The following is a 57671-nucleotide window of genomic DNA, read 5'->3' as shown; positions in this document are numbered from 1 at the left end:
TTCATGCTGGTTTTGAATGCAATGCATATCTAATTGCACAAAAATCTGTGATGAATGCAATTTTGAATGTATAAAAATCTGTCAAAAACCTTGCATAAATCTAGCATGAAACTTACGTAGCTATACAGATCAAAATAATGAAGCTTGAGTAAATTCTCCACAAAACGATACGCGATGTATAGGACTTAACCCTAATTCTCTTATAGCCTGCCGATGCGTTGCCGTTCCGTAGCCTTTATTTTCGGCGAAGCCATACCCCGGGAACTTTTTGTCTAATTCATTCATTAATGAATCGCGCTCAACTTTAGCAATAACAGAAGCTGCCGCAATGGCCGCTATCTTAGAATCGCCTTTTACAATATTTACTTCACGCGCATCTAAGTGAAGAGGATTTCCATCTAATAAAACAATATCAGGTATTACACCTTGTTCTTCAATAGATACAATAGCGCGGTGGAAAGCTGTTTTCAGAGCGGTGGATATCCCGCATTTATCTATCTGCGACGCATCGATAAATTGCACACTCCAAGCTATGGCAGTATCTTTTATTTCTTTTGCAATACGTTCACGTGCGCTCTCGCTAAGCTGCTTAGAATCATTCAAACCCTCAATGCGATTATCGCTAGATAAAACAACAGCGCCAACAGCTAGCGGACCAGCCATAGGTCCACGCCCTACCTCATCTAGCCCAACAGCAACACTAGCCCTTTTGCTAGCCATAATTTCTTTTTGTGTCTCATAAAGAGAACGAAGACGATTGCTCTCGGCAGCAATAGCATCCAGTCGAGCTCGCGCCGAATCAAGTGCACTACGAACACCTTTGCGCGTATCCGCCGCAAGAGATCTTTCAAGAACGCTGAATTCCTGTTCGTTAGCAACGCGCAACTGCGCCCGTATTTGTTCAACAGTTAGCTGTTCCATAAGAAAAAGGCTCCGTATGGAGCCTTAAAATTACCGGAAAGATTTTTCCTTAATTTTAGCAGCCTTACCAACTTTATCACGCAGGTAGTAAAGCTTCGATCTGCGTACCTTGCCCTTGCGAACAACCTCAATCTTTTCAATCTTCGGTGAATGAACCGGGAATGTACGCTCAACACCTACAGAGAAGCTAATCTTGCGAACCGTAAAAGTCTCTCGGCTGCTTTCACCGTGGCGACGAATAACATCACCCTGAAAGACCTGAATTCTCTCACGATTGCCCTCTGTAATGCGATAGTGAACCTTTACATTATCGCCAGTCTTAAAATCTGGAATATCTTGCTTTATCTGCTGCTGCTCAATTGCGCGAATTACATCCATTTTAAAATCCTAGTTCATATTTCGGGTTACGTTTTAGTATGTGCCGCTACAGACACGATTAGTTAGTATACTGCTGCGAATCTTGGCATGCAAGCATATTTTCGCTCATATGAGTAGCAAAATAGCATAAACGGCAACTCCGGTAACAGCGCTCCACAATAGCGACCGCGTCTTCAATGCCACAACAACCACAAAACATGCCACCAAAAGAGGAATAGCGGCTGGCCATATACCACCATCAAACATCCCGGGCGCAAATAAATCGTTTGCAACAAGTGCAGCAAATGCGGCGGCGGGAATAAGTCCAAGCGAACGTATAGCCCATTCGGGCAGTTCCCTACCTTTTAACAAAAACAGCGGCAAAGTGCGACATATGAGAATAGTTATGGAACAGCCAATTAGTATTATCCAAAATTCTTCCCAACTCATACGGCGCTCCTTTTTGCAGCTTTATCGCGCAACGCGCAAAAAATCATAGCCACAACTACACCCGCAACCGCACCTATCAAAATAGCAGGACCACTCAGACCAACAAGTTTACAGACATAAACACCAACCATAGCTACAACAGCTGCAACAATATTTGCGGAAGTTAATTTCTGCGTAACAAGCAAGCATATAAATATAGATGTCATAGCGAATGCTGCAATATTAAGAGGAATACCTATTGCACTTCCCAGAAGTACGCCGATAAAGTTTGAAAGAGCCCATGAAGATTGCGAGAATATGTTGACCATAAGCGCACGATCTATAGACCATTCACCCTCTTGAAATTTTGCAGCAGATACACCATAGCTTTCATCAGTAACAGTAGCTGCAAAGAAAAAAGCTAGACGTTTTGACACATTTGCCGCAAACGGAGCAAAGTAAGCAGAATATAGCATCTGTCTAGTGTTCACAAACGACACGCTAGCTATGATAGAAGCCATAGGCGCACCAGCTAAATACATATTTGGAATCATAAATTGACCCGCGCCTGAATAAAAAACTATCGACATCAAAAGTGCCTGAAAAGCATTAAGCCCTATCGAATCACAAAGAATCCCACATGGAATCCCAATAGCAATATAGCCAAGCATTACCGGCATAGCCGCCTGCAAAGATTGACGGATATGTTCCCTATTCATCATATTTACTTAGTTGTTATAAGATTTCCTATATCAGACGGAGCGAATACACCATTCTCCGTTATTATGGCGCTAATTAAACTAGCCGGTGTTACATCGAAAGCTGGATTCAACACATCAACTCCCGCAATGGGTTTATTTATAACTTCCCGCGAATCCCGCTGTTCTATTTCAATACTTGTGCCGCTTATTGCCTTTGGATCAAATGAAGAAAGTGGAGCAGCAACATAAAATGGAATACCAAAATGCTTAGCTAAAATTGCTACACCTAAAGTACCTATCTTATTTGCTACATCACCGTTACACGCAATACGATCGGCACCAACTATAACAGCGTCTATGAAGCCTTGCGCCATTACATAAGCAGCCATATTGTCGCATATAAGAGTAACCGGAATGCCAGCCCTAGATAGCTCCCACGATGTAAGGCGCGCGCCCTGACCTACAGGACGTGTCTCATCGGCAAAAACTCGGCGCACCTTACCTTGCTCATGCGCTGTATATACAACCCCAAGCGCCGTACCATAAAAAGCAGTTGCCAAACTTCCCGCATTGCAATGTGTCAATATATTGCTGCTAGGTTTTATAAGTTTCGCACCAGCTTTCCCAATAGCTCGACATGTTGCCTCGTCGCTAGCTATAAGCTGACACACATGCTTACATAATGCATTAAGTATATCGGCGGGTTTATAATCATCCGCCAAACATTCATTCATAATTGAAAGCGCACCATCAACTTCATGCCTCAAATTTACAGCTGTAGGTCGCGCTTCTGCAATCATGTTTCCCGTAAATTCCATACTTAGCTTATATAGCTGCGGGTCAAACGATTGCTCGTCTATTACAAATACCCTGTCGAAATCAGATGCGTCCTGCCTAAATGTATCTTCACTTGCATAACAAAATTCAGAGGCACGCAAAGCTACAGCCGCAGCACCAGCAATACCTATAGCAGGTGCCCCGCGCACTACAAGCTGTTTTATGGCATTAATAACTTGACGCCAATCGGACGTACAAAAATACGACTCCTCATAAGGCAGTTTCGTCTGATCTAACATAACCACAATGGGAACCCCGTAGGGAACATGGTTATCAGACACGAATGCGGCAACTGCCGAAGCAGCCGCCGCATCTACATTTTCAAGATCGTCCTGCCCCACACGCACAAGGCGAATGGTTTTTGGAAGGTCTAAAGCGGTCAATTAGTCTTCCTTAATTGATGCCTGTGCCGCTGCCAGACGTGCTACCGGCACGCGATATGGCGAGCAGCTTACATAATCAACTCCTATGCGGTTGAATGTATGTATAGAGTCAGGATCGCCACCGTGCTCGCCACAAACGCCGCAAACTATATCGGGATTGCCCTCGTGTCCAAGTTCAACACCCATACCAACTAGCTTCGCAACTCCACCTTCATCAACAGTAGCAAACGGATTTACCGGCAACAGATGCTCAGACAGGTATGTAGGTATGAACTCACCTTCCACATCGTCGCGGCTGAAGCCGAACGTGGTCTGCGTAAGATCGTTGGTACCAAACGAGAAGAAGTCTGCCTTGGTAGCTATTTCGTCAGCAGTAAGTGCTGCACGCGGCAACTCTATCATGGTTCCAATAGGAATCTCTAATTCAATGCCGGCTTCCTGTGCTACTTCAGCTATAACGCCTTCAGCCTTACCGCGCATTAAAGATAGCTCATTTACAGTAGATACCAGCGGAATCATAATCTCTGGCTTAGGATCTAAGCCTTCCTTTTTCAGCTTAGCCATAGCCGACGCTATAGCGCGTATCTGTAGTTCAGGCAGTTGCGGATACATTATGCCTAAGCGAACACCACGCATACCAAGCATCGGGTTCTGCTCAACAAAACCATCGATCTTCTCTAGCAATTCGCGCTTTTCAGCCAAATCGGAAGCGGATGCCCCGCCCGCCTCTAAGCGAGCTATCTCAACCTCTAGCTCACGTGGATTATCCAAGAATTCATGCAGTGGCGGGTCAAGCAGACGAACAATCATAGGCAGACCATCCATCGCCTTTAGCATTTCATAGAAGTCGCCAACTTGCGCCTCATATAATTGCTCTGCAGCGCGCTCACGGTTAAGTTCATCATCGTTCAGAATATAAGTCTGAATTATTTGCTTGCGATCGCCCAAGAACATATGCTCGGTACGGCAAAGACCAATTCCTTGCGCACCAAACTCGCGCGAAAGTTTTGCATCTTCTGGATTATCAGCATTAGCGCGCACACCCAGACGACGGAATTCGTCAGCCCACTCAAGAATAGTATCAAGATCGCCCGTCAGTTCAGGCTTGACCAGATCTACTGCACCTAACACCACAATGCCAGTTGTACCATCGAGCGAAATCAGATCGCCTTCGCGTATTACCAAATCGCTACCAGCAATTTGTGCTTCTTTCTTCTCGGCATCAATCTTGAGTGCTTCAACACCGCATACGCAAGGAACACCCATGCCACGCGCAATAACTGCAGCGTGCGAAGTCTTACCACCATGCGAAGTTAGAATGCCCTCAGCAGCTATCATGCCGGCAAGGTCGTCCGGGTTGGTTTCCCAACGCACAAGCACGCATTTACGCCCAGCTTCTTTGGCAGCAACAACATCAGCTGCACTAAACATTGCCTCACCAACAGCGGCACCGGGGCTAGCATTTAAGCCGCGCGCCACAACATCATATTTCGCATTCTTGTCAAACTGCGGATGCAGAAGTTGATCGAGCTGTTCGGGTTCAACACGCATAACAGCCTCGCGCTTATCAATCAAGCCCTCTTCAACCATTTGGATAGCAATATGAAGCGCAGCAGCAGCAGTACGCTTACCTGCGCGTGTTTGAAGCATCCAAAGTTTACCTTGCTCAATAGTGAATTCGATATCGCACATATCGCGGAAATGGTTTTCAAGAATAACAAAGATATCTTCAAGCTGCTTACCAGCCTCTTCAAGACCATCCACATTCTTCAGCTCGGCAATAGGACTTGTGTTGCGAATACCAGCAACAACGTCTTCGCCCTGAGCATTTACCAAGTAGTCGCCGTAAAATTCTTTTTCACCGTTTGCGGGATTGCGTGTAAATGCCACGCCTGTAGCAGACGTATTTCCTTTATTACCGAAAACCATTGACTGTACATTAACAGCGGTGCCCAAATCGTCCGCAATCTTGTTCTTCTTACGATAAAGAACCGCACGCGGGTTATTCCAGCTGCCGAACACAGCTTCAATTGCCAGTTGCAGTTGAATCATCGGATCTTGCGGGAACTGCACAGTGCCATCTACCACAAGCGTCGGGTAATCTTCAGCAGAAACATTCTGGCTAAATATGCCTTTGAATACATCTACAAGTTCTTGTAAGTCTTCAGCGACAAGATCGGTATCACTAGATACGCCTCTATCGTTTTTCATGGCAATAATGGCATTTTCAAAAAGATCGCCATCTAGCCCCATAACAACATTGCTGAACATCTGAATAAAACGCCTATAAGAGTCCCACGCAAAACGGGGATTTTCAGTCTGCGCAATCAGACCATTTATAGATTCATCATTCAGACCCAGATTCAACACAGTATCCATCATGCCGGGCATGCTCATAGGAGCGCCAGAGCGAACTGACACCAACAGCGGATCTTTTGCATCCCCAATCTTTTTGCCCATGCGCTCTTCCAGATCGGCTCTGTACTCGGCTATGGTATCAAGCGCACCTTCAGGCCATACATTACCTGCATTGGCATATTCCATACAGGTCTGGCAGGTTATGGTGAAGCCCGGCGGAACCGGCAGCCCAATGTTAGCCATCTCAGCCAAATTAGCACCTTTGCCACCAAGGATTGCCTTCATATCGGTATTACCCTCGGTAACATTTTTACCATTCGCGTCGTTTCCAAATGCGTAGACGCGCTTCACAGAATCAGACACCTTGCTCTCCTTACTTGATAGCCTTTGCCATCTGTGCCACGGGGCTTTTGCCGCCGCGCTTAACTCATGATATCAGCGGGCGCAGGATGATTGCGCAGGTAGTGGCTTAGAATCTCTTGAGCGGCTTCCTCAACGGCGCGTTTGTCAGTGCGCACCACTATACAACCTAAACGCCGCATTAACTCGCGAGCCTTTTCTAAGTCGTTATAGATGTATTCCATATCCGCATATTCGCTTGCAACACTTTTAGCATTTCCTAGACGGCGAATGCGAATATCGGCAAGCACTTCAGGACTTGTCATTAGTCCAAAAAGGCGCGTTTTATCCACATCGAAAATTTCTTTTGGAGGCTCGGTGTTTGGGTCTAGCGGTACGTTCGCTATGCGATATCCATGCTGCGCCAAATAGATTGAAAGCGGCGTTTTGGACGCACGCGACACACCTAAAAGTACCATGTCGGCTTTTGTTAAATCTTGCGGATTTCGCCCATCATCATGTTCTATAGTGAACTCAAGTGCGTCCACTCGCTTAAAGTAATTAATATCTGCCACACGCAGAGCGCCGGGGCTACATTTAGGATCAAGACCGCTAACTTGCGATATAGCCTCTATAGGGGCAGTAAGCAAATCTACGCCGTATATATTATCTCTACCCTGTATCCATTCTGAAACTTCATCGCGCATTTCGCGGTGAACAAGCGTGTAAAACACCAGCAATTTATTGTCGCCTAGCTGTTCAACGTGATAGCGCACATGTTCTTCAAGATGGTCGCGAATTTGCTCAAAAGAAGTAACCTTGCCTAAAACCTCCACCTTGGGGTTAGTTACTCCAAATTGAGCAGCGGCAGCTTGCGCCATTGTACGCGCTGTTTCGCCTACAGAATCGGATACGACATGGATTGTGGGAAAGCCCTTAACAACCGAAGAGCCTTCCCCTAAAAAGCCATTCATAACTTATTTCGATTTCGCCATGACCGAAAAATCAGCCACACCAGCAAAAACGCCAGTAAATTTATTGAGCAATTTTATACGGTTTTCGCGCAGCTCAATATTTTCATCCATAACCATGGTTTTATCAAAGAAATTGTCTATAGGGCCACGCAGGTGCGCTAGCTGAGTAAGTGCCGTATGGTAATCGCCAATTTCAAGCGACTTATCGACTGCAGCTTGAGTATCTGCAATAGATTGCGCCAGTGCACTTTCCGATTCACTGAACAACGCGGAGTTGTAATCAACCCCAAGCGCAGAGTCGCGCAAGTTATTCGCTCTGGCATAAGCGGTTGCTAAATCGTCGAATGTATCAGGCGCTTCGTCGCGCGCCGCTTCTAAAGCACGCACGCGCTCTATTAGCAGCACCGGCTCTACTATGCCAACAGCCCCAACCGCTTCAACCGCATCCGCTGAACTACCAGAATCGCGCAGTAAAACGCGAGTACGAGTTAGGAAGAAGTCTTCTACGGCGCTTTTAACATCGGCAACGTTGAAGCTAAGACCATATTCTTCATATATACGAAGTGAATCCTGTATAGCTTTGGAAAGAGAGATGTCTACACCTGACTGCATTATTGCAATAATACCCAGTGCCGCTCTGCGCAGCGCAAACGGATCAGATGAGCCGGTAGGTGCCTGATCAACCGCAAAAAGACCGCAAATTGTATCTAGCTTGTCAGCCATCGCAACAATGCGCCCCACAGTATCGCTAGGAACATCATCACCTGAGAAGCGAGGCATATAGTGTTCAGCTATGGCACGCGCCACTCGCTCTGTTTCGCCCGACGCTTGGGCATAATATGAACCCATTATGCCTTGGACACTAGTAAATTCCACAACCGCATTAGTAACCAAGTCTGCTTTTGCCAACATTGCCGCACGCTCAACATCTACACACTCCGCATCGTCTAGCGAAGCGTCGGCTGCTAAGCATTTCGCAAGCTGTACCACTCGCTCTGTCTTCTGGCGCATAGTTCCCAGCTGCTCTTGGAATACAACTTCATCTAAGCGGTCAACATAACTAGAAAGAGGCTGCTTCAAATCTTCCTCATAGAAGAATTTTGCGTCGTATAGCCTTGCCGCGACCACACGCTCATTGCCATCAATAATAGTGGCTTCGCATTCTGGATTACCATTGCTAACAACAATAAAGCTATTTGATAGTTTGCCTTTAGCATCATAGAGCGGGAAATAACGCTGATGCATAAGCATTGCATCTACAATGATCTCTTCGGGCACCTGTAAAAATTCTTCGTCAAAAGTGCCAACCATGACCGTGGGGTACTCCGAAAGATTTATGACCTCAGTTAAGGTTTTTTGCGGAAGTTCAGCGTTGCATCCAGTTTGCGCTTCTGCCTTCTTGACACCTTCACGAATTACTTGTTCGCGCTCATCTTGACTGGGAACCACATTCGCCTTACGCACAACCTCTAGCAATTCTTCTGCAGAAGATACCTCATGTGGTCCCGGGCTTAAAAACCTATGTCCATAAGTAAATCGCCCAGAAGAAACATTAGCAAAATTTACCGGCACAACATCGCTACCAAGAAGCGCACACAACCAACGCACAGGGCGGCTAAAAAGCGCCCGCATATTTCCCCAGCGCATAGACTTAGGCCAGTATATTGACTGAATTACCCCACCTAAAACGTCGGGTAGCAAATCTACAACATTCATTGCAGGAGTTTCTACAGTGGCAAATACGTATTCCACGCCGCCCTCTTCTTTGCGCACAAGCGCTGATGGCTCTAGCCCCTTGCCGCGCGCAAACCCGATTGCGGCTTTTGTAGGCTGACCGCCTTCGTCAAAGGCAATTTCTGTCTTAGGTCCGCGAAATTCTTCCACTGTGCGCTGTGTCTGCAAAGCAACATCATCCACAATTGCAATAAGCCTGCGCGGGCTAGAGAAAATTTTTACCTCGCCATGCGGAATCCTCTTAGCGTCAAGCGCGTCTGGCATAATTTTTGCTAACTGAACCGTAGCTGCTTTTAAGTCAAACGCAGGAATTTCCTCAGTGCCTATCTCGAAAGCAAGTGTGCGTGTGTCCGCCATGTTTATTCACCTTCCTTCGAGGAAGCCTTGTCCTTAACCCCTACAACGTTTTCCATATACGATTCGCAGCATGCCTTCGCTAAGGTACGCACGCGCAAAATGTATGCCATGCGCTCAGTTGCTGAAATTACCCCGCGTGCATCCAATAGATTAAAGGTGTGGCAGCATTTCAATACTGAATCGTAAGCCGGAAGCGGCAATTTTGCCTCTAGAGTGCGCATGCACTCCGCCTCGCGATCGGCAAATTCCTTAAAAAGAAATTCCGTATCGGCTACTTCGAAATTGTATTTTGAATATTCGCGTTCATTTTCAAGATACACATCGCCATATGTAAAAGTAATGCCATCGCTGCCACGCGACCAAACTATATCGTAGACAGAATCGACACCCTGAACAAACATTGTCAGCCTCTCAAGACCATAAGCAATTTCAGCTGGCACAGGATCGCATTCAAAACCGCCTACTTGCTGGAAATATGTGAACTGAGTAACTTCCATGCCATCAATCCACACTTCCCATCCAAGACCCCACGCACCAAGAGTTGGAGACTCCCAGTCGTCTTCCACAAAACGCACATCATGTGCTGAAACATCTATCCCAATAGCCTCAAGCGAACCGAGATAGAGGTCTTGAATATTGTCAGGAGATGGCTTGATAAGTACTTGGAACTGATAGTAAAACTGAAGGCGATTCGGATTTTCGCCATATCTACCATCAGTTGGACGGCGACAACCCTGAACATATGCGGTACGCCAAGTTTGCGGACCTAACGCACGCAATGTAGTAGCCGGCGCATTCGTGCCAGCACCTACCTCGTTATCGTAAGGTTGCAGCACTACACAACCCTGATCTGCCCAATAGCGCTGTAAATTCATTATTACATCTTGAAAGGTTGGTGCATTCGGATTTGCCGCACCTCTTGCCTCAGACTTCATATCCACATCCCCAATAGTTTTATCACATCATGCGCCGTGATCGCGCGTACTATTCAAGCAGCCCAAAACTGCTTATAGGCCAGTATTTTAGAACAGCTTTCCCAGTTATCGTATCAACAGGGATAGAGCCAAAATATCTGGAATCCTGCGAATTGGTTCTATTATCCCCCATAACCCACACTTCACCTGCCGGAACGGTGTAAGGATATGTTATTGAAACGCCATAAGCCGTAGTAAGCGGATAAGATGGCAACCCATTTGTATAGGGTTCGTCTAGTTTTACACCATCTACATATACGCTTCCATCTTTAAGACTTACCTTCTGCCCCTCGGTAGCAACAATACGTTTTATAAGTGTTCGCGACGGAATTTCAGGATCGGCAAATGTAACTATATCGCCACGTTTTGGTTCGCTTACGTAATAGCTTATCTTTTCTGAGAATACCATGTCGCCCGTCATAATGGTTTCTTCCATCGAACCAGAAGGTATCTCGTATGCTTGGAAGACGAATGTACGCAAACCCCAAGAAAGTGCAACAATAAGCACTACCATTCCTAAAATGGAAAGAAGGGTGTACCCTATATTCTTTTTTTTCGGCTCTGCATGTTCGCCTGTATACATCCTAAAATACTCTTCCTTTTCGCCTGCGTACACCCAAAACACTCTTTCTGATATACGAATAGCCCTGACCCGATAAGCTCAATTCACACAAGCGTTCATAATAACGCTAAAAAGCTAACTTACGGCTCTGCGCTTAAAGATTTCAAATATAAGATATCGTTAGAAGATAAATCGCCGCAATCATAGGCTTGCCGGATAAGATCGGGGCGCAACTCTGCTGTACGCTTAAGGCTCATTTGCCGCCGCCATGTCTCTATATTGGCATGATGTCCTGAAAGCAAAACTGCCGGTACTTCCATTCCGCGAAAATCTGCCGGGCGCGTGTACTGTGGATACTCAAGTAAGCCATGAGCAAACGATTCGTCATCGGCACCATTTTCTGCACCAAGTACTCCCGGCAATTTACGAACAACAGCATCTATAATAACCATCGAAGCCAACTCGCCACTTGTTAGCACATAGTCGCCAAGTGACACCATATCAGTTGCAAGGGTATAAACACGCTCGTCCATCCCCTCGTAGTGACCGCATACAAACAAAAGCCTGCTGCTTTGCGCCAATTCGCATGCATATGAATCATCGAAAGTACGACCCGACGGTGTCAGAAAAATTACCCTAGCGGAATTACCGTCTAATCTTTGCTGACCGCCCTCAGAAGCGCCACCAAACCCCAGAATATCCTCAACAGCTTCAAATACAGGTTCGCATTTCATAACTAAACCAGCACCACCACCATATGGATAATCGTCGGTTGTGCGGTGCCTATCATATGTCCAATCGCGAAGATCGAATGCTTCAAACGCAATAATGCCGTTTTCTTGAGCACGTTTCATCATAGATTCGCCCATGACAGAATCGTACATATGCGGAAAAGTTGAAAGTGTCTGAATAATCACAGTTACACCTCCAATATTCCAGCTGGAAGATTCATCTTGATTCGCTTATTAGCATCATCTATGGATATAAGAAGTTCATCTACAAGTGGAATGAGTTTTTCTTCCCCACTTGATAGCTTTAATGTAAGTGTAAGCTGGGTTGGATGCTCAACACAATCGCAAATAGTTCCAACCACATTGCCCAATTCGTCTTCTAACGACCAGCCATCAAAACCATCATACATAAGGGCCATGCCAAGTTCTTCATTTAGGCTTTCTGCCGCATTCTTGGCAACTTGCAAAGACACAAGACAATGGCATCCAACAAGAGCGTCCAAGCAAGAATCGTTTGGTAAATCAAAATGAACAGTTGCGCAATCAGTATCTAAACCAGAAACCTCACGAACTTTTGCATTTCTGGGAGCATCAATTTGCGGCGGCACAAAATGCACCTGCATATCCGGCTGCAAAAGAAAAGGCAGACCCGTTGCCGCTTTAACAACGAACCCGCCTTTTGATTTCTTCAGTTTTACTATGGTGGCAATATCGAGCCACTCGCTCACTAGTCGATCAACTCCACATCTACCATATAGTCACTACGAGATGCAGCTGCCCGAGTGAGCGTGCGGATAGCCTTTATGATGCGACCCTGACGCCCTATAACTTTTCCAGCATCATCGGGATTAACGCGTATCTCGATAAGAATCGACTGATCTTCAACTGTTGAGGTAATCTCTAGTTCTTCAGGATTCTCAACAATAGGCGCTACAACAGTCTCAACCAGACCGACCAGATTCTGCTCTATCTCTGGCATGTTAAGCTTCCTCGCGAACCTGCTTCAAAAGACGCTCAACAGTATCAGTTGGGCATGCACCCTGAGAAATCCATTTATCGACTTTCTCCATGTCGAATTCAATCTTCTTAGGGTTGCTGCAAGGATTGTATCTACCAACCTCATCGACAAACTTACCGTCGCGCGGACAACGCGAATCAGCTACAACAATTCGATAGTATGGCCTTTTCTTTGCGCCATGACGCGCAAGGCGAATCTTTACCATGAAGCGAAAACCTTTCTTCTGTCTTAATAAGCAAAAAATCAGCAATTGCTAATGTTATGTCTTACGGGCGTTTTCTGCAAGGTACATCCGTGGAAAATTCTACAAATACGTTATTTAATCCAAGTAAACATACCGCGAATCTTCTCGCCAGTCTTTTCTATCTCGTGATCGTTAATAGCCTCTCGCTGCTCGATAAGCCATTTATGACCGTTCTTGCAATCATTAACAAACTCCTCGGCAAAGCTGCCATCTTGAATTCTGCCTAGAATCTCTTTCATGGCGGCACGGCTTTGCTCGTTTATAACCTTTGGACCGGCATAGTATTCGCCATATTCAGCAGTATTCGAAATGGAGTAATTCATAAAGTGAATGCCGCTCTCATACATTAAGTCAACTATCATCTTCATTTCGTGATAGCACTCAAAATATGCAAGTTCAGGCGGATATCCAGCCTCTACCAGCGTCTCGAAACCAGCCTTAACAAGCTCTACTACGCCACCGCAAAGAACAGCCTGTTCGCCGAACAAATCTTCTTCAGTTTCCTGCTTAAACGTTGCCTTAATAACGCCAGAGCGCGCGCCGCCTACACCCCATGCGTAAGACAGAGCAATATCCCAAGCGTTGCCCGTGGCATCTTGCTGTACACAAATCAGATCGGGCACACCAGACCCTTCGGTATATTGACGGCGAACAATGTGTCCCGGACCTTTCGGAGCACACATTATCACGTTTACATCCTCGGGCGGCGTTATGTAGCCATAGTGAATATTGAAACCATGCGCAAACGCAAGAGTATCTCCCGCCTTCAGATGCGGAGCAATATGCTCTTCATAAACCTGCGGCTGCAGTTCGTCGGGAACCAGCATCATGATAAGATCTGCTTCCTCGGCAGCGGTGTCCATATCAACCACTTTCAAACCCGCTTCTTCAGCAGCCTGAATGCTCTTAGAGCCTTCGCGCAAACCCACCCGAACATCGCAGCCAGAATCCTTTAGGTTCAGAGCATGAGCATGCCCCTGACTGCCATAGCCTATAACAGCTATCTTCTTCCCTTGGATGATTGACGGATCGCAATCCTGCTCGTAATAAATTGTGACAGCCATTGCTTCTTACTCCTTGTCTACTAGGCTGATTATTCCTTTGTGTTGCGCGACATTGCAATTTTGCCGGTTCTAACTATTTCTTTCAGACCGTATGCACGAAGCAAATCTTCAAGACCTTTTAGCTTCTCGGCATCGCCTGTCGCTTCTATAGTAAGAGAATTCTTACCAACATCAACTATCTTTGCTCGGAATACATTGGCAATTTCTATTATCTCTCCGCGGCGCTCTGGCGCAGCATTCACTTTTATAAGCACCAATTCTCGCTCTATTGCGCCTTCGTCGGTTAGGTCTGTAATCTTATGAACACTAATAAGTTTGTGAAGCTGCTTTGTAATTTGCTCATAAGCTACATCATCGGCGTTTACTATAGCTGTTACGCGCGACATTGTGGGGTCTTCCGTAGGTCCAACGGAAAGAGATTCAATATTGAATCCACGACGAGATATAAGACCTGTTACACGCGATAGCACACCCGGCAGATTCTCCACTAAAACAGAAAGGACATGCTTCATTATTCCACACCCCTTTCTCTTTCAAATTCCTCTACTTGCATTCGTTCCTTTTTATCTTCAGGATCGCTTTCCCAGCGCCCACCGAACTGCGCATCTATTACAGCGCAGGGCGATTTCGGTGCCACACTTTCGGGCATGTCGGTTCGCACGGCACCCACCGCAACATCTATAGCACCCATAACATCATCTAGTGCCGCACCGGGAGCCACCATCGGATACACATTCTGTTCAGGCGATATTTTCACATCTAACAAATAAGGTCCCTCAGATGCAAGCATTCGCGCCAATGCTTCGCTTACCTGCGCTGGCGATTCTATACGCTCACCTTTCCAATTGTACGCATCGGCTAACTTCACAAAATCAGGATTGGGTTCAAGAAGCGTCTGCGAATAGCGCTCGCCATAGAAAAGCTTTTGCCACTGATGAACCATACCCAATGCGCGGTTGTCCATAATAAGCACCTTCACAGGTACATTATTTATTGCGGCAGTAGCCATTTCTTGCGAATTCATCTGAAAAGAACCGTCTCCCGCAATGCAAACAACTTGCTTGTTAGGACAAGCTATGGCAGCCCCAATAGATGCCGGGAAACCAAAACCCATAGTTCCTAAACCTCCACTAGACAAAAATGTGCGGGGTAGTTCTCTGTCAACAAACTGGTGCGCCCACATCTGGTGCTGCCCCACTTCTGTTACCACAATAGAAGATGCGGGGTCTAGCTGGTCGGACAATTCTTTCATCACAAGTTCGGGAATAATTTCGCCTTTATCGTCACCCACATTCGGATGATAGAACGGATAGCGCTCGCGCCACTCGCTTATAAGAGCAAGCCAATCTGATGTATCGGGTTTCGCATCGTCTTTCTTTAGCTGTTCGACCATGCCAGCCAAAACGCCCTTCAAATCGCCCACAATAGGAACATCAGCTTCGCGCACCTTTCCTATTTCGGCAGGGTCTATATCGATATGAACGACTTTAGCGTGTGGCGCAAATTCCGATAATCTACCCGTTACCCTGTCTGAAAAACGCGCACCTGCAGCTATTATCAAATCGCTTTCAGTCATAGCTAAGTTTGAATATTTTGCACCGTGCATACCAACCGCGCCCAGACTTAGTTTATGCGATGCCGGAAATGCCCCCTTGCCCATAAGCGTACATACAACCGGTATCTGCATCATATCCGCAAGTTCTATAAGCTCGTCTGTAGCATCGGATGTAACAACACCACCACCAACATATAGAATGGGCTGCTTAGACTGCTCTATTAACTTACATGCGGCGCGTATTTGTTTTGCATTTCCTCTGTATGTGGGCTTATACGATGCTATGTTTACCTCGTCTGGATATTCAAACACCATAGTGCTGCCAGCTAAATCGCTAGGTATATCTATCAGAACAGGACCGGGACGCCCGGTAGATGCAATATGAAATGCCTCGCGGAAAGTCTTTGTTAGCTCGTCGGTAGATTGCAAAAGAAATGAATGTTTAACCACCGGCATAGTTATACCAACAATGTCAGATTCCTGAAATGAATCTGTGCCTATAACTGGTCGCGGAACCTGACCAGTTATAACAACCATAGGAATAGAATCCATATACGCAGTAGCTATACCTGTTACCGTATTTGTAGCACCGGGACCACTGGTAACTATAACAACTCCGGGCTTTCCGGTAGCTCTAGCATAACCATCAGCCATATGGACGGCACCTTGCTCATGGCGCGCAAGTACATGGTTTATCTGCTTAGAGTCGTAAAGCGCATCGTATATCTTTATAGCTTGCCCACCGGGATAACCAAATACGGTGTCTACTCCCTCCGCCTCAAGCGACGCTATTATCGCCTCGGCACCAAGCATCTTCTTCCCCTGTTTGGCGGTTTTAGACCCCATGCCTTTAGGCGCACCAACACTAGCAGCACTTCGCCGCTGTGCTTTCAAAACGGAATTCTCTTTCGTAGTTTTATCACTCATTGCACATACGCTCCTTCGTCTGCAGAAGAAACTAAACGCGCATATTTAGACAGCACACCGTGGTCGTGCTTTGGCGCAGGTGCCACCCATGCCGCCCGCCTACGCTCCATCTCGTCGTCCGTAATATTCAAGTTAAGCTTTCCGCCATCTATATCTACTGTAATAGAATCGCCTTCTTCTATAAGAGCTATAGGACCACCAGCTGCCGCCTCTGGACTAACATGCCCTACTGCCGGACCTTTTGTCGCGCCGGAAAAACGCCCATCGGTTAAAAGTGCAACGCTTTTTGACAAGCCCATTCCCACAATAGAAGACGTTGGAGTTAACATTTCGCGCATTCCGGGTCCGCCTTTTGGTCCCTCATAGCGAATAACTACAACATCGCCCGGGTTAATTCCGCCTGCGTTTATTACCTCACACGCTTCTTCTTCGCTTTCAAATACACGGGCAGGACCGGTGTGACACATCATGGAAGCATCTACTGCCGACTTTTTCACAATTGAGCCGTTTGGCGCAAGATTGCCATGCAAAACTCGCAAAGCACCCTGCGGGCTAAATGGGTTGTCGTGTTTGCGGCAAACGTCTCCATCGGCTGGTTTAGTGCAGTTTTCTATATATTCATCCATAGAGCCCATGCATGTTATAGCGTTCATGTCCAAAAGACCAAGTTGTGCTAGTTCGTGCATAACTACAGGCACACCGCCCACTTCATACAAATCAGATAGCGGTCTAGGTCCACTCGGCTGCAGCTTAACCAAATGCGGAGTACGCGCACTAGCTGCATCCCAATCATCCATAGTAATCGGATGACCCGCAGCCCGCGCTATGGCTGTAAGATGCAGTACGGTATTAGTGGAACCACCAAACGCCATATCGCATTCCATTGCGTTATGAATGGCTGCTTCGCTAACAATGTCACCTATCTTCACATTATGCTCTACCAGCTCCATAATTTTCATTCCTGCGTCTTTGGCTAATCGTATACGCTCGGAATATACAGCTGGAATAGTACCGTTACCGGGAAGCGCAACACCTAACGCTTCGCAAAGACAATTCATCGAATTTGCCGTAAACAACCCTGAACAGCTTCCGCAAGTAGGGCAGGCAGTGTTCTCGTAATAAGCCAGTTCTTCCTCGGTCATATTGCCGCTCATAACCGATGCTGCGCCATCGAAAAGCGTATTCAAATCGGTTGTAGGACCGCATCCTCCGGGCTGACATCCAGCCAGCATGGGACCGCCAGACACAAACACGGTAGGAATATTTACCCGCAGCGCACCGATTAGCATACCCGGCACTATCTTGTCGCAATTAGGAATGCATACTATGCCATCAAATGCATGACCCTGTACTGCGCATTCCAACGAATCGGCTATAACCTCGCGTGACACTAAAGAATAGTGCATGCCGTCATGGTTCATAGCTATACCATCGCACACACCTATTGTTGATATTTCAAACGGCACGCCACCTGCCATGCGAATGCCAGCGCACACAGCCTCTGCTATTTTATCCAGATTGGTATGCCCGGGTATTATGTCGTTTCTAGAATTAAGTACCGCAATGAAAGGGCGCTCCATTTCCGCATCGGTTATCCCATCAGCCTTTAACAAACTGCGATGCGGTGCCCTAGCTATTCCTTGTTTAATTTGATCGCTTCTTAGTGCCATGCCGCTCCTTTCTAAAACAAAAAACTCGACCAAAGCCGAGCCGAGACGTAATATCGAAAGGCGCGCCGCAAACAGGCGATCCACTCGACGGTAACGGTGTCACCGGTTCGGCTTTACTTGTCAACCATACCTAGACGGTAAGTCTTACAGATACAATTGCGTTCATGCTGAACTGCTCCGAGGGGGCATTCAGAGCGCGCATCCACCTGCTCTCAGCAACCGCAGGCTCTCTGTGGGATGCGTTGACCCTTACTATCCTCTTCAACGCATTTATCTATGAACTTGATTGCAGTATACGCTTTAGTTTGGCTTATGCAAGAAAATTAATGACCATTGGCAGCATAACCTTCTTCTATTATCCCCTGCTCTACTAAGTCATAACTAATTTTGAGATATTCATCCACAGAACCTTGGATGTAATCTAAATGCCGTTGCTCAACATGACCAACCACGCGCCCGGGAGTTCCCATAACAAGCGACCCATCAGGTATATCTGATGTACCAGTGACCACAGCACCAGCAGCTATCAAACAATCGCGCCCAATATGTGCGCCATCTAGCACGATGGCTCCCATACCAATTAAAGTGTGGTCTTCTATTACACAGCCGTGCACAATAGCTCCATGTCCTATTGCTACATCGTCTCCTATTATGGTTTCGCCACCCACCGGAAGATGCACACAAACAAGATCTTGCAAATTCGTCCTTTTACCTATGCGAATACGTCCGCCGCAATCGCCACGAACAACAGCGCCAAACAGCACACAGGCATCTTCATCTATTTCCACATTGCCTAAAACCGTTGCATTGCGAGCAATCTTTGCACTAGGGTGAATTTTCATACAGTCGTAATTCATATGCCCTCCATCTTATATGCGCTGCAGTAGTGTTTGTATAAATAAACAGAAATCAGCTTCGCGATGCTTTGCAATTTCCAGCACTTCTTCATCTGTAGGGTTTGCACCCTCTATCCCACATGCCATATTAGTACACATAGACATACCAAACACTCGCATCCCTATATGACGGGCTGCAATTACCTCTTCGCATACCGACATAGCCACCGTATCGGCACCCCATGTGCGAAACGCACGTATTTCGGCAGCTGTTTCAAAACTGGGACCTAACAACCCCAGATAAACACCTTCATGCACCGGTATTCCCAATTCGGACGCTACACTAAGACCAAGCTTTCGAAGTTTTAGGTCGTATGCCGCATACATACTAAAGAATCTACTTGCTATGTTATTCGGGCTGACTCCTGCTACAGGATTTCTACCGGTGAAGTTGATGTGGTCTTTCATAATGCAAAAATCGCCGACTTCATAGCTTTCATTTATAGCGCCGGCTGCATTTGTTGTTATTAGCGTTTGGGCACCAATAGCCCCCATTAACCATATGGGATACGCAACTTCTTGCGCAGTATTACCCTCGTATCCGTGCAGCCTGCCCTGCATACACATCACACGTTTGCCACCCAATATACCGGCTACAAATCTGCCGACATGACTTGTGGCGGTAGATGTTTTCATATGGGGCACATCTGCAAAAGGAATAAAAATTGCATCTTCTATACGCTGTGCCAATGGACCTAGACCCGATCCAAGAACAACGGCTATTTCAGGAGAATAATCTCCTAACTTATCGCGCAACACACTTTCAGATTCCCGCAATTTTTCTACAAGATTCTTACCATCTGGCACTTTTATTCCCTTTCTTCAAGACGCGCAACAAGCACTCGGGGTTTACCTGCAAGATCGTTTACAATTCGCACGCCGTTAAATCCGCTATTGCGGGCAAAATCCGCCGCAGAATCTAGGCATGTTTCGTGCAGCTCTACAGCCAGCACACCGCCTATTTTCAAAGCAGATCTTGCCCAACAAACAATGCGCCTATAAATACTTAACCCGTCTTCTCCCCCATCTAATGCCAACGCTGGTTCAAAAGCACTAACTTCAGAAGGCAAATGCTGCATAACAGCACTGGGCACATATGGCGGATTTGAAACTACAGCATCAAACGTGCCCAACAATTCACTATCTATGCCGCTGCCTAAATCGCATTGCAAAACCTGAACCCTGTCAGAAAGACCCAAGCGTTGTACATTTTCTTCAGCCAAATCTGTTGCATGCTGCGATATGTCTGTAGCAACAACCCTTATGGCAGAATGCTCATAGGCAAGCGAACATGCCACACATCCAGAACCCGTACATAAATCGGCTACATATATAGAACTAGATGCCTTTATCGATTGCTCAGATGCATCCTCATCCAAAGCCACCTCTGGCATGTTTTCACCGGGCAAACTGTCTATATAATCCTTCGCTCTTGGTCGCGAAGGTGGTGGCAGTTCAGATAAAACCTCGCTTACCAAAACTTCAGTCTCGGGTCTGGGAATTAACACGCCTTTGCGCACTTTTATATCTATATGACGAAATCCAACTTCGCCTATTATGTATTGCAAAGGTTCGCCCGCCGCGCGCCTCTGCACAGCCTCGCGCAACACGTTGCGCTCTTCCATAGACAGAGGTTTGTCGTAATTTGTATATACCTCTATGCGAGATAAGCCAGTAGCAAACGACATAAGTTTTTCAGACGACAACCGCGCATTCGCATCCTGCTTGCGCTCTAAATAGCCAATTGTCCAATCCAGAGCGCTTTTGATTGTCCATACATCGCCGAAAGCCACTAAACAGCAGCTTCCAACTTTTGCGCCCTATCAGCAGCTTGAAGCGCAGTTATAACATCTATTAAATTGTCGCCCATTAGCACGCCATTGTAGCTAGAATTAAATCCTATTCTGTGGTCGGTCACGCGATCTTGCGGTCCATTGTAAGTGCGAATCTTCTCAGCTCTATCGCCTGTACCAATCTGCGCTAGCCTTTTAGCACCTTCCGCAGCCTGCTGCTCAGCCAACATTTTCTCGTATAGGCGCGCACGCAAAACGCTCATGGCTGCTATTTTGTTTTGAAGCTGCGACTTCTGGTCTTGCGACTGCACAACAAGACCTGTTGGCAAGTGAGTAATACGAACTGCCGAATCGGTTGTGTTTACGCATTGACCACCCGGACCACCCGCACGGAATACATCTATGCGCAGATCGCCCTCGTTGATTTCAACCTCTACCTCATCTGCTTCAGGCAAAACTGCCACAGTAGCAGTAGATGTATGAATGCGACCTTGACTTTCTGTTTTTGGAACACGCTGAACTCTATGCACGCCGCTTTCAAATTTCATAAGCGAATAGACATGATCGCCTTTCACTTTGAACTGAATTTCTTTATACCCGCCTGCCTCGGAAGGAGATATGTCTAACGTTTCAGTCTTCCAACCCCTAGAACTGGTGAAACGCTCGTACATTTTATAAAGATCGCCCGCAAATATCGCAGCTTCATCACCGCCAGCAGCAGCGCGTATCTCTACAATGATGTCTTTTTCGTCAGCCGGATCTGCCGGTATTAACATGAACTTTATATCTTCTTCAAGTTGCGGCAATTTTGCTTCTATGCCGGCTATTTCCTCCTGAGCAAATTCTTTCATATCCGGATCTGCCAGCATTTCTTTTGCCGCTTCCAGATCGTCTATTGCGCCCACATACTCTGCTGCCGCCTTTGCAAGCGGACCCTGATTTGCATATTCCTTAGCTAGCCTGTTGTATTCTTTCTGGTCAGCCAAAACTGCAGGATCGCCCATCTTAGCCTGCAATTCAGAATAGGCTTCCATGAATTTCTCTAATTTTTCGCGCATATTAACATCTTGCATCTTAGATTCCTTTTGACCGTGAAAAATGCGCACCTCAAGTGCGCATTTATGTTTCACGTTATTCTACCAATTATGTCAACTTTGTTGTTGTAATAGATACCGCGCACACGAATCGGCACAATTAGCGCCGTCGGCGACAGCGGTAGAAACTTGTCTAAGCTCTTTCGTGCGCACGTCTCCAGCCGCAAAAACACCAGCAATACTAGTATTGCCCATCTCGTTTGCCACGATATAGCCGCTTTGATCTAATTCCACCTCGCCTTCTAAAAATTCTGTGTTAGGAACTGTTCCGATAGCAATAAAAACAGCGGATAGAGCCATCTCGCACACCTCGCCCCTCATGCGGTCGCGAATACGCACGCCAGATATTGCTCCATCGCTTTCTATGAACCCTTCTACAATTGTGTTCCAGACAATTTCAACATTTGCAAGCTCAGCTAGCTTTGTCTTATATATAGCGGCTGCACGCATTTCGCTGCGCCGCACAAATATATAAACTCGCTTGCATATACGCGAAAGATAGATTGCATCAGCAGCGGCAGTATCGCCCCCACCCACAACACAAACATCTTTGCCTTTGAAGAAATTGCCATCGCAAGTTGCACAATACGACACGCCGCTTCCCAAAAGCTTATCCTCGCCCGCTACGCCTAATTTCGCAGGTCGTGCACCGCTGGCTATTATTATTCCTTTTGCGAAAATCTTACCCGACACAAGATCGAGACGCTTCATAGAGCCAGATAAATATGCGCTAGTTACTTCATCGTATATTGTTTCAACACCAAAATGTTGCGCCTGTCCATGCATTATTTGAGATAACTCATAGCCACTTGTAGACTGATTGAATCCGGGATAGTTTTCAAGATGCTCAGTCAAAGCCATTTGTCCACCCGGAGATATATTTTCTATTAGCGCCGTACTTAAACCAGCACGCGCGGCATACATAGCGGCTGTCAAGCCGGCGGGTCCAGCGCCTATAACGGCAACATCGTAAACCTTTGTAGCGCCATTAGATTCGTCAGCCATAGCATCTCCGTCCTATACACAGGTAGCCCCGCACAAGCAGGGCTACCGACATAACATGCAAACTTACAACATTTGCAATAGCTGCTGCTTGGGTACTGCGCCAACCGTTTTTGCCTTAATTTCGCCACCCTCAAAAACTATTATGGTAGGCACGCTGTTTACTTTGTAGCGTGCAGCCACATCGGGGCTTTGGTCGATATCTAACTTATATACATCAACTTTCCCCTCAAGTTCATCGGAAAGTTCATCTATAACAGGAGCAAGCCTTTTGCACGGCCCACACCAAGTAGCAAAAAAGTCAACCAACACGGGTCGCTCCGCTTTTAAAACCAATGAATCGAAATCAGCAGAACCGATAATATGGCTCATAATTAACACCCTTCTTTCGCAAACTACCTATTTTACTAACTACTATTATTGCGTTATGAACATCAATACTAACCGAGAAACAAAGATGTGTAACCATATCGCAAAAATTCGTCAGCATATTGCACATTCTTTAAAGCGCAAGCCATATTATTGCGCTATTCTTTTCCGGTACCAAATTGCACGAAGCTCAATGCGAAGATTGTAAGAGCGGTAGAAAATGGAACAAACGGAACTTGTTACCTTATTGGCTATATCAATATGCGCTTTCATATGCCCTATTGCATCTGCAGCTATACCTAAAAAACTAATCCCCGAAACGGTGTTTCTACTTATCGCCGGCATGATTGTAGGACCACACGTCTTAGGAATTGCACAGATTGGCGATGCTATTACGTTACTTTCCGACTTAGGTCTTGGTTTTTTGTTCCTTTTAGCAGGCTACGAAATAAATCCAAAAGAAATAACAGGCAAGGGTGGACGGAACGCCTTTTTCACATGGCTTGTAACGTTTGGCATAGCTGTAGCCATAATTATTTTTATTCCCAGTTTTCATAGCAACGAATTTGGATGGCTAGCCGTTGTAATAGCGCTAACTACAACCGCATTCGGAACGCTAGTTCCCATATTAAAAGAGCGCAACCTAATGCAGACAAATATTGGGAAACTTATTCTGGAGTACGGAACATGGGGAGAAATATGCCCCATTCTTGCTATAGCATTTATCTTATCTACACGATCTACTTGGGTTACTGTTTTAGTTCTAGTCGTTTTTGCAGCTATTGCCATTGCAATGGCTGTTATACCGGCTAACATACGTCAAAAAAGCGAAGCGTTTGTGAAACTTATGTCCGACCATGCCGAAACAAATGCGCAGCTTACAGTTCGCGCAGTTATGATATTGCTTATTGGCTTAGTTGCACTTTCAGCCATATTCGATTTAGATATTGTACTGGGCGCTTTTGCCGCAGGGTTTGCACTACGATTTATACTGCCTGCGGGCAACAACAGCCTAGAGCATAAATTAAATGGGATAGGCTATGGCTTTTTCATTCCGCTGTTCTTCATAGTCAGCGGTGCAAAAATTGACCCAAGTGCCGTAGGAGAACATCCTCTTATTCTGATTCTATTTATAGTTATGTTGCTGCTTATACGCGGTATGCCTATCTTTGTTTCTTTATCAATACGACAAGACACAAAAAACCTAGATACACGCAGCCGGGCAACAGTAGCAATTTATTGCACTACCGCATTGCCTCTTATAGTAGCTGTAACCAATGTGGCTGTGGGTGCAGGTGCTATGACAACAGACACCGCATCTCTTCTGGTGGCAGCAGGTGGCATTACCGTTTTGATAATGCCACTACTAGCATCTCTTACACTGTACGCTATAGATAAGAACAGCAGCTCTACGAGCAAAAAGCAAAATTAGAGCGCTGCATCGCGTATAACATCTAGGAATTTCGTGCGCGCCCATGCGCCTTGGTCGCCCTCAGACCTATCGCGAACAGACACTGTGTGCTCTTCAATTTCCTTGTCGCCCATTATGACCATGTAGGGAATCTTTTGCTGCTGAGCCTTTGCAATTTTTACTTTCATAGGCTCGTTTTGATCGTATAGCTCTACACGACCACCAAGAGCAGTTATCTCACCTGCAAATTCTGCTGCCGCTTCTTTATGCCTATCAGCAATAGGAATAACAGCCGCCTGAACAGGTGCAAGCCAAAGCGGTAAAGCTCCTGCATAGTGCTCTATCAATATGCCCAAGAAGCGCTCAATTGATCCGAAAATTGCACGATGCAGCATCCATGGACGTTGCTCGGTATTATCGGCTGCTCTATAAGTTAAATCAAAGCGCTCGGGAAGATTAAAATCTATCTGAACCGTAGAACACTGCCATGTACGACCAATAGCATCTTTCACCTTGATATCAATCTTAGGTCCATAGAAAGCGCCATCGCCTTCGTTTATGTCGTAGGTTAAGTTCTTTATCTCGCATGCTTTTCGCAAAGATTCGGTCGCATGATCCCACATATCATCAGAGCCGATCGACTTCTCTGGGCGAGTAGATATTTCTGCCTCATATTCAAAGCCAAAGGTCGTCATTATATGATCTACCAAATCGAGAATAGAGCACACTTCATCAACAACCTGATCGCGCGTGCAGAAAATATGCGCATCGTCTTGCGTGAAGCCGCGGGCACGCAACAGACCGTGCACAACGCCGCTCATTTCATGGCGATACACAGTACCGAATTCAAAATAGCGAAGGGGCAAATCGCGATATGAGTGCAATTCGCTCTTGTACAGCATTACATGCCCCGGACAATTCATCGGCTTTACGCCATATTCACTTAGGCGAGGTTCTTCATCGGTACCTTCGTTAATGTTGAAGAAATACATGTTCTCGCCGTAAAAATCGTAGTGACCGCTCATCTTCCATACATCGGCATTGTAGATATGTGGAGTAATAACTTCTTCATACCCTCGCGCATACAAATCGCGACGCAACCACTCCTGCATAGTGCGTATAACACGCGCACCTTTAGGAAGATATAGCGGAAGACCAACACCAGCTAGCGGATCCATTGTGTATATTCCCAGTTCACGCCCTAGCTTACGGTGATCGCGCTTCTCCGCCTCCTCTAGGCGAACTAAATATTCGTCCAAATCTTTCTTCTTGAAAAAAGCTGTGCCATAGATGCGTGTTAGCATCTCGCGATTCGAATCACCTTTCCAATACGCACCAGCCGTCTTCATTAATTTAAACGCGCCAATCTTTCCAGCAGAAGGCATATGCGGACCACTGCACAAATCAACAAAATTTCCGTGGCGGTAAACAATTATTTCCTCGTCAGCCGGCAGATCGGCAATATGCTCTAGCTTCAATCGCTGATCGGCAAAAATGGCTTCGGCTTCGCTGCGGCTAACCACTTCACGAACAAATGGCTCATCACGTTTTATTATCTCTGCCATTTTTTCTTCTATGGCTGCAAAGTCGTCAGTAGATATCGGATGCGACAGTTCAAAATCGTAGAAAAAACCATCTTCAGTTTGTGGACCAAACCCAATCTGTGCGCCCGGAAATAGAATTTGCACAGCCTCAGCCATCACATGTGCAGCCGAGTGACGCATTATTCCCAATGCCTCTGGAGACTTCTCAGTAATTATCTCAACGGTTGAACCCGGCACAACCGCAGAATTAAGATCGGCGAAAACCCCATCTATCTTGCCGGCAAGAGCTGCACGAGCAAGCCCTGCACCAATTGACGATGCAACGTCTAAAACCGTGGACTCTTCTTCTAGCTCTTTTGTAGAGCCATCAGGTAAATTGACTATCATATGCTACCTCTATTATCTGAAACTTATTTATCACTAGACGATGAACGATTGCGCGAAGATGGCGATGTAGCATTTCTTCTGCGCCGTGGTGTTCGCGTAGAACTAGAACTTGACTGCGACGATCTAGCGCCTCCAACTGGAGTGGCGCAGTATGGGCATATTGTCCAAGCTGGATCGAGTGCATGATTGCAATGCGAACACAAGTTTTTCAACTGCGTATGACAATTCGGACAGATAACGTATTCCGCCTCGACCGGATACCCACACGTAGCACACTCGCCATATTTGAGAAGCTGGCGCTGTTTCAAAGCCACTTCTAGCTCTTGTTCATCTCGATCGATCTGAAGCATAGGAGGCCGCATTAAGCAATATGCTATTAGACCAACGATGGGCACAAGAGCTACTATTCCCCAAACATACCAAGTAACTCCACGCATGTAAGCATCGCGCACTACCCACACAATGGATAGAACATAAAGCACAATCAACAACACAATTACAACAGTAAATGCCGTTTGCATTTGCGGTGACCATAGCTGCGCGAATAATTCGCTCATTCTACTCCCCCCATTAATTTTGCGGCACGAAGCCGCACTACGCTAACTACTTGTAGCGCGTTAGAGATTATAGCAAACATATGTATTTCGCCTAGCTGCCTCAAGCAATGTCCTTTAACTGTGCATTTAACTTATCGATAACATCTTCCAACTCATTAAGATGATTACGATCTTTCTCTATTATTTCTGGAGCAGCCTTCTTCAAAAAGCCTTCATTTGAAAGCTTGCGACGCAACTTCTCTGCATCGGCTTCGGCTTTATCCAATTCTTTTTTAACGCGTTTGCATTCGGCATCGAAATCTACATGCCCAGTAAGTACTGTATAAATCTCCAAATCGGAAGATAGAGTAGCTGAAGATTCACTAGGCTTGACAACGTCAGAACCCACTACAAGTTCTTCGCAGTGTCCAAGCGACTCTATCGACATACGCTGACCTTCTATAAGCGCACAATCTTCATCGGCAGCTTTCACATACACCTTAAGCTCTGTTTTAGGTGACAAGCCGTAACGAGCACGCGCAGATCGGACGGCACCAACAATATTACAAACCAATTGCACAGCCCGCTCGGCATCCGCATCTGCATACTTTGCTAACAAAGAAGCATCGGACCATTCCGACACAATAAGCATAGGTGCAGCAGAAGCGTGCGGAATTTCCTTGTATATTTCTTCAGTAATAAACGGCATAACCGGATGAAGCAGCCTTATAGCCTGTTCTAGCACAAACACCAAATTCCGCTGACACGCCAACTTATCCGCCGGATCGGATTGGTCTGTCAATCGGCTCTTTGAAAACTCTATATACCAATCGCAAAATTCATTCCAGAAAAAGCCATATAGCTCACGTGTCATCTCGCCAAATTCGAAAGCGTCATAGGCATCATCAACCGCTTTTGCCAAATGCGCCAACCTAGAAAGTATCCACTTATCAGCAGCTTTTACTGGTTCCGGTTCGCCGGGCACAAAACCATCCATATGCATCAAGACAAACCTAGCAGCATTGCGAACCTTATTAGCAAAGTTTCTAGCGCCTTCAATTTTTTGGCGATCGAAGCGCATAGCCTGCGCACCCGTTACTTGTGTAAGCAGACCAAATCGCATGCCATCGGCACCATAGTCTGCCATTAACTCTACAGGATCTACGCCGTTTCCACGCGATTTACTCATAGGTTTGCCATCGGCACCCATAACTGTAGGATGAATAATTACATGCTGGAACGGAATCTTACCTGTACAGTATTCCGAAGCCATTACCATACGAGCCACCCACAGACCCATTATGTCTCTAGCAGTAGAAAGAACCTGCGTTGGGTAATACTTTTGAAGCTCTGGAGAATCGTTGCCCATATCTCCCCAGCCCTGCGTGGCAAATGGCCATAGCTGCGACGAAAACCACGTATCAAGCACATCTTCATCTTGGCGAACAGGCGCACCACATTCGGGACACACCTCTATATCATCGACACTTGCAGCTTTCCAACCGCACTTGTCGCAATAAAACATCGGAATGCGATGCCCCCACCACAATTGCCTAGAAATGCACCAATCCTTCAAATTTTCGAGCCAATCAAGATAAACCTGCGACCAGCGTGCGGGGTGGAATTGAATTTGACCACTTTCAACCGCTTTCGCAGCCGGAGCTTTCAGTTTATCCACCGCCACAAACCATTGTTCGGAAAGCCAAGGCTCCAACTTATTGTGACATCTATAACAATGCATAACAGAGTGGTCATGTTCTTCTATATGGTCGAGTAAACCCAACTGCTCAAACTCATCCACAACAGCGGCACGCGCTTCGTCGCGATCCATACCGCTAAACTTTCCAAAGCCTTCAACAACATGCGCTGTTTCGTCAAAAATATTAATGCGCTCAAGCCCTGCACGCTCACCCATCGCAAAGTCATTCGGATCATGCGCAGGGGTGGTCTTCACAGCACCAGTACCAAAACTGCTATCTACATAAAAATCGGCAAAAATGGGAATTTTGCGACCAACTATGGGAAGGTCAACCGTCTTTCCAATCAAATCTTTATAGCGCTCGTCTTTCGGATTAACAGCAACGCCTGTATCTCCCAGCATAGTTTCGGGACGCGTAGTAGCCACCACAAGATACTCAATATCGCCAACAGGCTCGCTTAGTGGATAGCGCAAATACCAAAGACTGCCATGCTCGTCTTCATATTCAGCCTCATCATCGGCAATAGCGGTCGTGCAACTAGGACACCAATTCACTATACGTTTGCCGCGATAAATAATGCCATCGTTGTACCAATCAACAAAAAGCTTGCGAACCGCACGGCTAAATTCAGGGCTCATTGTAAATTGCTCATGCTCATAATCGCAGCTGCAACCCATAGAGGCTATCTGATTCACAATAGTGGTACCGTATTCTAAGCGCCATTCTTGGCAAGCCTCAATGAATGCTTCACGACCTATTTCGCGGCGATTAATACCCTGTTCAGCTAAGTGTTTATCTACTTTAGTCTGCGTAGCAATGCCGGCATGGTCGGTACCAAGAATCCACCGGGTCTGCATTCCTTGCATACGCGCACGTCGAATACACGCATCTTGAATAGTGTCGTTTAAGGCATGACCCATATGTAGCACACCGGTAACATTTGGTGGCGGAATTACTATCGTATAGCTCTGGTTAGCCATTTCGCCGAAACCGGCACTACGCAAAAAATATCCCGCATCGCGCCACGCTTCGAAAATGGGTCTTTCACGCTCTGAAAAGCCCTCTTTAGATGCAAGTCCAGCGTCCGACATGCTTAATACTCCTAGTCCAATTCGTCGTCTATTTTCAATTCCCCAACTTTTTCTATACGGGGGAACGTATCGCCCACAATGTCGCTTTTCTTCACATTGACGCGCGTTTTGCCATCCACTTCGGGAAGATCATACATTACATCGTTTAGCACTCTCTCACATATGCTGCGCAATCCACGAGCGCCAGTGCCGTGCTCTACCGCTTCTTTTGCTATTGCCTCCAAAGCATCAGGCTCTATAGTAAGCTTCGAATCCTCGTATTCAAACATACGTCCATATTGCTTCACTAAAGCATTTTTCGGTTCAGTAAGAACGCGTACTAAATCTTCTTCTGTAAGTTCATCTAAAGAGGTTATAACCGGTATGCGTCCGACAAATTCAGGAATCATTCCATATTTATTGAGATCTTCGGGAAGCACCTGTGCCAAAAGTTCAGCTTCTGCTTGCTTTTTTGACTGCGGCACTTCAGAGGCAAAGCCAAGACCGCTTTTGCCCACGCGCTGTCCAACTATGTCAGACAAACCGACAAAAGCACCACCTAATATGAACAAAATATTGTCGGTGTTGATAGGGATAAGTTCTTGCTGAGGATGCTTGCGTCCTCCCTGCGGCGGCACGCTAGCATCGCAACCCTCCATAATTTTTAGAAGCGCTTGCTGCACACCTTCACCAGAAACATCGCGCGTAATAGACAGGTTTTCAGCTTTACGGGCTATTTTGTCTATCTCGTCAATATAGATAATGCCTATTTCGGCGCGTGGAATATCAAAATCTGCTGCTGTTATAAGTTTCAGCAATATGTTTTCAACATCTTCGCCAACATACCCCGCTTCAGTTAGCGTAGTGGCATCGGCTATGGCAAACGGCACCTTCAACGTGCGAGCCAGCGTTTGGGCAAGAAGCGTTTTTCCAGAACCAGTAGGCCCTAAAAGCATTATGTTGCTCTTAGCTATTTCAACATCATCAGCATCGGATTCTAAATCCATGGTGATGCGCTTATAATGATTGTAGACAGCAACAGAAAGTGCCCGCTTAGCTGCCTCTTGACCCACCACATGCTCAGACAAACGCGCATGTATCTCGTGCGGCGTAGGCAAGTCTCCTAAAAGCTCCGCCGGACTCAAAGTTGGCTCTGCGCCTTCTTCATAGATACCATCTTCGCCAACCTCAATGCGTACCCCCTGCTCAGCATGAGCACCACGCACAGCAGCATCATCCACATCAGCACCCCAGTGCCGCGCCGATAGCCCAATGTCAGCCATCATGGCATCTGCACAAACCCCAATACACTCATCACATATACATATCCCATTTGGAGCGCTTATCATTGACCGCACTTCACTTGCTTCCTTGCCGCAAAAAGCGCAGTACATTGGATTGCCGTTGTTGTAGTCACCCTTGTAATTCTTACCAGACATCTTCCTCGCTCTATTCTAAAGTGTGGGCACTCATTCAAACTAGCCTATTATAAAAAAGCTTGCGCCGGTTTTGCCCGACGCAAGCTAATGAACCGGATTTTGTCGCCCTTATTGACCGTGATGGAAAATAATTTCGTCAACAAGACCATAATCCTTAGCCTGTTCTGCAGTCATGTAATTATCGCGCTCGGTATCTTTTTGTATGGTTTCCATATCCTGACCGGTATTTTCAGACAGAATCTTATTCAAGCGCTTACGCGTTTTCAACATGAAATCAGCCACAATTGCAATTTCAGTCTGCTGACCCTGTGCGCCGCCTAAAGGTTGATGGATTAAAACCATGGAATTCGGCAGACAGAAGCGCTTACCTTTTGTGCCGGACGACAATAATACAGCCGCCATAGATGCACACTCGCCAATACATATAGTAGATACGTCACACTTAATGAAATTCATCGTATCTAAAATACCTAGTCCGGCGGTAACGCTGCCACCCGGAGAATTGATGTACAGACTAATATCCTTATCAGGATCAACGCTTTCCAGATGTAGCATTTGCGCTACAACTGAATTTGCAACATGATCGTCAATCTGCTCACCCAAAAAGATGATACGATCATTCAATAATCTTGAGTAGATATCGTAGCTGCGCTCTCCGCGAGGCGACTGCTCGATAACATACGGAATTAGCGCATTATTTACTCTCTCAATAGCCATTTTTTCTCACTTTCGGATCGCGTTCGTTTTCTCGCCCTACATTATACCGAAGGCTAAAAAACGCCTGCGCATTTCCTCCATATATGAGCCAAGCCGATCCTATTCTGCGCTCTCTTCATCTGTGGTTTGCGCTTCGGCATTGGCACTTTCATCTGATTTTTCAGATTCCTTCTTGGCAGCTTCGGCTTCTTGTGCGCGCTTAGCAAAGTCAACCTCAACTACCTTAGCGCCATCCATTATGTTTTCCATAGCTTTAGAACGAACAAGTTCTTCGCGAATCAGATATAAACGACCACTGTCTCGCCATTCTTTTTCAAGGTCTTTCGCGCCTTCACCTGCCGCTACTTCAAACTCATGACTTACATCTTCATCGGTGGCTTCTATTCCAGCATGACGCGCCCAAGCATCCAAAGCCATATCGCGCTTAACTTCGTCTTCCGCTTGACGCTTAACATCTTCCTTAAATTGGTCAGAATCTATACCTTGCTGCATAAGGTAGGAATCAAAACTTGCACCAGAGCGCTGCAGTTGCGTGAAGAAATCTTGCAGAAGTTGCGATTCTTTCTGCTCTGCCATACCTTCCGGAACGTCTGCATCCACGCGCTCAATCAGTTTAAGCACGCACGCATTTTCTTTAAGGCGCGGCAGCATTGCCTCTTTCTGATCTTCAATAGACTGAGCAACTTGCTTCTTCATATCGTTTAGGCTTTCGAAGCCCATTGTTTCTTTAGCCCACTGTTCAGTAGCTTCTTCTTGTTGATAATGTGCTAGCAGCTGCTTCATCTGCTCTTCTATCTCAGCTTCGCTGGCACCACTTTGCGGAAGCTCTATCTCTAAAGCGTCGTAAGACGTAAGTTCTATCTCGGGGCGCACAGGCAAAGTGAAATCGAACGTAAAATCGCTACCTTGCACTATCATTTCGTCAGATTTTCCGAAATCGGGCTGACCGGCAGGATAAAGTTTTTCTTCTTCTATTATTTGCGGATACGTATCATTTATTAGATTTTCGGTGGCGGTAGCCATTACCGCTTCACGACCAAGCGCATTATCAACAACCGGACGAGGCGCTTTACCCTTACGAAATCCGGGGAAGTTATAACGCCTTGCAAAATCTTTGTAAGTCTTTGCAATATACGAATCTACTGTTTTGGCCTCTACGGTAGCACTAACAGATACTTTATTGTCTTTTTGTGAATTTACTGTTATCTGCACGGGTATTCCCTTTCATAATTAGATTAGTATTAACACGATTTGCTATGGTATCATATTAAATCGTGCGCAACGGGCTTTATAGCTTACGCAAAAGTGCGGGCGTGGCGGAATTGGCAGACGCGCCAGATTTAGGTTCTGGTGGGTAATCCCCGTGAAGGTTCAAGTCCTTTCGCCCGCACCATTCAAACACTGTTAATCACAATGCTCACATAGTTCTAGTTCTGCTAAAAAATACGAGCAGTTACCGTGTCTTCTCACCACACCACCCCAATCTGCGTTACAAACAGCCCGTAAATCTAACTTTTGCATACATTAGGGGTAGAATACGAGCATTGTTCAACCTTGGAGGGATGTTAGATGGACACTGAGAATAAAACTACACAAACAAATCAGCCGGAGAAGAAGCGAAATCTCTGGCAAAAATACACCGATATCAGCCTAATAAAACGCATAATAGTAGGTCTTGTTATTGGCGTTATTTTGGCACTACTAATACCAACCGATGCGCCAGAATGGGCTTTAGGCATAGGTGAGATAATCTCACTTCTGGGCAGTTTATTTGTAGCCGCATTGCGTGCTGTTGCCCCTATACTTGTTTTCTTCTTGGTTATAAGCGCACTAACCACAGCAAAAACAGCTGGCTCAATGAAAACTGTTATTGTGCTTTATATTATAAGCACGCTTGTAGCAGCGTTTGTTGCGGTTATTGGCAGCTTCATCTTCCCGATGGAACTCACCCTAAATGTTGCAGAGCAAGTTGAACAAACCTCGCCATCCGGAATAGGGGAAGTTCTATCAACCATTCTTATGAACATTTGCGCAAATCCAGTAGATGCGCTTGCGAACGCAAACTTCATAGGCATACTTGCTTGGGCTATAGTGCTAGGAATTGCCCTGCGTGCAGCTAGTCCCAATGTTAAAGAAGTATTCCAAGCCATATCCGATGCTGTTTCTATTGCTGTGCGTTGGGTAATCAACTTGGCACCGTTTGGCATTATGGGTCTTGTTTATACATCCGTATCAACCAGCGGACTTGATATATTTGTCGAATACGGGCAACTTATACTGCTTCTTGTAGGTTGCATGCTGTTTATCGCCTTTGTTACAAATCCAATAATTGTGGCTATATGTACGAAACACAATCCCTACCCACTCGTACTGCGCTGCCTTAAAGATTCCGGAATAACAGCGTTCTTTACACGCAGTTCGGCAGCAAACATACCTATCAATATGGAGCTGTGCCGTAAATTAGGACTTAACAAAGACAACTATTCTGTATCTATTCCGCTTGGTGCAACAATAAACATGGCAGGTGCCGCTGTAACCATTACCGTTATGACCATGGCAGCAGCTCATACGGTAGGTCTATCGGTTGACCCAATAACAGCTGGAATCCTTTGCGTATTGGCAGCCGTTAGCGCATGTGGAGCATCTGGCGTTGCTGGCGGATCTCTTTTGCTAATTCCTCTTGCATGCTCATTGTTTGGAATAGATACAACTGTCGCGATGGAAGTTGTAGCCATTGGCTTCATAATTGGCGTAGTGCAAGATTCGTGCGAGACAGCCCTGAATTCATCCTCTGACGTACTATTTACTGCCACGGCTGAATACAGACAGCTTCAAAAAGAGGGCAAAGAGTTTCACCTTGGAAAGGATGCGTTTTCACTAAGCGAATTAGATTAGGAGAAACACATGTCTAAACTAGATTCAGGTATTAGCCGCGAAGCCGCTTTCGAGCTTCTATCCCAGCACAACAAAGAGGAATTTCATATAGAACACGGCAAAACCGTTGAACAGACCATGCGATATTTTGCTCGCGAATTTGACCCAGAGAATGAAGATTTCTGGGGAATCGTAGGGTTGCTACACGACTTAGATTGGGAAGAGCATGGCGACGAGCCTATGATGCACACCATATATGCAGCAGATGATATTCGCGCAGCGGGCGGAAGTGAAGAGCTTATACGAGCCATACAAACACATACTTCAGACTTCAATACCGAGCTACCCCATCCCGAACTTCAAATGGAGAAAATACTTTTCGCCACTGAAGAATTGACTGGTCTTATAGGTGCTGCTGTAATAATGCGTCCATCTAAAAGCATTATGGATTTCAACGTAAAATCATTGAAGAAAAAGTTTAAGGATAAGCGCTTCGCCGCCGGAGTAGACAGAGATGTTATAACTAGCGGAGCTGAAATGTTAGGCTGGGAACTTGATTATTTGTTTGCACGCACAATAGAGGCTATGCAGTCTTTTGCTCCCGACCGCGATACATTCCAAGCTGCTGAATAGAAGAATAACCTGCATCTGGTAATAAATATAATTACAACAAGCGACAAACAGCGACAAACCCCGGCTTTAAGTTATAAGCCGGGGTTTATTTTTCTTCGAATGCCAGTAACCATATTTAGGTCCAAAGCCCAACATGAACGCAACGGTAACAACAAGTGCTGCAAGTTCGGCAACACTAACTGAAAGCCATATACCATCAATGCCCAAAACCATCGGCAAAACTATAACCGCAGATGTCTCGAACACAAGTGTGCGCAAAAACGATATAGCTGCCGACACAACACCATTGTTTAATGCTGTAAAGAAGGATGACCCATACATGCTAAAACCCATCAACAAAAACGCAATGGCATATATGCGGAACCCATGCACAGTAAAATCTCGCAATTCGGCATCGTAGCCAACAAATACGTCAACTATAAGCCCCGCAAGCAACTGTCCAGCCACAAACATTAAAACGCCGCCAACTCCAGTGTATATTAGCCCCTTTTTCAACAGGCTTTTCATCTCTATTTTGTTTTTGGCACCATATTGATAACTCATCAATGGTGCCGAGCCCATATCGAATCCCATAAATATTGCGGCAAAGATTAGTACAACATAGGCTATAACACCATAAGCCGCCACGCCGTTCTCGCCAGCAACTTGCATAAGCTGAAAGTTATACAGCATAGAAACTATCGACATCGCTATGCTTGTCATCATCTCGGATAAACCGTTAACGCATGTTTTACCCAACGCTCGCGGCATAAAACTTGTCTTCCCCAAGCGCAAAAAGCTTTTATTCTTTCGAAAGAAATATATCAGCGGTATACCACCACCGAGAATTTCCGATACATTGGTAGCCATTGCCGCGCCAGCTACACCCCAATCAAGCAGACCGACAAACACTACGTCTAAAATCATGTTTGCACAGCCAGCTATAACAATAACAATCAGACCAAATGTGGGCTTACCGGCAGTAACGCAGAAACTTTGGAATACGTATTGCAAAACATAGCACGGTAGCGAGATCATAATAATGCGCCCGTAAAGCACGCACATCCCAACCATATCGTCATTTGCACCAAGGAAATAAGCTATGGGTTCAAGCGTAATTATTCCCACTATCGCAAGAATGAATCCAAGAACTATGGCTGTATACACAATAAGCGAGAAATACCTATTCGCCAGCTCATCTCTGCCTTCTCCGCGAGTTTTCGCCACTAACGCGCTGCCACCCGTGCCAAACATAAACCCAACAGTCGATAAAATCATTATTGGAGGCATTATTAGGTTTACAGCAGCGAAAGCGGTTTTGCCCGCAAAATTAGATACACATAGCCCGTCAACTATTCCATACAGCGACGTAAATACGAACATAACTATAGAGGGCAATGTGAACTTAAGCAGCTCTACCCAAGTAAAATGCTTATCCATAGATACAGGCATATCAATACACACCTAAACGCTATAAGTTCTGTAAAGTTGTTTTGCTAATAGCCTAACCAACTAAGCAAACCCACACAACCGTCTGCGATATCGGAATATGTTTCCTCAAAATTACCTGTATACCACGGGTCGGCAACGTCTCTGTTGTTTCCCGCAAATTCCATCATCTTGTGAAGCTTATTCTGGGTATCTTTACCAAATATACGCTCCATACTGCGCATATTTGCGCTGTCCATGCCAATAATAACGTCAAAATAATTGTAGTCTTTAGGTGTTATTTGTCGCGCGGTTTTCCCTTTACAACTTATTCCTTCACGCTTTAGTATTTTTACGGTTCCCGAATGCGGCGAATTGCCTATTTCGTCAGTTGTTGTAGCCGCCGATTCAATATGAAAACACTCCGACAAGCCTCTTTTAGAAACCATATCTTTGAAAAGAAACTCTGCCATGGGAGAGCGGCAAATATTGCCGTGACAGACAAACAGTATTTTGATAGGCATCCTGTTCTTCATAAATTAAACTCCATGTATTCTTGCATTCATTCAAAACAACAACCGACTGCATAGCTTAAATCAATGTTCATAATAAACACCATTATTAAACATGCAGTAAATACACTGAAAAAATTTAGTAAAAAGGCTGCGTGAAATCTAATTATTAGGTATCAAAATCAGAGTAATACATCCTATCTATATCGCTATCATAAACAGCTATTGAAAAGTTAAATGAGGATCTGTCTAACAATTCAGAATCATCACTACTATTTGCGCTGTCGGAATGTCTGTCATAAAAATAGTAGTAGCCGTTTTCAATCTCTGGAATTTTTGCTTTTTCTGCTAAATTATAATCATAGGTCATTTCGTCTTTTTCTCCACCATACATGATAAGATTAAGGTTCTCAGACAGAGGAAGTTCCGTCCAGCCACTCAAATTTTCTAATGCCTTGTTCTTATTTTTCGAACAGTCCAAGATAAGATAGTACGACCCATCTCCATGAAAGCCACCGCGAGTATCGGCTTCTTCTTCAATGATAAAATCCTTTTTACTAAACCCAAAGTATTCTGAACTTTCGTTCTGCCCAGAGCAAGCTACCAAATTTAGCATGATAAGCAACCCCACCATAAGTAAAAATGTTTTCTTCAATACTTAACCCTCTCAGCCACTTCCCCGATGTTGAGCTATTTTTCTACTACTATCATTATGTTCTATTTCGGCATATAGGCAGAAAAGGTTGTAAAAATTCATGCTGTTTTCCCTGTTCAGATACCAAATAGATGCCTTTGAAGTCGATGCCGCTCGTCTTTCATATAGGCAGAAAAGTGTGCAGGATTCTGACTTGACACCCCTGTTTAGACAAGCTTTTTCTAAGAAAAAGTCAGTTATGGACAGGGGTGAGCGGTGTTTACTAGAAAATGTGCAATCTGCGGCGGCAAGATGAAGAAAAAGGATTTACAAGCTGGAAAGCAAAGGTGGAGACGTAGCTTATGCGGAGGCTCTAGTGTTAGGAAAACGATACCTCCGCAAGATGGCTTAAAGTGTTTGTTGAATGGCTTTTGGGTAAACTCTCTCAAAGTTGACGCTAGATTACGATTCAACTCATCCGCATACTAGTTCAAAAAAGTTAGAAAAATGGTCAAAACTTCCAGCTTTCCATGGTCATAGCGCCACATAGCTAGCTTGAATTGTGGAGAACACTGGGCAAACAGGGTTCTTCAATTCCATTTTGATTCATAATTGACGTAATTTGGCATTATAGACTGTGGAAAGTCGGAAGTTTTGACCATTTTTCGCCTAAAAAGTGACGAAGACAACACCACACGGTCTGGTTTGATCAGAGCTCCACAACAGCACTTCTTCCCCATTTGCGATGGACTGAGCCTTACACACTTTTCTGCCTATATGCTTCAAAGGGTTATTGGGTACGCGCGCAAGAAGCTTATTTTTCAGGATCATGCCCCGAAAAGCAAATCAGCGCCCAAAAAATGAACGCTGATTAAAATTTTTATGGCTCCCCGGGTAGGATTCGAACCTACAACCCTCCGGTTAACAGCCGGATGCTCTGCCGTTGAGCTACCGAGGAATATATGTGCCGCTCGAAGCGACGGCTAATAATTATATATCAAAGAAAAAACTATGCAAATCCTAATCTTCTAAGTAGTCCTTTAATTTGCTTGAGCGGGAAGGATGGCGAAGTTTCGCAAGAGTCTTGCTCTCTATCTGGCGAATACGCTCGCGCGTAACACCAAATTCGCGACCCACTTCTTCAAGTGTACGCGGATGCCCGTCTTCCAAGCCAAATCGAAGCGCAATTACCTTACGCTCTCGTTCTGCCAATCCATCGAGAACCTTACCCAATTGCTCTTGCAGCATGCTAAAGCTTGCAGCATCGGGAGGCACAACAGCAGCATCGTCCTCAATAAAATCGCCCAACTGTGAATCTTCTTCTTCGCCTATGGGTGTTTCTAACGATACAGGCTCTTGGGAAATCTTTTGTATCTCGCGAACACGCTCAGCCGGAAGACCCATTTCCTCGCCAATTTCTTCCGGGGTTGGTTCGCGCCCTAAGTTCTGCAACAGCTGCCGCTGAATGCGCACTAGTTTGTTTATCGTTTCCACCATATGAACAGGAATACGAATTGTACGCGCCTGATCAGCAATAGCGCGAGTTATAGCTTGACGAATCCACCATGTTGCATAAGTAGAAAACTTGAAGCCTTTTGTATAGTCAAATTTCTCAACTGCACGAATAAGACCCAAATTGCCCTCTTGAATAAGGTCGAGAAACAGCATGCCGCGACCAACATAGCGTTTTGCAATAGAGACAACCAGACGCAAATTCGCTTCTATAAGCGCCTGTTTCGCGTCAAAACCAACCTGTTCAACACGGGTTAGACGACGCTTATCGCGGCGATTTAGTTCTATACCCTCTTCGGCAGCTTTTTCCAATTCTGCGCTGGCAGCCGTTCCTGCCTCTATCTTCATGGCAAGATCAATCTCTTCTGCTGCAGTTAGTAGGGGTACCTTGCCTATTTCTTTCAAATACATCCGAACAGGATCACCCGTAAGCATCGTAACCGAAGCCTCGGCGTTGCGCTTGTGGGCTTTTGACTTCGAACGAGCCGATGTAACCTTAGGCAACTGGACATCCACAGTAGCTTTGAGTTCTTCTTCGGGAATACCCTCTAAAAGCTCTTCATCAGATTCAGTACCTGCCGAATCTGCCTCACCCGCAACAATTGCATCATCAACTGAAATTTCTATCTCACTGGAATCAATTTCATCTGGACTAACAATCAGCTTATCTTCTGCATTCTTTTTTGAAGACGTTTTCGGCGTAGCCTTTTCGCTTGATTTAGCTTTTGAAGTTGATGTAGCACTCTTAGTGCTTGTTTTGGCTTTGGTGCTTTTTGTATTCTTAGCTGCTGCAGTCTTCTCAGAAGATTTCGCAGTATCTTTTGTTGTTTTAGCTGCTGTTTTTGCGGTCGATTTCGTATCGCCTTTTGTAGCAGCCTTCTTATTAGAAGAGCTTGAAGCCTTAGCGGTTGTTTTAGTTTTTACAGCTGTTTCTTCCGTTTTGGCTTTGGATGTCTTACTCGGGCCCTTCTTGCTCTCTGTCTTCGCCTTCTCCTCGGCTTGCTTTGAGACTCTAGCCACTAGACATTCCTTTCGCAAGAAATTGCATTCAAAACATGGTGCGCAATCTGAGCACAAACATGCGAACTGTAATCATACCTAAATTTCGAAATCTAATCAAGCAGTTTCTACAATATATCTATAGGATCAATATCTAAAGCAACATTAACTTCTTTAATTGCCTTTCGTGAAGTAAATATGGGTCGAAGAAGATTAGATATATCACTTGCCGGATCGGCTTTCACTAATATGTGCCAGCGATAATTACCTCGCACTCTGGACAATACGCACGGATTAGCGGGCAAAACTTCCATATCACCAACATTGTCACACAAAGCAAGTGAAGCAAGTTGGCTATAAAGATTCTCAGCCTCCGCCTTAACGACCGCCTCTTCACGCCCCCACACAAGCACATTAGCCATGCGCACAAACGGAGGATAACGCAACATCTTGCGCTTTTGCAGCTCTTCATGCAAAAATGCTTTACGATCGTATGCGGCAGCTGTACGGATAGCAAGCGAATCGGCTAAATATGTTTGAACTATCACGTTCCCGGGAAGTTTGCCGCGCCCTGCTCTGCCTGCAACCTGCTCTATCAAATCAAAGGTGCGCTCAGCTGCTCGATAATCTGGAAGATGTAGCTGCGTATCGGCATTAATAACGCCAACCAATGTAACATCTTCAAAATCTAGCCCCTTCGCTATCATTTGTGTGCCTAGCAATACAGCACTTGGTGCAGAAGCAAACTCTTCCAACAATCTCTGATGCGAACCTTTGGTAGAAGTTGTATCAGCATCCATGCGAATGATAGGAAATGCAGCCTCTTCGCCAAATTGCTCATCCAGCAATGAGCGCAACTCAGACTGCACTCTCTGCGTTCCGGCCCCAAAACGCCTAAGATAAGGACTTTCACACTGTGGACAAATCGCAGGCACTGAAACAGTGTATCCGCAATGATGGCAAACTAATTTATTTCCTTGTTCATGATATGTAAGCGAAGTGGCGCAATTTATACATTCCGGCACAAATCCGCAGTCACGACAAAGAAGAAAACTGGCAAATCCCCGCTGGTTTAGCAGTAACACGGCTTTATTGCCTAAAGATAGCTGCTCTTTCAAAGCAGAAGCAAGTCGCGCCGAAAACATTGAGCGGTTGCCAGCTCCAAATTCGGCAGCCATATCAACAACTTCAATCTTCGGTAAAGGAGCACCATTAGCCCTATCGGGCATACTAACCAAGCTCCAATGCGTATCTATTCGAGCACGATACAGCGCCTCAATAGATGGTGTCGCAGATCCCAGTACAAGCGTGCCGCCATTTTCACGCATCATCCACTCTGCCACGTCGCGGGCAACATATCTCGGAGCATTTTCCTGTTTGTATGTTGTCTCATGCTCTTCATCTATCACTATAAGACCAACATCTTGAAGTGGTGTAAAAAGGGCGCTCCTAGCACCTACAACTACTCTAGCTTCACCGCTCCTTATGAAATCCCACTGATCGTAGCGCTCTCCCGCGCTCATACGCGAGTGCATAACCGCAACCGCACCACCAAATCTGCCACGAAAGCGCGCCACTGTCTGCGGTGTTAAAGATATTTCAGGAACTAAAACGATAGCATTGCGCCCCTGTGTAAGAATGTGCTCTATCGCCTGTAAATATACTTCTGTTTTGCCCGACCCTGTAACTCCATCTACCACCACCACATCCCCGCTGCGTTTATCTGCCGCACAAGTTATAGCTTGTAGTGCATTGCGCTGGCTTTCGGTCAATTCAGCAGGGCGACCATAGCCACCACGGAACATCTCGCCATCCGCACCGCCCCCGTTGCGCATGCGCCGCCTTCGCACTATTGAAACAACGTCCTTTTCAGCAAGATTTTTCACCACTTGCGAAATATTGCCATATTCAAGTGCTAGTTCCGCCATTCGCACATCTCCGCGCCGAACCGCATCTAGCACAGCAATTTGCTTCACAGCATTTTTCCTAGGATGAAAAGTTGCTATATTTGGTCCTTCGACAACCCATCTATCATCAACTTCCCCAATAGTGGGCTCTTCTAGCCTCCAACCACCATTGCGCAAACGCACAATGCGCGGCAGGGCACTAGGCGGAGTAAAAAGTCGAATACATACAGAAAGCGGTGCTACATATCTACTTGCCAAAAACCGCGCACAGTCAGCACCCTTAGCGTTGAAATAGGGCTTAGAAACTACCTGATCGATTGGTTTTAATGGACGCTCGGGTTTATCAATATCGCGCACGAGCATAACAAAACCAATTGCCTTGCGCCCACCTAAAGGCACTAATACTGCACAGCCTATCTCAATATCATCTGCATCTTTAGGCACCAAATATGTATAAGGCGCGTCAAGCGCTTGTGCTGGAATATCTAATATGACCTCGGCTACCCGCACAAAAGCCTATGCCATCCCACAAGCCGCCTTCAAGGCATCAACTTTGTCGGTAGCTTCCCAAGTAAACTCTGGAAGTTCGCGTCCAAAATGCCCATAAGCAGCGGTTTTGCGATATATCGGACGGCGTAAATCCAGTTCATCCACTATCGCAGCAGGGCGCAAATCGAAGACTTCACCTACAGCGCACTCTATATCTTTTTCTGGAACTTTATTGGTACCAAATGTATCAACCATTATAGATACTGGATTAGCCACACCTATAGCATATGCAATTTGTACCTCGCACCTATCAGCTAATCCTGCCGCAACCACATTTTTTGCCACCCAACGCGCCGCATAAGCAGCCGACCTATCAACCTTCGTACAGTCCTTACCCGAAAATGCACCGCCGCCATGACGTCCCATTCCGCCATACGTGTCAACGATTACCTTTCGCCCTGTAAGACCAGCATCACCCATCGGACCGCCTACAACAAAACGCCCTGTGGGATTTACAAATATTTCAGCATTATCCGCCAGCTTTACGCCCTGTTCTTCAAATACCGGTTTTATCACATTGTCTATGATTGCCTTGCGCAGCGTATCGGCATCCACATCTTCAGAATGCTGGGTAGATACAACAACTTTTTCAATCTCTACCGGCTTATCGTTTTCGTAGCGCACAGATACTTGCGTCTTGCCATCAGGGCGCAAAAACTTCAATACACCAGTTTTGCGTACTTCAGTTAAACGCTCAGCAAGCCTATGCGCCAAATAAATTGGCATGGGCATCAATGTGGGTGTTTCGTTTACTGCATACCCAAAAACCATGCCCTGATCGCCGGCGCCGATTAGCTCATAAGCATCGCTTTCCTTAGCACTTCCACGCTGTGATTCAAACGACTCATCCACCCCCTGCGCTATATCGGGAGATTGCTCGTGAATAGAATTCATAACAGCGCATGTGCTGCAATCAAAACCAAACTTTGCCCTGTTGTATCCAATCTCATTAACAACATCGCGCACTATAGCAGGCACATCCACATACGCCTGCGTGCGAATTTCACCAGTAACAACAACCATACCTGTCGTAGTAAGCGTTTCGCACGCACAGCGCACTTTGCTAACGTCTGCAGGCTGACCATTAGGTGCAATATAGCCCGTCTCTTGAAGCTCAATCTCTTTCGCCAGAATAGCATCTAAAATAGCATCGCTTATTTGGTCACACATCTTATCTGGATGACCTTCAGTAACTGATTCTGAAGTGAAAATATAATCCTTGCTAAAGTTCGCCATAAGAGCATCCCTTCATCGATGTTGGCATTACCACCTTAAGAGAAACCCTCAGGTTGGTGTCAGGATCAGCGGGCCAACTCCCTACCCCGGCTCTTGATAATGGAAATACGGGCACCCAACAAAGGTGCCCGTATGCAAATTCTGGTGGAGCATAGGGGGATCGAACCCCTGACCTCATGGCTGCCAGCCATGCGCTCTCCCAGCTGAGCTAATGCCCCAAAAATGCGTTGACTACTATAACACAACGTAGCATTTTGCCAAGCATATTATGATTAAGCCTTCTCAATTTGCTCGATTATCGGCAAAAGCGCATTTTCTGTATCGTATTCCTCTACCTTGCCAGCATCGACCAAACGAGCAGCAACAGGATCTATAGGCAAAGTAGCGACGGCATCTATTTCGTACTTTTTGGCAACAGATTCGCCTTGCGGTTCACCAAAAATGTAATGTTTTTTACCGCAATCGTCGCACTTAAAGTAAGCCATATTCTCTACAAGACCTATAACCGGAACGTCCAAATTATGAGCCAAATTCACAGCTTTGCCCACTATTGCAGCTACAAGTTCTTGCGGAGCGGAAACGCTAACTATGCCATCTATTGGAAGCATTTGGAATATGGTTAAAAACACATCAGATGTTCCGGGAGGCATATCGATAAGCATAATATCAACATCGCCCCAATTCACTTCCTGCCAAAATTGCATAAGCGCATTTGTGACAACAGGTCCTCGCCAAGCAACAGGCACATCTTCACCGGGAAGAAGCAAATTAACTGACATAATTTTTATCCCTGATGGTGTAGTAACAGGGTTTATACCATCTTCATCGGCAACAGGATGCGCATGCGCACCAAAAGCTTTAGGGATAGAAGGACCGGTTACATCGGCATCCAAAATTGCAACTTTTTTGCCCTGTTTTGAAAATTGAGCCGCTAAAAGACTTGTTACCAGCGATTTGCCAACGCCGCCTTTACCCGACACGACCGCTATAGCCTTTTTTATGCTTGAACGGCTATTGGGCTCAAGTTTTGCAGGTGCCTGATCCTGAGTACGCGATCCACACCCAGCAACACCACAACTAGAGCAACTGCCAGTGCAGTCCTCTGGTGCCTCTTGTGTTAATTCTTCGTTTTCTGACATCACGTATCACCTTTCAAAAAGAAGCGGCTACGATCAGCCGCTTCACTTTATTTATATCTATTATTTTTTTAACAGACACTCAACCTATTTTTCAGACGCATAAAATTCAGCTTCATCGAACAGGTCATGTACCGACTTCCCGTCCAAGAAAGGTAACTCCAAAAACTCGGCAATAGTCGGAACTAACTCACTCGCATCTACATAATGGCCCTTCTCGTTCTTCTGTGAACAATCTTGAACTCTCCAATAGCGATCGTTCACATCAGTAAGATAGTAGCAATTTCCGTCTACTTCCATGTAGATAGCATGATTCGCATGGAGGTACGGCTGCAGATCGTCGAAAGATATTTCGAGTACCTCGTTTGATTTGACTCCCATTTTGACCCTTTCGTTCGACATTTCTGTAATTAACATCTTAGCAAGTTTACGCGGCGCGTGCAGTGCAACTTTCAATTATTCGAGATGTATACTTATGTATATTATTTTACACGCACGAAAAAGCAAGGAATGCCGATGTCAAATACCGTCGATCCCGTATTTGCTCCCGAGGCGCTACGCGCTCCGGAGTTGATGAATTCTATCGATCTAGATGCTTTCAGCATTGCTACATCACAGCTTGTAGGAAAACTGGACAAAAACCCCAAGACGGCAGCAATCGTTTTAGCCGGCGGCACAGGAGATCGCTTCGGTCGCGAAGGTGGTAAACAACTTGTAGAAATAGCCGGAAAACCAATTCTTACATGGTCAGCCGAAGCGTTTGATGCTGTAGGCGATATTGGTCTTATAGTAATAGTTTGCCCGGAAGAACGCACCGAAGAATACTTAAAACGGGCTATCGATCCTTTTCCGTTTGTAACGCCAATAGTTATGGCGCCAGCCGGACAAATTCGTCAGGAATCCGCATTCAAAGGGCTTGAAAAAGTTCCTGACGATTTTGAATTTGTCGTATTGCACGATGGTGCGCGCCCGCTAATCTCTCCGGACATGGTGCTACATACCATCAATACTGTAAAAGGAAATATCGACGTAGACGGAGCGGTAGTTGCACACCCCTCTATCGATACCTTAAAAATTGTTGAAGATGGCGTTATTGTAGGAACCCCAGACAGAACAGTTTTTTGGAACGCCCAAACACCTCAAGTATTCCGCACTGGAATATATCGCCGCGCTCAAGTTTCTGCCATGTCGGATGGTTTTGTGGGAACAGACGACTCGTCGCTAATAGAGCGCTTAGGCGGCACCGTAATGGTAGTTGAGGGCAAGCGTGACAACATTAAGCTTACAGTGCCGGAAGACTACATGTTGCTAGTCTCTGCCGTGCGCGCACTTGCAGAAAGCTATATCCCGGAGTCGGAACGATGATTGCACCAGATATGCGTTGCGGTATCGGTATGGACGTGCACGCTTTCGTTGAAGGGCGCAAACTTATATTAGGCGGCGTTGAAATTCCATACAAACTAGGACTTGATGGACACTCTGACGCAGATGTATTGGCACACGCTATCGCCGATTCTATTCTTGGAGCCGCACGCATAGGAGACATTGGCAAACTGTTCCCAGATACCGACCCCGCTTTCAAAGATGCGAACTCTATGTTGCTTTTGCGAGATGCAGCATGCGCGGTACGCAGCAAGGGGTTTCGTATCGTAGATGTAGATTCAGTCCTAGCAGCACAGCAGCCTAAGCTTTCTCCCTATCGCGAGCAGATGCGCGCCAACCTAGCTGCAGCGCTTGAAATCCCTATTGAAAACGTAGGCGTAAAAGCTACCACCACTGAACACTTAGGGTTTGTTGGTCGCGAAGAAGGTATTTGCGCATGGGCTACCTGCCTTATCAGCAAAGAAAGAGAGACAAAATGATAAAGCTCTACGATACCAAGCAACGTCGCAAAGTTGATTTCATACCTCGCGAAGAGGGCAAGGTTAGTATGTATGTGTGCGGACCTACTGTCTACAACCGTATTCACCTAGGAAATGCGCGCACTTTTATATCGTTTGATATGATCCGTCGTTATTTTGAATGGCGCGGCTACAACGTAACTTTTGTTCAAAACGTAACAGATGTTGACGACAAAATAATAGCAAAGGCAAGCGAAGAAGGTCGCAGCGCCGCAGATGTAGCAAAGGAATACACTGAAGCATTCATAGCAGACATGCATGCAGCCGGCGTTGCTGCGCCTACAATACGACCAAAAGCTACCGAAGAAATAGATGCCATGATAGCTTTAGTACAAAAGCTAATCGATAAAGGACATGCCTATGCCAAAGAAGGCGATGTTTATTTCGATGTGCGCTCAGATGCCCATTACGGATCGCTTTCTGGGCGCAATATAGATGAAATGGAAGCAGGGCATCGCGAACTTCGCGCAGATGGTAAAGGCGTAGAAGACAGAAAACGCGATCCTTTAGATTTTGCGCTTTGGAAAGCTGCTAAACCGGGAGAACCATCTTGGGAATCGCCTTGGGGTTTAGGTCGCCCGGGATGGCACATAGAATGCTCAGCTATGAGCGAAAAGTATTTGGGACTTCCAATTGATATCCACGGCGGAGGTGCCGACCTTATATTTCCCCATCATGAAAATGAATGCGCGCAAAGCGAATGCGCATACGATGGAGCTTTTTCTAGATACTGGATGCACTCAGGAATGCTCCAGATTAATTCCGAAAAAATGAGTAAATCGCTTGGTAATTTTCTTCTGCTTCATCAAGTTTTAGAAGAAGCCAGACCGCTTGCCCTGCGTATGTTAATGCTGCAAACACATTATCGAAGCCCGCTTGATTTCTCAATGGAACGAATTGATGAAGCCAACTCTGCTTTATCACGAATAGAAACAGCCTTAGAGAACATGGCTTGGTTGTGCAAAAATGCACAGACCGATGCTCCAAGTGCTCTTGACGAAAAAGATATAGAAGCAGTTGTTGAGCAAACGCGCGAGGATTTTACATCTGCAATGGATGACGACTTCAACGCACCCGCTGCGCTAGGTTGTATTTTTACATTAGTTGGTCATATGAACACCACATTAGCTGGTAAAACCTTATCGGATAAAGATGCAGTATGCACCAAGCATGCAAGCAACCTTATCAAAGAACTTTTAGGCGTGTTAGGAATGAAGATTGAAGATAAGACTAGCGCTAGCTATCCAGAAGAAACTATATCCCTAGCAGCAGATATGGCAGATTACACCGGCGAAAACACAAATGAGGCACTAAGCGCTCTAATAGAGGCACGCACTTCAGCTAAAGCTGCTAAAGATTGGGCTAAAGCTGATGCTATTCGCGATGGCTTGATAGAGTTAGGTTTTATAATCGAAGACACACCGCAAGGTGCCAAGGTAACTTACGCTGGCTAATTTAATCTTCATTTAGCTATAAGAAAGCCTAGAGAAGCAAACTCTAGGCTTTCTTCGTATCTATAAGTAATCTGTAATATTTACTCAGTACCGCTTCCTATGGCTCCAGCCGGTGCCGGTTTAGAAACGCCAGCATTTCCAAGATCGAAATTGGTAAGCAAAAGTTCAGCCTCGCGAGCAATCGAGTCGCGCTTGCGCGGTGCCGGAATACTTCCTGTACCCTCATTAAACACTAGGTGAGTATCCTCGCCTTCGCCTTCCACATCCACATCAACAACAGAACCGCTTGTCCAACGACCCTCCAATATCTGCTCCGATATCGGATCTTCCAGCAAACGTTGAATAGCACGACGCAATGGACGTGCACCATATGTCGTATCGGTGCCTTCAGAAGCGATGAATTGACGAGCCGCATCGGTCAAGTTAATGGTCATATTCTGCTCTATCATACGATCTCGCAGATCTGCCACCATTAGTTCAACTATCTGCCCAATTTGCTCCTTCGTTAAGCTCTTGAACACAATTATCTCGTCAAGCCTGTTAAGAAATTCTGGTCTGAATATATTTTTCATTTCGCTCATAACGCGGCTTTTGATTTCTTTATCGGAAAGCCCATCTTGCCCTTGCGGACTAAAGCCTAGCGGAGTGGACTGTGCAATTTCACGCGCACCTACATTAGAGGTAAGAATAATAACCGTATTGCGGAAATCGACCGTGCGTCCCTGTGCATCGGTTAACCTACCTTCTTCAAGTATCTGCAATAAAATATTGAATACATCCGGATGCGCTTTCTCTATTTCATCGAACAGCACCACAGAATACGGACGCTGACGTACCGCCTTTGTAAGCTGACCACCCTCGTCAAAGCCGACATACCCCGGAGGCGAACCAACTAAACGCGAAACTGCATGCTTCTCCATGTATTCCGACATGTCAAACGACAACAGCGCATCTTCGGAATTAAAGAGAAATTCCGCAAGCGATTTTGCAAGTTCTGTTTTGCCAACACCAGAGGGACCTAAGAAGATGAACGAGCCAGCCGGGCGCTTCGGGTCTTTCAATCCAGAACGCGAACGTCTAATAGCCTTCGATAGCGCTGTAACTGCCTCTTCTTGTCCAATTACGCGTTCATGTAAGACGCTTTCCATCCGCAAAAGTTTCTCTGTTTCGGCCTCTGTCAAGCTAGACACCGGAACTCCAGTAGACATCGATATAACATCAGCGACATCTTCCATAGTAACTTGGTTGATACTCTTCGCTGAATCAGCCTCCCACTGTTTCTCGGCTTCTTCGCGCTTGGTTTTAAGCTCGGCTTCTTTGTCTCTAAGTGAAGCTGCACGCTCAAAATTCTGTTCACCTATGGCTTTGTCTTTATCTTGGCGAACACGCCTTATCTGGTCATCCAATTCGCGCAATTCTGGCGGCAGCGTCATATTGCGTATACGCATGCGCGCACCGGCTTCATCTAGGACATCTATCGCCTTGTCGGGCAAATACCTATCTTGAATGTAGCGATTGGCAAGCGAAACGCTAGCCTGAAGCGCCTCTTCAGTAAAATGCACCTGATGATGCGCTTCGTATCTATCACGCAAGCCTTCTAAAATACGTACAGCCTGCTCTTCATTTGGCTCTTTTATCGTAAGGGGCTGGAAACGCCGCTCAAATGCAGAGTCCTTCTCTAAATGTTTGCGGTATTCATCTAATGTAGTAGCACCAATTATCTGGATTTCGCCACGCGACAGCGGAGGTTTCAATATTGCAGCTGCATCTATAGAGCCTTCAGCAGATCCAGCACCTATTATCGTGTGTATCTCATCGATGAATAGCAGTACGTCACCTGCATCCATTACCTCTTTGATAACTTTCTTCATGCGCTCTTCAAATTCACCGCGATACTTACTACCAGCGACAAGAGCCGATACATCAAGTGTTATCAGACGTTTATTGCGCAACAAATCAGGAACTTGATTCGATGCGATAAGTTGAGCTAGCCCTTCTGCAATAGCAGTTTTACCTACGCCCGGTTCTCCTAAAATAAGCGGATTGTTCTTCTGCCGCCTAGACAAAATCTGCATTACGCGCTCTATTTCTGCAGCGCGACCAATTACAGGGTCAAGCTTACCATCATGCGCTTTTTTAGTAAGGTCGGTTCCAAATTCGTTCAACATGCTATCGTGACTGCCGCCCATAGGATCAAACGAATTACGACCTGCCATTACCGGTGTCTGACCAACTATATCGTTCATTGTTGACCGAATGTCATCACCACTAATTCCTAAACGCGAAAGCACATCTAGGGCAGTACCCTCTCCTTCTCGAACAATACCTAATAGCAAATGTTCTGTAGATATATAACTTTGCCCCATCTGCATGGCTTCACGCAGCGAATTCTCTAACACTCGTTTTACGCGAGGAGTAAAAGCTAAATGCCCCGACACATCAGTATCTTCATCTATTGAAGAAACCTGACGTATAGCCTGAACTACATCGTCATACGATACATTCATGCGCTCTATAGCCTGTGCCGCCAAACCCTCTTTTTCTTTTATAAGCCCAAGCAGAATATGCTCTGTACCAACATATGGCTGATGTAGAGCCCGCGCTTCATCCTGAGCCAGCACCAGCACCTTTCGAGCTTTATCTGTAAATTTTTCAAATGACATGTTCCCTCATTTCTAACACGCTATCACAATCTTTTTTTCGAATGCAATTTTAGCAGTCGTTGGGCTAGAGTGCTAGCCAAGCACAACATACCCATATGCTACACAAACAAGAGCGGGACCAAACGGTCCCGCTCCAGATAAAACTATTTCAAACATGCGTTAATCACGCTTACCACCAATCGATATTGGAAGCGCATCGGCTGCATCGCTTGCTTGCTGTGTACGTATAAGCGCTACTGCCTTCTCCCATCGCTCAGAAGTGGACTTCTGCGCAAGCTCCTTATCAACTGGTTTACTTTCTATGATACGCTTCGCAAATGTTGGCATCTTCTCTGACATAGAAGTAATTTTGATAACTTCTCCGGTCTGCGGCGCTTCGATAAAGCACCCTTCAGCCAAATACATACCAACATGTCCAACAGTGTTATCTTCATAGGTGAAGAAAAGCAAATCGCCCATATGTAAATCGTTAAAATCTACATCGTCACCCTGCATACACTGATAATGAGTTGTACGCGGAATTTCAACTCCCATTGCCTGACGGTAAGCATACTGAACCAAGCCAGAGCAATCAAATGAGCCGGGGGTTGTGCCACCCCATACATAATCTTCACCAAGATGCGAAGTTGCCTCAACTACTAAATCAACCAAATCACGTTGCTCCATCTGAAGCTCACCTGTTTCCAAATTTGCTTCAGAAGAATAAAACTGACCGTCGTTAGCAACTACTTCATATGTATGAGTAAGAACGTAATCTAGTGGCTCATCGTAACGAGTTAAATCGTATGTAACAATAAGATCTTGCAGTTTGGCGGAATATGCAATATCGGTAGCGTAGCGACCTTGCAGAAAATCGCAAGCATCTACATATGTTTCGGCATTCAATTTCCATGCCCCGCTGTAGAATCCGCCCATGCTATTAGTCAAAAGCAATGCATAATCAGTTAGCGAATCGCGCATAGTGGGATAACTGCGAAAATCAGAATCGGTTATATACATCATGCCGCTATCATCATATTCGACAGTGCGCATGTTAACGCTGCTGCCATTATAGGCACCCTTTATACCAAACAAATTATTATTAGGAGCAGTAGCCAAAGCCGAATTGCCAGAAGCTGACTCAAGAATAGCCTGAGCAATCATCACAGACGCATATAAGCCGCTTTCATCTGCGATTTGTCTTGCTTGTTCGCCTATAACTGCAACAAATTTCTCGGTGGTCATGTTTACGCCAATATTGTGAGGCGTATAAGTAGCATCACCGTTGTAGCTCCATTGAGGATAAGCTGGCGCATCACTTTCAGCATCTGAGGCTAAACCGCCAAAAACAGGATGCGGCACTACTAGCTCAGGTACGCTGGGAGTTTCTTCTTTTTCAGATGCATCATTGCTACTGCTTTCATTATCTGAAGCAGTATCACTTGAAGAAGATTCGTTTTTGCTAGAATCGTCATTTGTAGATTCGGCATCCCCGGATTCGGCATCCTGCGATTCGCTATTGGTTTCTTCCTCTACACTTGCATCATCTGCGGCATCAGAAGAATCTGCATTACCGGCATTATCATCGGTGCTGCTATCGGCTTCATTTTCCGCAGGATTCTCAGGAGCGGGCACTTCCTCTGCTACCGGAGTTGTCAAAACACCCTTCAACCAAGAAATTTCAGAAGAAAGATTTGCGTCTACCTGAGCAATAGCCGCAACATCCATTCCTAAAACATCAGCCTTAGTGAACCCTTTACCCGTCAAATAACGCTCTACAGCTTCAGCGCCAGCAACTCCAGATGCACGAAGTTCAACTATTACTTTACCAAGGCGAATCTGATTGTCACAAAGAGATTTGCTTGCTTCAGCAGCGGATACCGCATCAGAGCTTTCGCTTACCGCCAAAGCAGGAGAACTTGTAATAGCAATAGGCGGAACGGCTAGAGCTACAGAGAGTAATGCAGCTGTACCAACACGACCAACTTTTATAGCCACATTACTAAAATCTGAATTGCGAACCAAGGTACTTTCACTCCCCATTAATCTTTTTAGCACAACGCAACACAAATGCGCGTTTTAACACACGATTAGGATACGCCGACCACATGGTCTTCCTAACTAATTGCTGTCAAAATCATCAAATATCCATCCATATGTTAAGCGTGTTGAACTTAATTAAGTTCTTTAAGCATCTTCCCCAAACGACAAATACCCTCACGAATAGTTGCGCAATCAGCGTTGGTGTAATTTAGGCGCATAGTGTTAGAGTCTTGCACGTCTACAAAGAATGGATCGCCAGGCACAAACGCTACCTTTTGCTTTAACACCTCTGGGAAAATTTTCATAGCACTTACGCCTTCGGGCAATGTTACCCATAAAAACATTCCACCATCGGGGCGCGTGTAGGTAACATTAGCAGGAAAAAATTCTTCCATAGCATCTACCATAGCCTGAGCCTGTGAACGATAAAGATCTTTAATCTTCACCAAGTGCTCATCTAGGTCGTTATGCATCAGATAATCCCAAATTACATACTGAGAAAACACATTGGTGTGAAGATCGCTAGCCTCTTTCGCGATAGAAATATTCCTTAAAAGCTGCGCATCTTTAGTAAGAATAAACCCTGTACGCATACCGGGTGTAACCACCTTAGAAAAAGACCCAAGCACAATGCTGTGCGGCAAATGTCCAGCACCAATATATGGCAGAGTAGCGCCATCAAAACGCAGTTCGCCATACGGATCATCTTCTATAAGCACCACATTTCTTCCAGCAAGAGCTGCACGCACCGCCTCGCGCCCTTCTATCGAATAGGTAAGACCTGTTGGATTCTGGAAGTTAGGAATGAGATATATCATCTTCACGCCCGCATCCAAAGCACGTTTAAGCTGAGGAATATTTAGACCGTCCTCGGTAAGTTCAACAGCATGAAATTGAGGCTGCTGCATAGAAAACGCCTGAATTGCTGCCAAATAAGTTGGCATTTCAACCGCCACATGGTCGCCTTTGTTCAAAAGTACTTTACCAAGCAAATCTAATGCTTGCTGAGAACCCGTAGTAATAAGCACATCATCTTCGGTGTAATCTAGCCCATGACGCTCGTTGTAACGCTGAGCAATCCAACGCCGCAATTCGGGCAGCCCTGCTGTTAGAGAATATTGAAACGCAGCTGCACCTTGTTCTGCCACTACCCGCTGCATAGACTCAAGCAAAGCCTTTTGCGGAAATGAAATGGGGTTAGGAAGACCACCCGCAAATGAAATAACTTCCGGATCTGCTGCTGCCTTAAGTATGCTTCTCACGAACGAAGGAGGAGTAGCTTTAATCCCGTCTGATAGCAAGTCTTCAATTTCCCCAAGACCTGCAGACTTCTCTGGTGCTTCTTGAGCCTCTGTTTCTCCCATGACAATTCCCCCTTGTTGCTAAAAATCATTAACTCTCTATTGAAAAACACTAAACAATAACTATTTAGCGTCTATTCATAAATTACTAGGTCTGCCACTTACGCCTCTTCGCGCATGTGCGGGAAGAGCAACACATCGCGTATTGAAGGAGCATCAGTAAGCAGCATAACCAGACGATCTATGCCTATACCCACACCACCGGCTGGTGGCATGCCATACTCAAGTGCGCGAATATAGTCGGAATCGTAGCCCATAGCCTCATCGTCGCCCATATCTTTAGCGGCTACTTGCGCCCGGAAACGATCGGCTTGATCTACCGGGTCGTTCAGTTCCGTAAAGGCATTGGCGTATTCATGACCCATTATGAACAATTCAAAACGCTGCGTTAGTTCCGGATTATCGGGATGCTTTTTCGCTAGAGGAGATACTTCTATTGGATGATCAATAACAAAAATAGGCTGAATTAGCTTATCTTCCGCTACAGCTTCGAATATCTCAGCGATAAGCTTTCCCTTGCCCCATGAGTTTTCAGCGTATCCGCCACGATCCTCTAAAATTTCGACAAGTTCTTCGCGGGTACGCTCAAACGAAACATCTACACCTGCATATTCGCTAGCAAGCTCAATCATAGATGCGCGTCTCCACGTGCCCGAAAGGTCTATTTCAGTTCCTTGATAATTTATTTGAAGCGTTCCACATGCTGCCTGCGCCGCTGCCTTTATGTAGCCTTCAGTAAGCTGCATCATTCCGTCTAAGTCGCTAAAAGCCTGATACGCCTCCATGGTGGTAAATTCAGGATTATGATGTGGGTCCATACCCTCGTTTCTGAATTGCCTACCTATTTCAAAAACCTTATCAAAGCCTCCAACTAAAAGCCGCTTTAGCGGCAGCTCCGTAGCAATACGCAAATAATAATCGCGATCTAGGGCATTGAAATGGGTTATAAAAGGCTTTGCGTTAGCGCCACCTATAATGCCATGCAAAAACGGAGTCTCCACTTCCATGAAACCCTGTTCTTCCATATAGCGACGAATTGCTGATACAATTGCCGACCTTTTGCGAAAAGTATCGCGTACTTCCGGATTAACAATAAGGTCTACGTAGCGCTGACGATAACGAGTTTCCTTGTCGTTTAGCCCGTGATATTTCTCTGGAAGAGGACGCAAGCTTTTCGATAAAAGTTCGAAAGAATCAACCGCAACAGAAAGTTGACCACGGCGAGTACGAACCATTACTCCATGTACGCCGATCCAGTCTCCCACATCTAAATCGCATAGACTAGCAAATGCATCTTCTCCCAGTGTATTAATTCGGCAGAAAAGCTGAATGGTTGCGCTGTTATCCATAATTTCAAGAAAAGCAATTTTTCCTTGAACGCGCCTAGCCATTACTCGACCGGCTATAGACACTTCATCTTCCGTGCTTTCGCCATTTTCCAGATGCTCATACATAGCATCTAAGGTAGCAATATCATGCGATCTGTTAAATGCGTGCCCATAAGGGTCTATCCCAGAATCTATTAACGATTGCCGCTTAGACAATCTTACTTGGATAGGGTCATCTTCTATTGGCTCTATATTGTCTGGCTCCTGCATTTGCTCTCCCATTTGATTAGTGTTCAATTTTTAAGATTTCCATTTCGGTTTGCCGTCCTGTAGGACCTACAGCTATTACTTTTTCGCCTTTCTTATGTCCAAGCAGCGCTTGTCCCACAGGCGATTCATTGGAAATACGACCGCTAGCAGTATCGCTTTCAGCAGCACCAACTATAGTGAAAACGCGCTCGTTACCAGCCATGTTTACAGTAACAGTAGAACCCACATTCACTTTTGAAGAACGTTTTGGAGTGGTGACAACCGTAGCTTCACTCAGTATACGTGTTATTTCCGCAATACGAGCTTCCATCATGCCTTGCTCGTTTTTCGCATCATCGTATTCAGAGTTCTCTGATATGTCGCCAAATTCACGAGCAATTTTAATTCTCTCGCCTATCTCAGCTCGTTTCTCAGTTTCGAGATAATGCAGTTCTTCCTCAAGTTTTTGGCGTCCCTCTTTTGTGAGAATGTAATTTGAATCAGCCATAGTTCTTCTCCCTGTATTAACATAGCAACACGCCTGTTTCAAACAAGCGTGTTGCTCCAACTTCTCTACCAATATAAATCGAAAGATTTATATTCAAGCTATGTCAAAGGCTATTCTGCCTTTTTAACAACAACTTTCTTAACAGTCTTCTTTGGTGCATCAGAAGAAGTGTTTGCCTCAGAAGCTGTGCTCTCTACAACCACTTCCTCAACTACTTCTTCTTCATCTGTTGCCTCAGATGCTTCTTTCTTACCTGCGCCCATTCCATCGCGAAGACCTTTTACAGTCTTGCCAAGCGCAGTGCCCAATTTAGGAAGGTTCTTTGGGCCAAAAATAAGAAGGACGACTACAAGTATAAGCAGCAATTCAGGTACGCCCATGCCAAGAATTCTCATCGTATCCTCCGATTAACATTAAGTGTAAACGACCGATATTTTACTACATATACATACGTTTTCGTATGTAATCCTGCATTGAAGTACGATTATATCGCACACCGCATCCCTCTTATCACTCACAAAGTCTATATAAAACAAAACCGCCTCATGGGCGGCTGATACATACTCTGATTTATCCAAGAAAACATAAAGCACCCTATGTGAGCGGAACGACCTGCTCTCCCGCGACCTGACGTCGCAGTACCATCGGCGATGCGGGGCTTAACTTCCGAGTTCGGAATGGGATCGGGTGATC

At 45.7% G+C, this 57671-nt stretch carries 50 protein-coding genes, 3 tRNA genes, 1 rRNA gene and 1 riboswitch; of the genes, 7 read left to right on the top strand and 47 right to left on the bottom strand.

What is annotated here, in order from left to right; all coding sequences use genetic code 11:
• Positions 1-129: 129 nt before the first annotated feature.
• From G7Y46_RS02495 to trxA, 24 genes are all read right to left on the bottom strand, one after another.
• Positions 130-921 (bottom strand): ribonuclease HII, encoded by a 792-nt coding sequence (locus G7Y46_RS02495; RefSeq protein WP_165252224.1) that lies wholly within the window; start codon positions 919-921, stop codon positions 130-132.
• Between the two features lie 30 nt (positions 922-951).
• On the bottom strand, positions 952-1299 hold the full coding sequence (gene rplS / locus G7Y46_RS02490) for a 50S ribosomal protein L19 (RefSeq protein ID WP_165060004.1): 348 nt from the start codon (positions 1297-1299) through the stop codon (positions 952-954).
• A 105-nt stretch (positions 1300-1404) separates the two neighbouring features.
• Positions 1405-1728 carry an AzlD domain-containing protein gene (locus G7Y46_RS02485; RefSeq protein ID WP_165060001.1) on the bottom strand — a complete coding sequence of 108 codons (324 nt, stop codon included), beginning with the start codon at positions 1726-1728 and terminating at the stop codon, positions 1405-1407.
• Entirely contained in the window at positions 1725-2426 is a 702-nt protein-coding gene (locus G7Y46_RS02480; RefSeq protein WP_241155927.1) for an AzlC family ABC transporter permease, read from the bottom strand. The genes G7Y46_RS02485 and G7Y46_RS02480 overlap by 4 nt, the downstream gene beginning before the upstream one ends.
• A gap of 5 nt (positions 2427-2431) precedes the next feature.
• Positions 2432-3628 (bottom strand): S-methyl-5-thioribose-1-phosphate isomerase, encoded by a 1197-nt coding sequence (mtnA, locus tag G7Y46_RS02475; RefSeq protein WP_241157017.1) that lies wholly within the window; start codon positions 3626-3628, stop codon positions 2432-2434.
• Positions 3629-6349 (bottom strand): pyruvate, phosphate dikinase, encoded by a 2721-nt coding sequence (gene ppdK, locus G7Y46_RS02470; protein WP_165252222.1) that lies wholly within the window; start codon positions 6347-6349, stop codon positions 3629-3631. It abuts the gene before it with no gap.
• Positions 6350-6408: 59 nt separating this feature from the next.
• Positions 6409-7299, bottom strand: a complete 891-nt coding sequence (locus tag G7Y46_RS02465) for a pyruvate, water dikinase regulatory protein (RefSeq protein ID WP_165059993.1) — start codon at positions 7297-7299, stop codon at positions 6409-6411.
• Positions 7300-7302: 3 nt separating this feature from the next.
• Positions 7303-9390: a glycine--tRNA ligase subunit beta gene (glyS, locus tag G7Y46_RS02460; protein WP_165252220.1), complete on the bottom strand. Its 2088-nt coding sequence runs from the start codon at positions 9388-9390 to the stop codon at positions 7303-7305.
• A gap of 2 nt (positions 9391-9392) precedes the next feature.
• On the bottom strand, positions 9393-10325 hold the full coding sequence (locus G7Y46_RS02455) for a glycine--tRNA ligase subunit alpha (RefSeq protein WP_165059988.1): 933 nt from the start codon (positions 10323-10325) through the stop codon (positions 9393-9395).
• Positions 10326-10374: 49 nt separating this feature from the next.
• Positions 10375-10947 (bottom strand): signal peptidase I, encoded by a 573-nt coding sequence (gene lepB / locus G7Y46_RS02450; RefSeq protein WP_165059985.1) that lies wholly within the window; start codon positions 10945-10947, stop codon positions 10375-10377.
• 119 nt (positions 10948-11066) lie between these two features.
• Complete coding sequence (gene trmD / locus G7Y46_RS02445) at positions 11067-11843, bottom strand: tRNA (guanosine(37)-N1)-methyltransferase TrmD (protein WP_165252218.1); 777 nt, start codon at positions 11841-11843, stop codon at positions 11067-11069.
• Positions 11844-11845: 2 nt separating this feature from the next.
• Positions 11846-12385 (bottom strand): hypothetical protein, encoded by a 540-nt coding sequence (locus G7Y46_RS02440; RefSeq protein WP_165252216.1) that lies wholly within the window; start codon positions 12383-12385, stop codon positions 11846-11848.
• Positions 12385-12636 carry a KH domain-containing protein gene (locus G7Y46_RS02435; protein WP_165059976.1) on the bottom strand — a complete coding sequence of 84 codons (252 nt, stop codon included), beginning with the start codon at positions 12634-12636 and terminating at the stop codon, positions 12385-12387. The genes G7Y46_RS02440 and G7Y46_RS02435 overlap by 1 nt, the downstream gene beginning before the upstream one ends.
• 1 nt (position 12637) lies before the next feature.
• Complete coding sequence (gene rpsP / locus G7Y46_RS02430; protein ID WP_165059973.1) at positions 12638-12880, bottom strand: 30S ribosomal protein S16; 243 nt, start codon at positions 12878-12880, stop codon at positions 12638-12640.
• A gap of 110 nt (positions 12881-12990) precedes the next feature.
• A complete protein-coding gene (ilvC, locus tag G7Y46_RS02425; protein WP_165059970.1) occupies positions 12991-13983 on the bottom strand; it encodes a ketol-acid reductoisomerase in 993 nt (330 codons plus the stop codon).
• A gap of 29 nt (positions 13984-14012) precedes the next feature.
• A complete protein-coding gene (gene ilvN, locus G7Y46_RS02420; RefSeq protein WP_165059967.1) occupies positions 14013-14495 on the bottom strand; it encodes an acetolactate synthase small subunit in 483 nt (160 codons plus the stop codon).
• Entirely contained in the window at positions 14495-16465 is a 1971-nt protein-coding gene (ilvB, locus tag G7Y46_RS02415) for a biosynthetic-type acetolactate synthase large subunit (RefSeq protein ID WP_165252214.1), read from the bottom strand. The genes ilvN and ilvB overlap by 1 nt, the downstream gene beginning before the upstream one ends.
• The gene (ilvD, locus tag G7Y46_RS02410; RefSeq protein WP_165252212.1) at positions 16462-18135 is read right to left on the bottom strand and encodes a dihydroxy-acid dehydratase; all 1674 of its coding nucleotides are present in this window, start codon (positions 18133-18135) and stop codon (positions 16462-16464) included. The genes ilvB and ilvD overlap by 4 nt, the downstream gene beginning before the upstream one ends.
• Before the next feature lie 323 nt (positions 18136-18458).
• Positions 18459-18992 (bottom strand): gamma carbonic anhydrase family protein, encoded by a 534-nt coding sequence (locus G7Y46_RS02405; protein ID WP_165060437.1) that lies wholly within the window; start codon positions 18990-18992, stop codon positions 18459-18461.
• 12 nt (positions 18993-19004) lie between these two features.
• Positions 19005-19838 (bottom strand): purine-nucleoside phosphorylase, encoded by an 834-nt coding sequence (locus tag G7Y46_RS02400; RefSeq protein WP_165252210.1) that lies wholly within the window; start codon positions 19836-19838, stop codon positions 19005-19007.
• Between the two features lie 2 nt (positions 19839-19840).
• Positions 19841-20824, bottom strand: a complete 984-nt coding sequence (locus G7Y46_RS02395) for a HemK/PrmC family methyltransferase (protein WP_241157016.1) — start codon at positions 20822-20824, stop codon at positions 19841-19843.
• Positions 20824-21897, bottom strand: a complete 1074-nt coding sequence (gene prfA / locus G7Y46_RS02390) for a peptide chain release factor 1 (protein WP_241155925.1) — start codon at positions 21895-21897, stop codon at positions 20824-20826. The genes G7Y46_RS02395 and prfA overlap by 1 nt, the downstream gene beginning before the upstream one ends.
• 75 nt (positions 21898-21972) lie before the next feature.
• Complete coding sequence (trxB, locus tag G7Y46_RS02385; protein WP_165252208.1) at positions 21973-22923, bottom strand: thioredoxin-disulfide reductase; 951 nt, start codon at positions 22921-22923, stop codon at positions 21973-21975.
• A 63-nt stretch (positions 22924-22986) separates the two neighbouring features.
• On the bottom strand, positions 22987-23292 hold the full coding sequence (gene trxA / locus G7Y46_RS02380) for a thioredoxin (RefSeq protein ID WP_165252206.1): 306 nt from the start codon (positions 23290-23292) through the stop codon (positions 22987-22989).
• 217 nt (positions 23293-23509) lie between these two features.
• Here trxA and G7Y46_RS02375 point away from each other — a divergent pair, with 217 nt between their 5' ends.
• Entirely contained in the window at positions 23510-24721 is a 1212-nt protein-coding gene (locus G7Y46_RS02375; protein WP_165252204.1) for a cation:proton antiporter, read from the top strand.
• Here G7Y46_RS02375 and thrS read toward each other — a convergent pair.
• From thrS to G7Y46_RS02345, 6 genes are all read right to left on the bottom strand, one after another.
• A complete protein-coding gene (gene thrS / locus G7Y46_RS02370; RefSeq protein WP_165252202.1) occupies positions 24718-26631 on the bottom strand; it encodes a threonine--tRNA ligase in 1914 nt (637 codons plus the stop codon). The two genes, G7Y46_RS02375 and thrS, sit on opposite strands and share 4 nt — an antisense overlap.
• A gap of 23 nt (positions 26632-26654) precedes the next feature.
• Positions 26655-27188 (bottom strand): zinc ribbon domain-containing protein, encoded by a 534-nt coding sequence (locus G7Y46_RS02365; RefSeq protein ID WP_165059941.1) that lies wholly within the window; start codon positions 27186-27188, stop codon positions 26655-26657.
• Between the two features lie 100 nt (positions 27189-27288).
• The gene (locus G7Y46_RS02360) at positions 27289-29958 is read right to left on the bottom strand and encodes a valine--tRNA ligase (RefSeq protein WP_165252200.1); all 2670 of its coding nucleotides are present in this window, start codon (positions 29956-29958) and stop codon (positions 27289-27291) included.
• Between the two features lie 11 nt (positions 29959-29969).
• Positions 29970-31376: an ATP-dependent Clp protease ATP-binding subunit ClpX gene (gene clpX, locus G7Y46_RS02355; RefSeq protein WP_165252189.1), complete on the bottom strand. Its 1407-nt coding sequence runs from the start codon at positions 31374-31376 to the stop codon at positions 29970-29972.
• Between the two features lie 108 nt (positions 31377-31484).
• The gene (gene clpP, locus G7Y46_RS02350) at positions 31485-32093 is read right to left on the bottom strand and encodes an ATP-dependent Clp endopeptidase proteolytic subunit ClpP (RefSeq protein ID WP_165059916.1); all 609 of its coding nucleotides are present in this window, start codon (positions 32091-32093) and stop codon (positions 31485-31487) included.
• A gap of 99 nt (positions 32094-32192) precedes the next feature.
• Positions 32193-33305 (bottom strand): trigger factor, encoded by a 1113-nt coding sequence (locus tag G7Y46_RS02345; RefSeq protein WP_165252187.1) that lies wholly within the window; start codon positions 33303-33305, stop codon positions 32193-32195.
• 95 nt (positions 33306-33400) lie between these two features.
• On the opposite strand from G7Y46_RS02345, the gene G7Y46_RS02340 reads away from it, so the two are divergent.
• The 3 genes from G7Y46_RS02340 to G7Y46_RS02330 all read left to right on the top strand — a co-directional run bounded on the left by G7Y46_RS02340 (position 33401) and on the right by G7Y46_RS02330 (position 35600).
• A tRNA-Leu gene (locus G7Y46_RS02340) sits at positions 33401-33486 on the top strand.
• Positions 33487-33662: 176 nt separating this feature from the next.
• Positions 33663-34988 carry a serine/threonine transporter SstT gene (sstT, locus tag G7Y46_RS02335; RefSeq protein WP_165252185.1) on the top strand — a complete coding sequence of 442 codons (1326 nt, stop codon included), beginning with the start codon at positions 33663-33665 and terminating at the stop codon, positions 34986-34988.
• Positions 34989-34997: 9 nt separating this feature from the next.
• Entirely contained in the window at positions 34998-35600 is a 603-nt protein-coding gene (locus G7Y46_RS02330; protein WP_165252183.1) for an HD domain-containing protein, read from the top strand.
• Between the two features lie 66 nt (positions 35601-35666).
• Here G7Y46_RS02330 and G7Y46_RS02325 read toward each other — a convergent pair whose 3' ends face one another.
• From G7Y46_RS02325 to G7Y46_RS02280, 10 genes are all read right to left on the bottom strand, one after another.
• Positions 35667-37031, bottom strand: a complete 1365-nt coding sequence (locus G7Y46_RS02325) for an MATE family efflux transporter (RefSeq protein WP_165252181.1) — start codon at positions 37029-37031, stop codon at positions 35667-35669.
• Positions 37032-37075: 44 nt separating this feature from the next.
• Positions 37076-37543: a low molecular weight phosphotyrosine protein phosphatase gene (locus G7Y46_RS02320; RefSeq protein WP_241155924.1), complete on the bottom strand. Its 468-nt coding sequence runs from the start codon at positions 37541-37543 to the stop codon at positions 37076-37078.
• A gap of 145 nt (positions 37544-37688) precedes the next feature.
• The gene (locus G7Y46_RS02315; RefSeq protein WP_206214163.1) at positions 37689-38174 is read right to left on the bottom strand and encodes a hypothetical protein; all 486 of its coding nucleotides are present in this window, start codon (positions 38172-38174) and stop codon (positions 37689-37691) included.
• Positions 38175-39036: 862 nt separating this feature from the next.
• Positions 39037-39111: transfer RNA gene (locus G7Y46_RS02310), tRNA-Asn, on the bottom strand.
• Between the two features lie 62 nt (positions 39112-39173).
• Complete coding sequence (locus G7Y46_RS02305; RefSeq protein ID WP_165252179.1) at positions 39174-40685, bottom strand: RNA polymerase sigma factor; 1512 nt, start codon at positions 40683-40685, stop codon at positions 39174-39176.
• Positions 40686-40792: 107 nt separating this feature from the next.
• Positions 40793-43081: a primosomal protein N' gene (gene priA, locus G7Y46_RS02300; protein WP_165252177.1), complete on the bottom strand. Its 2289-nt coding sequence runs from the start codon at positions 43079-43081 to the stop codon at positions 40793-40795.
• Between the two features lie 6 nt (positions 43082-43087).
• Positions 43088-44356 carry a methionine adenosyltransferase gene (gene metK / locus G7Y46_RS02295; protein ID WP_165252175.1) on the bottom strand — a complete coding sequence of 423 codons (1269 nt, stop codon included), beginning with the start codon at positions 44354-44356 and terminating at the stop codon, positions 43088-43090.
• 9 nt (positions 44357-44365) lie between these two features.
• Positions 44366-44459, bottom strand: a riboswitch (SAM riboswitch).
• A gap of 39 nt (positions 44460-44498) precedes the next feature.
• A tRNA-Ala gene (locus G7Y46_RS02290) sits at positions 44499-44574 on the bottom strand.
• Between the two features lie 54 nt (positions 44575-44628).
• Positions 44629-45495 (bottom strand): Mrp/NBP35 family ATP-binding protein, encoded by an 867-nt coding sequence (locus tag G7Y46_RS02285; protein ID WP_165063003.1) that lies wholly within the window; start codon positions 45493-45495, stop codon positions 44629-44631.
• Between the two features lie 84 nt (positions 45496-45579).
• Entirely contained in the window at positions 45580-45873 is a 294-nt protein-coding gene (locus G7Y46_RS02280) for a CDP-alcohol phosphatidyltransferase (RefSeq protein ID WP_165063002.1), read from the bottom strand.
• A 135-nt stretch (positions 45874-46008) separates the two neighbouring features.
• Between G7Y46_RS02280 and ispD the strand changes: the two genes are divergently transcribed.
• From ispD to cysS, 3 genes are read left to right on the top strand one after another with little or no spacing between them, the layout of a single operon-like run.
• A complete protein-coding gene (gene ispD, locus G7Y46_RS02275) occupies positions 46009-46857 on the top strand; it encodes a 2-C-methyl-D-erythritol 4-phosphate cytidylyltransferase (RefSeq protein WP_165063001.1) in 849 nt (282 codons plus the stop codon).
• Positions 46854-47354: a 2-C-methyl-D-erythritol 2,4-cyclodiphosphate synthase gene (gene ispF / locus G7Y46_RS02270; protein WP_165252173.1), complete on the top strand. Its 501-nt coding sequence runs from the start codon at positions 46854-46856 to the stop codon at positions 47352-47354. Before ispD ends, ispF begins: the two co-directional genes overlap by 4 nt.
• Complete coding sequence (cysS, locus tag G7Y46_RS02265) at positions 47351-48847, top strand: cysteine--tRNA ligase (RefSeq protein WP_165252171.1); 1497 nt, start codon at positions 47351-47353, stop codon at positions 48845-48847. The genes ispF and cysS overlap by 4 nt, the downstream gene beginning before the upstream one ends.
• Positions 48848-48927: 80 nt before the next feature.
• On the opposite strand, the gene G7Y46_RS02260 is transcribed toward cysS, so the two are convergent.
• From G7Y46_RS02260 to rrf, 7 genes are all read right to left on the bottom strand, one after another.
• Positions 48928-51510 carry an ATP-dependent Clp protease ATP-binding subunit gene (locus G7Y46_RS02260; protein ID WP_165062998.1) on the bottom strand — a complete coding sequence of 861 codons (2583 nt, stop codon included), beginning with the start codon at positions 51508-51510 and terminating at the stop codon, positions 48928-48930.
• A 159-nt stretch (positions 51511-51669) separates the two neighbouring features.
• Positions 51670-53514: a glucosaminidase domain-containing protein gene (locus G7Y46_RS02255; protein ID WP_165252169.1), complete on the bottom strand. Its 1845-nt coding sequence runs from the start codon at positions 53512-53514 to the stop codon at positions 51670-51672.
• 149 nt (positions 53515-53663) lie between these two features.
• Positions 53664-54896: a PLP-dependent aminotransferase family protein gene (locus tag G7Y46_RS02250; protein WP_165252167.1), complete on the bottom strand. Its 1233-nt coding sequence runs from the start codon at positions 54894-54896 to the stop codon at positions 53664-53666.
• Between the two features lie 98 nt (positions 54897-54994).
• Positions 54995-56491, bottom strand: a complete 1497-nt coding sequence (lysS, locus tag G7Y46_RS02245; protein ID WP_165063011.1) for a lysine--tRNA ligase — start codon at positions 56489-56491, stop codon at positions 54995-54997.
• Between the two features lie 16 nt (positions 56492-56507).
• Positions 56508-56978, bottom strand: coding sequence for a transcription elongation factor GreA (greA, locus tag G7Y46_RS02240; protein ID WP_165062995.1), 471 nt, complete (start codon positions 56976-56978; stop codon positions 56508-56510).
• Between the two features lie 110 nt (positions 56979-57088).
• Entirely contained in the window at positions 57089-57373 is a 285-nt protein-coding gene (gene tatA, locus G7Y46_RS02235) for a twin-arginine translocase TatA/TatE family subunit (RefSeq protein WP_165062994.1), read from the bottom strand.
• Between the two features lie 204 nt (positions 57374-57577).
• A 5S ribosomal RNA gene (gene rrf / locus G7Y46_RS02230) occupies positions 57578-57671 on the bottom strand; the annotation flags it as partial.

The sequence above is a fragment of the Adlercreutzia sp. ZJ304 genome (assembly GCF_011039075.1).
GTDB lineage: Bacteria > Actinomycetota > Coriobacteriia > Coriobacteriales > Eggerthellaceae > Adlercreutzia_A.
This window is presented reverse-complemented; position numbering and strand designations above follow the sequence as displayed.

Excerpts from the sequence above, each read along its gene's own strand:
- G7Y46_RS02495 (WP_165252224.1), bottom strand. The coding sequence starts at position 921 with ATGGAACAGCTAACTGTTGAACAAATACGGGCGCAGTTGCGCGTTGCT.
- rplS (WP_165060004.1), bottom strand. The coding sequence starts at position 1,299 with ATGGATGTAATTCGCGCAATTGAGCAGCAGCAGATAAAGCAAGATATT.
- G7Y46_RS02485 (WP_165060001.1), bottom strand. The coding sequence starts at position 1,728 with ATGAGTTGGGAAGAATTTTGGATAATACTAATTGGCTGTTCCATAACT.
- G7Y46_RS02480 (WP_241155927.1), bottom strand. The coding sequence starts at position 2,426 with ATGAATAGGGAACATATCCGTCAATCTTTGCAGGCGGCTATGCCGGTA.
- G7Y46_RS02465 (WP_165059993.1), bottom strand. The coding sequence starts at position 7,299 with ATGAATGGCTTTTTAGGGGAAGGCTCTTCGGTTGTTAAGGGCTTTCCC.
- glyS (WP_165252220.1), bottom strand. The coding sequence starts at position 9,390 with ATGGCGGACACACGCACACTTGCTTTCGAGATAGGCACTGAGGAAATT.
- G7Y46_RS02455 (WP_165059988.1), bottom strand. The coding sequence starts at position 10,325 with ATGAAGTCTGAGGCAAGAGGTGCGGCAAATCCGAATGCACCAACCTTT.
- lepB (WP_165059985.1), bottom strand. The coding sequence starts at position 10,947 with ATGTATACAGGCGAACATGCAGAGCCGAAAAAAAAGAATATAGGGTAC.
- G7Y46_RS02435 (WP_165059976.1), bottom strand. The coding sequence starts at position 12,636 with ATGCCAGAGATAGAGCAGAATCTGGTCGGTCTGGTTGAGACTGTTGTA.
- rpsP (WP_165059973.1), bottom strand. The coding sequence starts at position 12,880 with ATGGTAAAGATTCGCCTTGCGCGTCATGGCGCAAAGAAAAGGCCATAC.
- ilvC (WP_165059970.1), bottom strand. The coding sequence starts at position 13,983 with ATGGCTGTCACAATTTATTACGAGCAGGATTGCGATCCGTCAATCATC.
- ilvN (WP_165059967.1), bottom strand. The coding sequence starts at position 14,495 with ATGAAGCATGTCCTTTCTGTTTTAGTGGAGAATCTGCCGGGTGTGCTA.
- ilvB (WP_165252214.1), bottom strand. The coding sequence starts at position 16,465 with ATGAGTGATAAAACTACGAAAGAGAATTCCGTTTTGAAAGCACAGCGG.
- ilvD (WP_165252212.1), bottom strand. The coding sequence starts at position 18,135 with ATGGCACTAAGAAGCGATCAAATTAAACAAGGAATAGCTAGGGCACCG.
- G7Y46_RS02405 (WP_165060437.1), bottom strand. The coding sequence starts at position 18,992 with ATGAATTACGACTGTATGAAAATTCACCCTAGTGCAAAGATTGCTCGC.
- prfA (WP_241155925.1), bottom strand. The coding sequence starts at position 21,897 with ATGCAAGATGTTAATATGCGCGAAAAATTAGAGAAATTCATGGAAGCC.
- trxB (WP_165252208.1), bottom strand. The coding sequence starts at position 22,923 with ATGGCTGACGAATCTAATGGCGCTACAAAGGTTTACGATGTTGCCGTT.
- trxA (WP_165252206.1), bottom strand. The coding sequence starts at position 23,292 with ATGAGCCATATTATCGGTTCTGCTGATTTCGATTCATTGGTTTTAAAA.
- G7Y46_RS02375 (WP_165252204.1), top strand. The coding sequence starts at position 23,510 with ATGGAACAAACGGAACTTGTTACCTTATTGGCTATATCAATATGCGCT.
- thrS (WP_165252202.1), bottom strand. The coding sequence starts at position 26,631 with ATGATAGTCAATTTACCTGATGGCTCTACAAAAGAGCTAGAAGAAGAG.
- G7Y46_RS02365 (WP_165059941.1), bottom strand. The coding sequence starts at position 27,188 with ATGAGCGAATTATTCGCGCAGCTATGGTCACCGCAAATGCAAACGGCA.
- G7Y46_RS02360 (WP_165252200.1), bottom strand. The coding sequence starts at position 29,958 with ATGTCGGACGCTGGACTTGCATCTAAAGAGGGCTTTTCAGAGCGTGAA.
- clpX (WP_165252189.1), bottom strand. The coding sequence starts at position 31,376 with ATGTCTGGTAAGAATTACAAGGGTGACTACAACAACGGCAATCCAATG.
- clpP (WP_165059916.1), bottom strand. The coding sequence starts at position 32,093 with ATGGCTATTGAGAGAGTAAATAATGCGCTAATTCCGTATGTTATCGAG.
- sstT (WP_165252185.1), top strand. The coding sequence starts at position 33,663 with ATGGACACTGAGAATAAAACTACACAAACAAATCAGCCGGAGAAGAAG.
- G7Y46_RS02330 (WP_165252183.1), top strand. The coding sequence starts at position 34,998 with ATGTCTAAACTAGATTCAGGTATTAGCCGCGAAGCCGCTTTCGAGCTT.
- G7Y46_RS02325 (WP_165252181.1), bottom strand. The coding sequence starts at position 37,031 with ATGCCTGTATCTATGGATAAGCATTTTACTTGGGTAGAGCTGCTTAAG.
- G7Y46_RS02320 (WP_241155924.1), bottom strand. The coding sequence starts at position 37,543 with ATGAAGAACAGGATGCCTATCAAAATACTGTTTGTCTGTCACGGCAAT.
- metK (WP_165252175.1), bottom strand. The coding sequence starts at position 44,356 with ATGGCGAACTTTAGCAAGGATTATATTTTCACTTCAGAATCAGTTACT.
- G7Y46_RS02285 (WP_165063003.1), bottom strand. The coding sequence starts at position 45,495 with ATGTCAGAAAACGAAGAATTAACACAAGAGGCACCAGAGGACTGCACT.
- G7Y46_RS02280 (WP_165063002.1), bottom strand. The coding sequence starts at position 45,873 with ATGGGAGTCAAATCAAACGAGGTACTCGAAATATCTTTCGACGATCTG.
- ispD (WP_165063001.1), top strand. The coding sequence starts at position 46,009 with ATGTCAAATACCGTCGATCCCGTATTTGCTCCCGAGGCGCTACGCGCT.
- ispF (WP_165252173.1), top strand. The coding sequence starts at position 46,854 with ATGATTGCACCAGATATGCGTTGCGGTATCGGTATGGACGTGCACGCT.
- cysS (WP_165252171.1), top strand. The coding sequence starts at position 47,351 with ATGATAAAGCTCTACGATACCAAGCAACGTCGCAAAGTTGATTTCATA.
- G7Y46_RS02260 (WP_165062998.1), bottom strand. The coding sequence starts at position 51,510 with ATGTCATTTGAAAAATTTACAGATAAAGCTCGAAAGGTGCTGGTGCTG.
- G7Y46_RS02250 (WP_165252167.1), bottom strand. The coding sequence starts at position 54,896 with ATGGGAGAAACAGAGGCTCAAGAAGCACCAGAGAAGTCTGCAGGTCTT.
- lysS (WP_165063011.1), bottom strand. The coding sequence starts at position 56,491 with ATGCAGGAGCCAGACAATATAGAGCCAATAGAAGATGACCCTATCCAA.
- greA (WP_165062995.1), bottom strand. The coding sequence starts at position 56,978 with ATGGCTGATTCAAATTACATTCTCACAAAAGAGGGACGCCAAAAACTT.
- tatA (WP_165062994.1), bottom strand. The coding sequence starts at position 57,373 with ATGAGAATTCTTGGCATGGGCGTACCTGAATTGCTGCTTATACTTGTA.